The 57396-nt window shown below is 57.8% G+C and carries 51 protein-coding genes (1 of these 51 only partly in view); 20 read left to right on the top strand and 31 right to left on the bottom strand.

Features of this window, described 5'->3' with window-relative positions:
• Positions 1-1014 carry the beginning of a DNA helicase II gene (gene uvrD, locus GHO03_RS09600; protein ID WP_153399701.1) on the bottom strand. Its footprint begins 1170 nt before the window's first position, so the window shows 1014 of its 2184 coding nt (coding positions 1-1014); the start codon lies at positions 1012-1014; its stop codon lies off the left edge, out of view.
• Positions 1015-1207: 193 nt separating this feature from the next.
• On the opposite strand from uvrD, the gene GHO03_RS09595 reads away from it, so the two are divergent.
• The 3 genes from GHO03_RS09595 to GHO03_RS09585 all read left to right on the top strand — a co-directional run bounded on the left by GHO03_RS09595 (position 1208) and on the right by GHO03_RS09585 (position 4189).
• Positions 1208-2743, top strand: a complete 1536-nt coding sequence (locus GHO03_RS09595; protein WP_153399698.1) for a bifunctional diguanylate cyclase/phosphodiesterase — start codon at positions 1208-1210, stop codon at positions 2741-2743.
• 157 nt (positions 2744-2900) lie between these two features.
• Positions 2901-3767, top strand: coding sequence for a transcriptional regulator HexR (hexR, locus tag GHO03_RS09590; RefSeq protein WP_094999545.1), 867 nt, complete (start codon positions 2901-2903; stop codon positions 3765-3767).
• Positions 3768-3976: 209 nt separating this feature from the next.
• Positions 3977-4189 (top strand): PA3496 family putative envelope integrity protein, encoded by a 213-nt coding sequence (locus GHO03_RS09585; RefSeq protein WP_094999544.1) that lies wholly within the window; start codon positions 3977-3979, stop codon positions 4187-4189.
• Here GHO03_RS09585 and GHO03_RS09580 read toward each other — a convergent pair.
• Positions 4131-5093: a LysR family transcriptional regulator gene (locus GHO03_RS09580; RefSeq protein ID WP_094999543.1), complete on the bottom strand. Its 963-nt coding sequence runs from the start codon at positions 5091-5093 to the stop codon at positions 4131-4133. The genes GHO03_RS09585 and GHO03_RS09580 overlap by 59 nt on opposite strands.
• Before the next feature lie 190 nt (positions 5094-5283).
• Between GHO03_RS09580 and GHO03_RS09575 the strand changes: the two genes are divergently transcribed.
• Both GHO03_RS09575 and oadA read left to right on the top strand, forming a co-directional pair.
• A complete protein-coding gene (locus GHO03_RS09575; protein ID WP_016782925.1) occupies positions 5284-6699 on the top strand; it encodes an acetyl-CoA carboxylase biotin carboxylase subunit in 1416 nt (471 codons plus the stop codon).
• 11 nt (positions 6700-6710) lie between these two features.
• Entirely contained in the window at positions 6711-8519 is a 1809-nt protein-coding gene (gene oadA / locus GHO03_RS09570) for a sodium-extruding oxaloacetate decarboxylase subunit alpha (RefSeq protein ID WP_094999542.1), read from the top strand.
• 341 nt (positions 8520-8860) lie between these two features.
• On the opposite strand, the gene GHO03_RS09565 is transcribed toward oadA, so the two are convergent.
• Genes GHO03_RS09565 through GHO03_RS09555 form a run of 3 tightly spaced genes read right to left on the bottom strand, consistent with a single transcriptional unit; the run spans position 8861 to position 10641 of the window.
• Complete coding sequence (locus GHO03_RS09565; RefSeq protein ID WP_153399696.1) at positions 8861-9541, bottom strand: GNAT family N-acetyltransferase; 681 nt, start codon at positions 9539-9541, stop codon at positions 8861-8863.
• Positions 9542-9555: 14 nt separating this feature from the next.
• Entirely contained in the window at positions 9556-10005 is a 450-nt protein-coding gene (locus GHO03_RS09560) for a GNAT family N-acetyltransferase (RefSeq protein WP_095020583.1), read from the bottom strand.
• 6 nt (positions 10006-10011) lie between these two features.
• Positions 10012-10641, bottom strand: a complete 630-nt coding sequence (locus tag GHO03_RS09555; RefSeq protein WP_095017943.1) for an FMN-binding negative transcriptional regulator — start codon at positions 10639-10641, stop codon at positions 10012-10014.
• An 89-nt stretch (positions 10642-10730) separates the two neighbouring features.
• Here GHO03_RS09555 and GHO03_RS09550 point away from each other — a divergent pair, with 89 nt between their 5' ends.
• Complete coding sequence (locus tag GHO03_RS09550; protein ID WP_153399694.1) at positions 10731-12287, top strand: PLP-dependent aminotransferase family protein; 1557 nt, start codon at positions 10731-10733, stop codon at positions 12285-12287.
• A gap of 102 nt (positions 12288-12389) precedes the next feature.
• Here the strand turns inward: GHO03_RS09550 and GHO03_RS09545 are convergent, their stop codons facing one another.
• The 5 genes from GHO03_RS09545 to aspA all read right to left on the bottom strand — a co-directional run bounded on the left by GHO03_RS09545 (position 12390) and on the right by aspA (position 19138).
• A complete protein-coding gene (locus GHO03_RS09545) occupies positions 12390-13421 on the bottom strand; it encodes a histone deacetylase family protein (RefSeq protein ID WP_095020581.1) in 1032 nt (343 codons plus the stop codon).
• Between the two features lie 140 nt (positions 13422-13561).
• Complete coding sequence (locus GHO03_RS09540; protein WP_094999536.1) at positions 13562-14554, bottom strand: AraC family transcriptional regulator; 993 nt, start codon at positions 14552-14554, stop codon at positions 13562-13564.
• A gap of 180 nt (positions 14555-14734) precedes the next feature.
• Positions 14735-15739 carry an asparaginase gene (locus GHO03_RS09535; protein WP_095024790.1) on the bottom strand — a complete coding sequence of 335 codons (1005 nt, stop codon included), beginning with the start codon at positions 15737-15739 and terminating at the stop codon, positions 14735-14737.
• Positions 15740-15795: 56 nt separating this feature from the next.
• Positions 15796-17217, bottom strand: a complete 1422-nt coding sequence (locus tag GHO03_RS09530; RefSeq protein WP_094999534.1) for a sodium:alanine symporter family protein — start codon at positions 17215-17217, stop codon at positions 15796-15798.
• A 496-nt stretch (positions 17218-17713) separates the two neighbouring features.
• A complete protein-coding gene (gene aspA, locus GHO03_RS09525; RefSeq protein ID WP_094999533.1) occupies positions 17714-19138 on the bottom strand; it encodes an aspartate ammonia-lyase in 1425 nt (474 codons plus the stop codon).
• Positions 19139-19318: 180 nt separating this feature from the next.
• Here aspA and GHO03_RS09520 point away from each other — a divergent pair, with 180 nt between their 5' ends.
• Entirely contained in the window at positions 19319-20224 is a 906-nt protein-coding gene (locus GHO03_RS09520; protein WP_095017945.1) for a LysR substrate-binding domain-containing protein, read from the top strand.
• A 30-nt stretch (positions 20225-20254) separates the two neighbouring features.
• On the opposite strand, the gene GHO03_RS09515 is transcribed toward GHO03_RS09520, so the two are convergent.
• Together GHO03_RS09515 and GHO03_RS09510 are read right to left on the bottom strand one after the other, a co-directional pair.
• A complete protein-coding gene (locus GHO03_RS09515) occupies positions 20255-20743 on the bottom strand; it encodes a hypothetical protein (RefSeq protein ID WP_153399692.1) in 489 nt (162 codons plus the stop codon).
• Between the two features lie 159 nt (positions 20744-20902).
• Positions 20903-21457 (bottom strand): reprolysin-like metallopeptidase, encoded by a 555-nt coding sequence (locus GHO03_RS09510; protein WP_095017947.1) that lies wholly within the window; start codon positions 21455-21457, stop codon positions 20903-20905.
• 415 nt (positions 21458-21872) lie between these two features.
• Between GHO03_RS09510 and purE the strand changes: the two genes are divergently transcribed.
• From purE to GHO03_RS09490, 4 genes are all read left to right on the top strand, one after another.
• Positions 21873-22364 carry a 5-(carboxyamino)imidazole ribonucleotide mutase gene (gene purE / locus GHO03_RS09505; protein WP_016782937.1) on the top strand — a complete coding sequence of 164 codons (492 nt, stop codon included), beginning with the start codon at positions 21873-21875 and terminating at the stop codon, positions 22362-22364.
• An 11-nt stretch (positions 22365-22375) separates the two neighbouring features.
• A complete protein-coding gene (locus GHO03_RS09500; protein ID WP_094999530.1) occupies positions 22376-23461 on the top strand; it encodes a 5-(carboxyamino)imidazole ribonucleotide synthase in 1086 nt (361 codons plus the stop codon).
• A gap of 106 nt (positions 23462-23567) precedes the next feature.
• The gene (locus GHO03_RS09495; RefSeq protein ID WP_016782939.1) at positions 23568-23816 is read left to right on the top strand and encodes a GlsB/YeaQ/YmgE family stress response membrane protein; all 249 of its coding nucleotides are present in this window, start codon (positions 23568-23570) and stop codon (positions 23814-23816) included.
• 81 nt (positions 23817-23897) lie between these two features.
• Positions 23898-24434, top strand: coding sequence for a DUF3299 domain-containing protein (locus tag GHO03_RS09490; RefSeq protein WP_094999529.1), 537 nt, complete (start codon positions 23898-23900; stop codon positions 24432-24434).
• An 81-nt stretch (positions 24435-24515) separates the two neighbouring features.
• Here the strand turns inward: GHO03_RS09490 and GHO03_RS09485 are convergent, their stop codons facing one another.
• Positions 24516-25415: a D-hexose-6-phosphate mutarotase gene (locus GHO03_RS09485; protein WP_095017948.1), complete on the bottom strand. Its 900-nt coding sequence runs from the start codon at positions 25413-25415 to the stop codon at positions 24516-24518.
• 22 nt (positions 25416-25437) lie between these two features.
• Complete coding sequence (locus GHO03_RS09480) at positions 25438-25839, bottom strand: acyl-CoA thioesterase (RefSeq protein ID WP_003438129.1); 402 nt, start codon at positions 25837-25839, stop codon at positions 25438-25440.
• A gap of 373 nt (positions 25840-26212) precedes the next feature.
• Here GHO03_RS09480 and GHO03_RS09475 point away from each other — a divergent pair, with 373 nt between their 5' ends.
• The 7 genes from GHO03_RS09475 to GHO03_RS09445 all read left to right on the top strand — a co-directional run bounded on the left by GHO03_RS09475 (position 26213) and on the right by GHO03_RS09445 (position 35648).
• Positions 26213-27502 carry an MFS transporter gene (locus tag GHO03_RS09475; RefSeq protein WP_094999527.1) on the top strand — a complete coding sequence of 430 codons (1290 nt, stop codon included), beginning with the start codon at positions 26213-26215 and terminating at the stop codon, positions 27500-27502.
• A 166-nt stretch (positions 27503-27668) separates the two neighbouring features.
• Complete coding sequence (locus GHO03_RS09470; protein ID WP_094999526.1) at positions 27669-28655, top strand: phosphate ABC transporter substrate-binding protein PstS; 987 nt, start codon at positions 27669-27671, stop codon at positions 28653-28655.
• A gap of 217 nt (positions 28656-28872) precedes the next feature.
• On the top strand, positions 28873-31158 hold the full coding sequence (locus GHO03_RS09465; protein WP_094999525.1) for an ABC transporter permease subunit: 2286 nt from the start codon (positions 28873-28875) through the stop codon (positions 31156-31158).
• A 15-nt stretch (positions 31159-31173) separates the two neighbouring features.
• Entirely contained in the window at positions 31174-32844 is a 1671-nt protein-coding gene (pstA, locus tag GHO03_RS09460; RefSeq protein ID WP_095017950.1) for a phosphate ABC transporter permease PstA, read from the top strand.
• Positions 32845-32999: 155 nt separating this feature from the next.
• Positions 33000-33833, top strand: coding sequence for a phosphate ABC transporter ATP-binding protein PstB (gene pstB / locus GHO03_RS09455; protein WP_094999523.1), 834 nt, complete (start codon positions 33000-33002; stop codon positions 33831-33833).
• An 85-nt stretch (positions 33834-33918) separates the two neighbouring features.
• Complete coding sequence (gene phoU / locus GHO03_RS09450) at positions 33919-34680, top strand: phosphate signaling complex protein PhoU (RefSeq protein ID WP_094999522.1); 762 nt, start codon at positions 33919-33921, stop codon at positions 34678-34680.
• Between the two features lie 77 nt (positions 34681-34757).
• Positions 34758-35648 (top strand): response regulator, encoded by an 891-nt coding sequence (locus tag GHO03_RS09445; RefSeq protein WP_153399689.1) that lies wholly within the window; start codon positions 34758-34760, stop codon positions 35646-35648.
• 69 nt (positions 35649-35717) lie between these two features.
• Here the strand turns inward: GHO03_RS09445 and GHO03_RS09440 are convergent, their stop codons facing one another.
• From GHO03_RS09440 to GHO03_RS09365, 17 genes are all read right to left on the bottom strand, one after another.
• The gene (locus GHO03_RS09440; protein WP_095017952.1) at positions 35718-36434 is read right to left on the bottom strand and encodes a hypothetical protein; all 717 of its coding nucleotides are present in this window, start codon (positions 36432-36434) and stop codon (positions 35718-35720) included.
• Between the two features lie 43 nt (positions 36435-36477).
• Entirely contained in the window at positions 36478-37053 is a 576-nt protein-coding gene (locus GHO03_RS25115; protein ID WP_178110300.1) for a hypothetical protein, read from the bottom strand.
• Positions 37054-37400: 347 nt separating this feature from the next.
• Positions 37401-41045 carry a tubulin-like doman-containing protein gene (locus GHO03_RS09430; protein WP_094999518.1) on the bottom strand — a complete coding sequence of 1215 codons (3645 nt, stop codon included), beginning with the start codon at positions 41043-41045 and terminating at the stop codon, positions 37401-37403.
• Positions 41046-41149: 104 nt separating this feature from the next.
• Positions 41150-41566, bottom strand: a complete 417-nt coding sequence (locus GHO03_RS09425; protein WP_094999517.1) for a hypothetical protein — start codon at positions 41564-41566, stop codon at positions 41150-41152.
• Between the two features lie 30 nt (positions 41567-41596).
• Positions 41597-42766, bottom strand: a complete 1170-nt coding sequence (locus tag GHO03_RS09420; RefSeq protein ID WP_218574311.1) for a hypothetical protein — start codon at positions 42764-42766, stop codon at positions 41597-41599.
• An 81-nt stretch (positions 42767-42847) separates the two neighbouring features.
• The gene (locus GHO03_RS25360; RefSeq protein ID WP_218574310.1) at positions 42848-43072 is read right to left on the bottom strand and encodes a hypothetical protein; all 225 of its coding nucleotides are present in this window, start codon (positions 43070-43072) and stop codon (positions 42848-42850) included.
• Positions 43060-44526 (bottom strand): hypothetical protein, encoded by a 1467-nt coding sequence (locus tag GHO03_RS09415; RefSeq protein ID WP_130872239.1) that lies wholly within the window; start codon positions 44524-44526, stop codon positions 43060-43062. The genes GHO03_RS25360 and GHO03_RS09415 overlap by 13 nt, the downstream gene beginning before the upstream one ends.
• A gap of 197 nt (positions 44527-44723) precedes the next feature.
• The gene (locus GHO03_RS09410; protein WP_094999514.1) at positions 44724-46685 is read right to left on the bottom strand and encodes a DUF4105 domain-containing protein; all 1962 of its coding nucleotides are present in this window, start codon (positions 46683-46685) and stop codon (positions 44724-44726) included.
• Entirely contained in the window at positions 46682-47002 is a 321-nt protein-coding gene (locus GHO03_RS09405; RefSeq protein ID WP_016782951.1) for a DUF2388 domain-containing protein, read from the bottom strand. The genes GHO03_RS09410 and GHO03_RS09405 overlap by 4 nt, the downstream gene beginning before the upstream one ends.
• Before the next feature lie 26 nt (positions 47003-47028).
• Positions 47029-47322: a DUF2388 domain-containing protein gene (locus tag GHO03_RS09400; protein WP_094999513.1), complete on the bottom strand. Its 294-nt coding sequence runs from the start codon at positions 47320-47322 to the stop codon at positions 47029-47031.
• 204 nt (positions 47323-47526) lie between these two features.
• Entirely contained in the window at positions 47527-47844 is a 318-nt protein-coding gene (locus GHO03_RS09395) for a DUF2388 domain-containing protein (protein WP_094999512.1), read from the bottom strand.
• A gap of 300 nt (positions 47845-48144) precedes the next feature.
• The gene (locus tag GHO03_RS09390; RefSeq protein WP_094999511.1) at positions 48145-48360 is read right to left on the bottom strand and encodes a DUF1127 domain-containing protein; all 216 of its coding nucleotides are present in this window, start codon (positions 48358-48360) and stop codon (positions 48145-48147) included.
• A 318-nt stretch (positions 48361-48678) separates the two neighbouring features.
• Positions 48679-50169, bottom strand: a complete 1491-nt coding sequence (locus tag GHO03_RS09385) for an acetyl-CoA hydrolase/transferase family protein (RefSeq protein WP_094999510.1) — start codon at positions 50167-50169, stop codon at positions 48679-48681.
• Positions 50170-50350: 181 nt separating this feature from the next.
• Positions 50351-51787 carry an NAD(P)(+) transhydrogenase (Re/Si-specific) subunit beta gene (locus tag GHO03_RS09380; RefSeq protein ID WP_094999509.1) on the bottom strand — a complete coding sequence of 479 codons (1437 nt, stop codon included), beginning with the start codon at positions 51785-51787 and terminating at the stop codon, positions 50351-50353.
• The gene (locus GHO03_RS09375) at positions 51784-52107 is read right to left on the bottom strand and encodes an NAD(P) transhydrogenase subunit alpha (protein WP_003438157.1); all 324 of its coding nucleotides are present in this window, start codon (positions 52105-52107) and stop codon (positions 51784-51786) included. The genes GHO03_RS09380 and GHO03_RS09375 overlap by 4 nt, the downstream gene beginning before the upstream one ends.
• 11 nt (positions 52108-52118) lie before the next feature.
• Positions 52119-53240: a Re/Si-specific NAD(P)(+) transhydrogenase subunit alpha gene (locus GHO03_RS09370; RefSeq protein ID WP_094999508.1), complete on the bottom strand. Its 1122-nt coding sequence runs from the start codon at positions 53238-53240 to the stop codon at positions 52119-52121.
• A 437-nt stretch (positions 53241-53677) separates the two neighbouring features.
• Positions 53678-54574: a LysR family transcriptional regulator gene (locus GHO03_RS09365; protein WP_095017960.1), complete on the bottom strand. Its 897-nt coding sequence runs from the start codon at positions 54572-54574 to the stop codon at positions 53678-53680.
• Positions 54575-54732: 158 nt separating this feature from the next.
• Here GHO03_RS09365 and GHO03_RS09360 point away from each other — a divergent pair, with 158 nt between their 5' ends.
• Entirely contained in the window at positions 54733-55914 is a 1182-nt protein-coding gene (locus tag GHO03_RS09360; protein WP_095021414.1) for an acyl-CoA dehydrogenase, read from the top strand.
• A gap of 14 nt (positions 55915-55928) precedes the next feature.
• Positions 55929-57149 (top strand): CaiB/BaiF CoA-transferase family protein, encoded by a 1221-nt coding sequence (locus GHO03_RS09355; protein WP_095021413.1) that lies wholly within the window; start codon positions 55929-55931, stop codon positions 57147-57149.
• The last annotated feature ends 247 nt before the right edge of the window (positions 57150-57396 follow it).

Below are 57396 nucleotides of genomic sequence, written 5' to 3'. Positions count from 1 at the left end.
GGTTTCGACCACGTAGCGCGCTTCGTCATGTTCGTTGAACGCGGCGTACAGATTGATGGCTTCGCCTTCGCCGCCGTCAGTCCACAGCTCTTTGCCCATGCGCCCGGTGTTGTTGGCAATCAGGGCATTGGCCGCTTTGAGGATGCCCGCCGTGGAGCGGTAATTTTGCTCCAGACGAATGGTCTCGGCATCCGGGAAGTCGGTTGAGTACTGATAGATGTTTTCGATTTTTGCGCCGCGCCAGCCGTAGATCGACTGGTCGTCATCACCGACCACCATCAGGCTGTCGCCGCCCTGGGCCAGCAACCGTAGCCAGGCATATTGCACGGCGTTGGTATCCTGGAATTCGTCTACCAGGATGTGCCGGAAGCGTTTCTGGTAATGCGCCAGCAAGCCCGGGTTGTCGCGCCACAAATCAAGGGCACGCAGCAGCAGCTCGGAAAAATCGATCACACCGGCGCGTTGGCACGCGACCTCATAGGCCTCGTAAATATTGCGCATGGTGGCCAGGAACAAGTCGCCGCTGGCCTGGATATGTTTGGGGCGAAGGCCTTCGTCTTTTTGACCGTTGATAAACCACTGGGCCTGACGTACGGGCCAGCGCTGTTCATCCAGCCCCAGCTCACGGATCACACGCTTGACCAGGCGTTGCTGGTCGTCGCTGTCGAGGATCTGGAATGTCTGGCTAAGGCCGGCTTCTTGCCAGTGAGCCCGCAGCAGACGGTGAGCCAGGCCGTGGAAGGTGCCGACCCACATGCCTGCCGGGTTGATACCCATCAACTGCTCGATGCGGTGGCGCATCTCGGCAGCGGCCTTGTTGGTGAACGTCACCGACAGCACAGAGTGCGGGGACGCGTTTTCGACCTGGATCAGCCAGGCGATACGGTGCACCAGCACACGGGTTTTGCCGGAACCAGCGCCGGCCAGGACCAACTGACGCCCGACACTGGCCGTGACGGCCTCACGTTGGGCATCGTTGAGAGAATTTAACAAGAGAGAGAGATCATCGCGCATCGGGGCATTTTAGGGGCTGTTGGTGTTTCATTGCTAGCTGCGTGGCCGCCTTGGGCCGAGCGGTCTAAAAGCCGGACAATAAATGTGCCTGGCTGATTTCATTCATTTAATAGCGCCTGTGCGTTTGGTCACGGGCATTGCTTGTGTATGCTCGGGCGACTTTTTGGCTCATCTACTGATAAGAATTTCGCCGATGGTTCAGAGTTTAAATTCGCCGGGTGTTTTTTTCGGCATAGGCATCGGTTTTTTCCTGCTGGCGGGCGGTCTGGGATGGCAGGTCAAGCGGATCAGGCAACGGCGCATGGTGCGCCGCTTGCGGCATCAAGGTTTGCGTGAAGATTTGCAGCAAGCGAATGTCCGTAGTGAGCAACTCAATACCCAGCTTGCCTATGAGGTCGAGCAACGCCGTTTGAGCGAAGCGCGGGTGCGCCACCTGACCCGTTTTGATGAGATGACCGGGCTGGCCAACCGCCTTCTGTTCAAGGAACGCCTGGAGGAGGCTAGCCAGCGTGTACGCCAGGGCTCGTGCAACCTGACGTTGCTGCACATCAATCTCGATCGTTTCAAATTGCTCAATGACAATTTCGGGCATGAGCTGGCGGACCATGTGCTGCAAAAAATGGCCGAACGCATCACCAAGGCCTTGCCTGAGGCCGACACCATTGCGCGCCTGTCGGGTGATGAATTTGCAGTGCTGTTTGATGCCTATAACAGCCTGACCAGCCTGGCGCGGGTCGCGACCCGGCTGCTGGACAAGCTCGGTCGGCCGCTGGTGGTGGATGGCCATGAGTTGGTCATCAGTGTGTCAATGGGCATCAGCATGTTGCCCGACAGCGCGCGCGATATTGCCAGCCTGGTCCATCATGCCAACAAGGCCATGCAGCAGGCCAAGCACCTGGGCGGCGGCAGGTTTCAGTTCTACAGTGACAGCCTGCATGGCAGCTCCCTTGAACGGCTGCAGCTGGAAAACCAACTGCGCAAAGCCATTAGCGAACGCCAGCTCAACGTGTTCTATCAACCCAAGCTGTGCCTGGCCACAGGGCGTCTGCACGCCGCCGAAGCGTTGGTGCGCTGGGATCACCCGCAACTGGGTAATGTGCCGCCAGGCAACTTTATTGTCCTTGCCGAAGAGACCGGCCTGATCAGCGCCATCGGTGAATTTGTACTGCGCGAAGCCTGCCGACAAGCGTGTGAATGGCAACGAGCAGGGCTGGCGCCAATACGGGTATCGGTGAACTTGTCGGGGCATCAGTTGCGCCAGGGCAAGCTGGTCAGCCTGGTGCGCCAGGTACTTGAAGAAACCGGGCTGGCGCCGCACTGCCTGGAACTGGAACTGACAGAAAGCCAGTTGCTCGACAATGTTGAATACGTCATCGCTACCTTCCAGCAATTGCATGAACTGGGGGTGAAGCTGGCAATCGATGATTTTGGCACCGGCTATTCATCGCTCAGTTACCTCAAGCGATTTGCGGTGGATTACGTAAAAATCGATAAAACGTTTATTCACGGCGTGGGCCGTTGCAGCGAAGACGAGGCCATCACCCTCGCAATTATTGCCATGGCCCACAGTCTGGGCCTTAAAGTGGTGGCAGAAGGCGTTGAAAACGAGGCGCAGCTGGCATTTCTCAAGACTCGCCAGTGCGACGAAGTGCAGGGCTATTTGATCAGTCGTCCGATAAACGCAGTGCAATTCAGCGATTTACTGCGTAACGGTGTAGTGGTCTTGTAGTGCCAAAAAGGGCTACATGGCCCTCAAGCGGCTTGAATCAAGGGAGATAACTGGATAGTTGATGGCGTATTGGCTGGGCAGAAAACGAATTCTTGTAGTATAACTACAAGATTGCTACATCCCCGGCGCCCGCCGCTTACAGACCGAGTCCTGCCCTTTGAACCTGCTGCAACATATTGCCCAGTCACGCCACCTGTTACGTAAATCGGAACTCAAGGTCGCCGATCACGTGCTGCTTGATCCTGCGGCTGTAATGCACAGTTCCATGGCCGACCTTGCCCACAGTGTCGGAATCAGCGAGCCGACCATCGTGCGTTTTTGCCGGGCGATAGGCTGTTCCGGGTTTCAGGACCTGAAGCTCAAGCTGGCGCAAAGCCTGGCGGCCGGCGCCAGTTTTGGTCAGTTCGCGATCCATGAAGACGATTCGGTAGCGGACTACAGCCTGAAAATTTTCGACACCACGCTGCATACCTTGATGGACGTGCGCGAGAAGCTCGATCCGATAGCGCTGCAGCGTGCCGTGACAGCCATGTCGCAAGCGCAGCGTGTCGAGTTTTATGGGTTTGGTGCCTCGGGCGCGGTTGCGGCGGATGCCCAGCACAAGTTTTTCCGTCTGTTGCTGACCGCGGCGGCCTATTCCGACCCGCATATGCAAGCGATGTCGGCCGTGACCTTGAAGCCTACCGACGTGGCGATCTGCATTTCCCAGTCGGGCCGTTCCAAAGACTTGCTGATCACCGCCAACCTGGTGCGTGAAAGCGGCGCGACCCTGATTACCTTGTGCCCGAGCCAGACGCCGCTGGCGGAGCTGGCAACCGTCAATCTGGCGATCGATGTGCATGAAGACACCGAAATCTATACCCCGCTGACCTCGCGTATTGCCCACCTGGTAGTGATTGACGTGTTGGCAATGGGTGTTGCCATGGCCCGAGGCCCGAGCCTGGTCAACCACCTCAAGAGCGTCAAGCGCAGCCTGCGCAGCTTGCGTCTGTCGCCTAAATCACTGAAAAGCCACGAAGATTAAAAGCGCACAACATCTTCTGTGGGAGCGGGCTTGCTCGCGATAGGGAATGCCGCCGTGTGACAGACACACCGCAGCGCCTGAATCGCGAGCAAGCCCGCTCCCACGCAGAGCTCACATTCAGCGTTCATCCCCCTGTCATCCCACCTTCGCCAAGTCGTCATAAACAACGTGCATCGTAAAGCTCCCGTACACGCCTTGGGAGACTCGAAATGGCTCAGCCTTACGAAGAACGCAATAGCGCCGTCAAAACCCGCCGTCAGCAAGAAGACCAGCGCCGCATGGCCTTCCGTCGCGCGATTGAAGACCATACGAGCCAGCGCCAACTGCGTCTGGAAACCTCTGACTACCCTGACCTGGGGTCGATCAACTACTGGCAGTCTGCGTCGGCAAGTGACCGTCGAAGCGCTCAACCAACGCGCTGATTTGCAGGCGCTCACTGCGAATAAACCCCAGAAATGCATGCGCTACCGGTGACAGGCGCTTGGCCTTGGCCTGCACCACGCACCAGCTGCGATACAGCGGCAACTCCTCGACCGGCAGTTCGCACAGCAGGCCGGTCGCCAGCTCCAGGCTGACGGCGTGGCGGGTCAATAACGCCACGCCCAACCCGGCTACCGCGCACTCGCGCTGCGACTCGTTGGACGACACTTCCAGCGTCTGATTGAAGTGCACGCGCTTTTCCTTGAAATACTCCTCACACGCCATGCGCGTGCCCGAACCCTGCTCGCGCATCAGCAAGGTATAAGGCTCCAGATCCTGCAAATGCAGCGGACCCCGGTTGCACAACGGATGATCAGCGGGAGCCACGGCCACAATCGGGTTGTTCAGAAACGGCAAGAATTCCAGGCCCATGTCCTGCGGCACCATCGACATGATCACCAGATCATCGCGGTTATCTGACAGCCGACGAACGGCCTGCGCCCGGTTGACCACCGTCAGTTGCAAATTGACTTCCGGATGCTGGCGCTTGAAGGCCGCAAACAGATGCGGCACAAAATATTTCGCGCTCGACTCTACGGCCAGTTTCAACTGGCCTTGCAATGACCCGAGCATGTCGGAAAGTTGCATGTCGAGGTTTTCCAGCCGGCCGAAAATATCCCGACTGGCCAACTGAAGCGCTTCAGCGGCTTCGGTCATGTACAGCTTTTTGCCGACGTACTCGAACAATGGTTGGCCAACCAGCTCTTCAAGCTGACGAATTTGTAGACTTACGGCGGGTTGCGTCAGCGACATTTCTTCTGCTGCGCGGCTGTAAGAACGCAAATCACAGACTTCGTTAAACACCTGTAATTGGCGAAAAGTGATACGCATCAATGACTTACGCATTTTTATAAAATTATCCGAAGCGACAAGTGATCTGACTATAAGTTGTTACTTATGCACGACCCAAGAATTATTGATTTTTGTTTATCACTGCGTGGGTCTAGTGTGACGACACAACGGTTCAGACACATTTGGACACGTGCCGACCTGGTCTAGCAGGTCGTTTGTTCCATAGGCTTTAGGGAAAATCCAAGTGATAAAAAAGATCCTGATCGCCAACCGCGGAGAAATCGCCGTCCGCATCGTGCGTGCCTGCGCCGAGATGGGGATTCGCTCTGTAGCGGTCTATTCCGAAGCTGATCGGCATGCCTTGCACGTCAAGCGCGCCGACGAAGCACACAATATCGGCGAAGACCCGCTGGCCGGTTATTTGAATCCGCGCAAGCTGGTGAACCTGGCGGTTGAAACCGGTTGTGATGCTCTGCATCCCGGTTACGGTTTTTTGTCAGAAAACGCTGAGTTGGCTGATATCTGCGCCGAGCGCGGGATCAAGTTCATCGGTCCGGCCGCTGAAGTCATTCGCCGTATGGGCGACAAGACTGAAGCGCGTCGCAGCATGATCAAGGCCGGTGTGCCGGTCACGCCGGGCACTGAAGGCAACGTTGCCGACATCCACGAAGCCTTGATTGAAGGCGAACGCATTGGCTACCCGGTGATGCTCAAGGCCACCTCGGGTGGTGGCGGTCGCGGCATTCGTCGCTGCAACAGCCGTGAAGAACTCGAGCAAGCCTTCCCGCGGGTGATCTCGGAAGCGACCAAGGCCTTTGGTTCGGCCGAAGTGTTCCTCGAAAAATGCATCGTCAACCCCAAGCATATCGAGGCGCAAATTCTCGGCGACAGCTTTGGCAACGTGGTGCATCTGTTTGAGCGCGACTGCTCGATCCAGCGTCGCAACCAAAAGCTGATCGAAATCGCCCCGAGCCCGCAGCTGACCCCGGAACAGCGTGCCTATATCGGCGACCTGTCTGTGCGCGCAGCCAAGGCCGTGGGTTACGAGAACGCCGGTACCGTGGAGTTCCTGCTCGCCGAGGGCGAGGTGTACTTCATGGAGATGAACACTCGGGTGCAGGTGGAGCACACCATCACCGAAGAAATTACCGGCATCGACATTGTTCGTGAACAGATTCGTATCGCCTCTGGCCTGCCGCTCTCGATCAAGCAGGAAGACGTGCAGCATCGCGGCTTTGCCCTGCAGTTCCGGATCAACGCCGAAGACCCGAAAAACAACTTCCTGCCCAGTTTCGGCAAGATCACCCGTTACTACGCGCCCGGCGGCCCCGGTGTACGTACCGACACGGCGATCTACACCGGCTATACCATCCCGCCGTATTACGACTCCATGTGTCTGAAACTGGTGGTGTGGGCCCTGACCTGGGAAGAAGCGATGGACCGTGGTTTGCGCGCCCTCGACGACATGCGTCTGCAAGGGGTCAAAACCACCGCCGCGTATTACCAGGAAATCCTGCGTAACCCGGAATTCCGTAGTGGCCAGTTCAACACCAGCTTCGTAGAAAGCCACCCTGAGCTGACCAACTACTCGATCAAGCGCAAACCCGAAGAGTTGGCCCTGGCCATCGCTGCCGCCATCGCCGCCCACGCAGGCCTGTGAGGAAAAGAATAATGAGCAAGAAGATTTTCGTAACTGACACCATCCTGCGTGACGCCCACCAGTCGCTGCTGGCCACCCGCATGCGCACTGAAGACATGCTGCCGATCTGCGACAAGCTCGACAAAGTCGGCTACTGGTCCCTGGAAGTCTGGGGCGGCGCGACCTTTGATGCCTGCGTGCGTTTCCTCAAGGAAGATCCGTGGGAGCGTCTGCGCCAACTGCGTGCCGCCTTGCCCAACACGCGTCTGCAAATGTTGCTGCGCGGCCAGAACCTGCTGGGCTATCGCCATTACAGCGACGACGTGGTCAAAGCCTTCGTCGCCAAAGCAGCAGTCAACGGCATCGACGTGTTCCGCATCTTCGACGCCATGAACGACGTGCGTAACCTGCGTGTGGCCATCGAGGCGGTCAAAGCTGCCGGCAAGCATGCCCAAGGCACCATCGCCTATACCACCAGTCCGGTACATACCACCGAGGCGTTTGTGGCGCAGGCCAAGCAGATGGAAGCCATGGGCTGCGACTCGGTCGCCATCAAAGACATGGCTGGCCTGCTGACGCCGTACGCCACGGGTGAACTGGTCAAGGCGCTGAAAGCCGAAATCACTCTGCCGATCTTTATTCACTCCCATGACACCGCCGGTCTGGCTGCCATGTGCCAGCTCAAGGCTATCGAGAATGGCGCAGACCACATTGATACCGCGATCTCCAGCTTCGCGTGGGGCACCAGCCACCCGGGCACCGAGTCGATGGTTGCCGCGCTCAAAGGCAGTGAATACGACACCGGTCTCGATCTGTCGCTGTTGCAGGAAATCGGCATGTACTTCTACGCAGTGCGTAAGAAGTATCACCAGTTTGAAAGCGAATTCACCGCTGTAGATACCCGTGTTCAGGTTAACCAGGTGCCGGGCGGGATGATTTCCAACCTTGCCAACCAGCTCAAAGAGCAGGGTGCGCTGAACCGCATGAGCGAAGTGCTGGCCGAAATCCCGCGTGTGCGTGAAGACCTCGGTTACCCGCCGCTGGTGACACCAACGTCGCAAATTGTGGGTACTCAGGCATTCTTCAACGTATTGGCGGGTGAGCGTTACAAAACCATCACCAACGAAGTGAAGCTCTACCTGCAAGGCGGCTACGGCAAGGCGCCGGGCGTGGTCAACGAGCAACTGCGTCGTCAGGCCATTGGCAACGAAGAGCTGATCGACGTACGCCCTGCGGACCTGCTAAAGCCCGAAATGGTCAAGCTGCGTGCTGAAATTGGTGCCCTGGCCCAGTCGGAAGAAGACGTACTGACCTTCGCCATGTTCCCGGATATCGGTCGCAAGTTCCTTGAGGAGCGCGCTGCAGGCACTCTGACCCCAGAAGTGCTGCTGCCTATCCCTGAGGCTGGCGGTGTCACCAAGGCGAGCGGTGAGGGCGTGCCGACCGAGTTCGTGATCGACGTGCACGGTGAGAGCTATCGCGTTGACATCACCGGTGTGGGCGTCAAGGCTGAAGGCAAGCGTCACTTCTACCTGTCCATCGATGGCATGCCGGAAGAGGTGGTGTTCGAACCCCTCAACGAATTTGTTGGTGGCACCTCAAGCAAGCGCAAGCAGGCCAGCGAGCCAGGCCATGTGAGCACGGCAATGCCAGGCAACATCGTTGATGTACTGGTCGCTGTAGGCGATGTGGTCAAGGCGGGTCAGTCGGTACTGATCACCGAAGCGATGAAAATGGAAACTGAAGTCCAGGCCGGCATCGCAGGCAAAATCGTCACCATCCATGTAATCAAGGGCGATCGCGTTAATCCGGGCGAAATTCTGATCGAAATCGAAGCCTGATACTGTCTTTGATGTAAACGCTTTAAACCTCGGGGGGGCATGTGCTCCCCTTTTTTTTGCTCTTGAATTGAGGCTTTTTCGCAGGTTCGATTCAAGGAGTCTGGCGACGACAAGGCTGGAAAAGCGCCTGTAGCGCCTAGCAAGTAGGGCGAGGTGTGGTGTGCCCGTACGAGGCGTTAGACATAGGTCGCTGAGCCATGGTGTTTCAGGTGCATCGCGCTGCTACGAGTGTTTGCGCTTCTCCCTGTGCAACAGGGGTATCAAGCGGTCGCGTAGCGCAAATGTGTTTATTCCAAGCACAAAAACGCCCAGCAGTCCTTGCTGGGCGTATTGATCAAATTTTATACAACTGTGGCTCTGCATTCTTCCAGGGTCTTTATTTGGCCGCTTTCTGGTTGGTTATCCAATGCCAGCCATTTTTCGAAACCTGCCGCTAGTGGGGGCCATTCCGTACTAATAATTCTGTACCACGTGGTATCACGGTTTTTACCTTTAACCACCATATGCTGGCGGAAAACTCCTTCGTATGTGTACCCCAATCGTACTGCAGTACGCTTTGATCTTGCGTTATCGTTGTTGCACTTCCATTCCAGACGCCGGTTGCCCAGGGCGAAGGCTTCCTTGGCGAGCAGGTAGACCGCCTCCGTGCTTTTCGGTGAGCGTTGCATGGGTGCGCCAAAGGCGACGTGGCCGATCTCGATACGCCCGTGCTCCGGGACGATGCACATCAGGCTAAGCAAGCCTTGTGCCTCACCGCTGGGCTTGTCGATAACGGCATAGAAATGTGGATCACGGCTATCGGCATGCTTTTGCAGCCAAGCGTCAAAGGTCGGACGCTCGTTAAATGGACCGTAGGGCAGGTAGTCCCACAGCTTGGGATCGGCCTGCGGCCCTTGTAAGGCTAGCCATAGTTCATCGCCATGACGTTCGGGGTCGAGCTTTTCCAGACGAATGAATCGCCCTTCGAGGGTGCGGGTATCCGGGGTTTTAGCCGCCAGCCAACGTTCTAGAGAGTCGGGCATTGCGCGTTCCTTATTTATGACAAGGTTTTGCGAAACTGAATAAAGCCGGGGCGCTCGCCAATGCGCTCATACAACTGAATAGCCGTGGCGTTGGTTTCCTGGGTGAGCCAATGCACTTTGCAGCAGTCCTTGGCGCGGGCGGCTGCGTATACATGCTCGATTAACTGACGACCCACCCCCTTGCCGCGCACATCGGGACTGACAAACAGGTCTTGAAGATAGCAGGCGTCTTTGATGCTCCAGTTGGTGCGGTGATAAACGCACTGCACCATGCCCACCGCTTTGTCGTCTTGCCAGGCCAGGGCCAGGGTGGTCGGTTCTGCCGGGTCGAGAAAACGCGCCCAGGTTGATTGGCTGATTTCGTCGGACAGCTCGGTTTTGTAGAAGCGCAAGTAAGCCTGCCAAAGTGGTAGCCACTGTTCGCGATCGGTGGCGGTGGCAGGTTTGATTTGGATTTGAGCCATTTTCAGTTATTCCTTAACCATTAAATGAGCGAGTGCGTGGTCTTGCGGGTTGGGGTTGGCCAGCAGGCCCTGGCGCACACCAGCCTGGTCGCGGGCGTCGCGGTTCTGGCTGAGTTTGCGTTTGCCTTGCAGGCGGGTGATAGGCAGGCGAAAGCCCACAATGGCCTTGAGCATGCTGTCGACATAGTCGGCGGGGGCGTCGCTGACAGCCCAGGGCGCGGGGCGATTGGCTTCATGCCTGTCGCTCAGGCGGCTGACCAGTGCCAGCAAACGTTCGGCATCATCGAACACCTCGGCCATGCCATAAGCGTGTACGGCCAGGTAATTCCAGGTGGGTACGGCTTTTCCGTGGTCGGCCTTGCCTGGGTAAAAGGTCGGGCTGATATAGGCCTGTTCGCCGGCAAAGATCACCAGTGCTTCCGTGCCTTGGGCCAGGTCCTGCCAGTGTGGATTGGCCCGAGCCAGGTGCCCGTACAATGTGCCGCACGGGCCTTCGTCGGGGTTCAACAGCATAGGCACATGACTGGCGAGCAGGCCCTGGCTGGCATGTGTGACCAGCACGGGCAGGGGGGAGGCCTGCATCTGCTGGTGCAGGATTTTAATGTCGTCTACGGCGAAGGCGCGGGGTACGTACATGGAAATTATCCTTGGCGATTGGCTTTATCCTAGGCAGGCTATTGGTTGGTTGTAAGAGCCATTAATGGTCAATTTCACAGGTCCAATCCATGAAGGATTCAGTTCTTTCCATCGCCTTCAACCCCGCCGGGATCGAGCTTGATCCCAAAAAGGGTCTGAGCCGCCAGCTGTATCTGGCATTGCGCCAACGTGTGCTGGATGGTCGTTTGAATGGCGGCTCGCGCTTGCCAGCCAGCCGTGACATGGCCGGTGCCTTGGGGATTTCCCGCAATAGTGTGATGCGGGCCTATGACCAGTTGTATGCCGAAGGATTTATTGAGGGGAGAGTTGGGGACGGTACTTATGTGGCCAAATTGCCAGAAAAAGCCCTGCCGCTAAAAAAGTTGTCCACCAACTTACCCACAGGCTTTTCAACAGGCTTATCCCCAGGGTTATCCACAAAACAGCCTGAAATACCTGTAATTACATCCAGTAAATTTATCCACAGCACGGCTCTGAGCAGGGTTGCAACCCATGCATTGGACCTGCCACCCAGTGGTGTTCCCCGCGCATTTCGGGTGGGTGTTCCGGCGTTCGACTTATTCCCTTTCGAGGTATGGAGCAAGCTGCAGGCGGCTTTTTGGCGTAAGCCGGAGTTGCAACATCTGTGCTACGGCGATCCTGCAGGTGATGAGCGTCTGCGTGCATTGATTGCGGCTTATTTGCGTACTTCACGAGGTTTATCGTGTACGGCTGAGCAAATTTTGATCACCAGTGGTGCGCAGCAAGGAATTAGCCTTTGTGCACAGCTGCTGGTGGAGCCGGGCGAAGGGGTGGCTGTGGAAAACCCCGGCTATCGCGCAGCTGCCTATGCCTTTGCGATTGCCGGGGCGAATGTGCAGGGCGTGGCGGTGGATCAGGACGGTATGGACTGTTCGGCGCTGGCGCATTTGAGCAACTGCCGGCTGGCCTATGTCACGCCCTCCCATCAATACCCCAGCGGGGTCACCATGAGCCTGGCCCGGCGCCTGGAACTGCTGGCCTGGGCCGAGCGTACAGAGGGCTGGATTGTCGAAGACGACTACGATGGCGAGTACCGCTATAGCGGTGCGCCGCTGGCCCCGCTGGCAGCACTGGACCGCAGCGGGCGGGTGATTTATGTCGGTACCTTCGGCAAGGTGGCGTTTCCGGCGTTGCGCCTGGGGTATCTGGTGCTGCCAAAGGGGCTGATCGAGCCGTTTGCCCGCCGGCGCTCGCTGGATATGCGCCATTCGGAGGTCGGCACTCAGGCGGTGATGGCCGAGTTTATGGCGGCGGGGCATTTTCAGCGGCATATACGGAGGATGCGTCGCGCGGCTTTGAGTCGCCGTGATGTATTGCTGGCCAACTGGCCACAGGGGTTGGCGGAGGTTGGGGCCATGCCGGGTATCGCGGCGGGCTTGCATGTGGCGGTGCCGGTGGCGAGTTTGGCTCGTGAGCAGCAACTGCTGGCGCAGGCCCGGGCAGTGGACGTGGAGATCAACGGGCTGAACAGTTATTGGTTGCAGGATTCGAGTGAGCCTGTGGATAACCGCGCGGGATTGGTGTTGGGGTTTGCAGCGGTACCCGAAGTGGAGATCAAGGCGGCGCTGGAGCGGCTGGGTAAGGTGTGGAATGGCAGCCGTTGAACCTGTGGGAGCGGGCTTGCTCGCGAGGGGGGCACCGCATTAATTCAGACAGACCGCACCGGCTGAATTGCGAGCAAGCCCGCTCCCACAGGAAGGGCTTGATCATTGCGCGCTTTCAAACCCCTCCAGCACATTCACCGCATTCACGCCGATTTCCTCTACGGCGTAACCACCTTCCATCACAAATAGTGTCGGTTTGCCCAGCCGCGCAATACGCTCACCCATGCGCAGGTAGTCCGGGCTGTCGAGTTTGAATTGGGAAATCGGGTCGTTCTTGAATGTATCCACACCCAGCGAAACCACGATTACGCCAGCGTCATAGCGCTCGATTTCAGCGCAGGCCAATTCCAGCGCCGCGCTCCAGCGATCCCAGGCCGAACCCGCAGCCAGCGGGTAGTTGAAGTTGAAGCCTTCCCCGGGCCCTTCCCCCAGTTCGTCTTCGTAGCCCAGAAAGAACGGAAACTCGGCCTCAGGATGGCCGTGAATCGAGGTAAACAGCACGTCGTTACGTTCATAGAAAATCGACTGCGTACCATTACCGTGATGGTAATCAACGTCGAGGATAGCCACCTTGCTGTGGCCTTGATCGAGAAAGGCCTGGGCTGCTATGGCGGCGTTATTCAGGTAGCAGTAACCGCCCATCAAGTCGCTGGCGGCGTGATGCCCCGGTGGCCGGCAAAGTGCGAAAGCACTGTGGGCGCCGTTTTGAATTTCGGCTTGGGCAGTCAGGGCTACTTGCGCTGCACTGTAAGCCGCTTGCCATGTGCCCGCAGTAATCGGCGCTCCGCCGTCGAAGCTGTAATACCCAAGCTGGCCATGCAGGCTGGTGGGCAGAACGGCACGTAAAGTACGGGCAGGCCAGGTATAAGGCAGCAAGTCACCGTCGCGGCCATGTTGGGCCCAGCGGTCCCAGGCACCCTGGAAAAAGTCCAGGTAGGCCGCACTGTGAATCCGCTCGATAGGCCCGCGGCCGAAGTCTTGCGGGGCGCTCACTGGGCCGAGTTCACGGGTTTGTACACGTTGCAAAATATGGTCGGCCCGTGATGGCATTTCAAAGCAGGGCAACAGTTGCCCGTCCATCAACTCACAACGGCCATGATGCAGGTGGTGATCGTCCGAATAGATCGTCAGCATTGTCTTGTTCTCCCAGGGCATGAGCGGTTGGCTACAGTCTTGCGGCGCCGGGGGTTTGAGAGAACGGCAGGAGCGGCCAAAAGGAGATGTATGTGGCCAAAATGGTTGACCGTAATTGGCCCCTGCCTATCCCCTCTGAATCAGGCCCGGAACTGGCTGGGTGCAACCCCGCTCCAGCGCACGAAGGCATGGCGGAAGCTCGCGGTTTCACTGAAACCCAGGGTCTCGGCAATCTTGTAAATGGGCCATTCGGTTTCGTTGAGCAGCAGCTTGGCGCGCTCAAAACGCAGGTCATCGAGCAGCGTCTGGTAGCTGCAACCCATATCGTGCAAGTGGCGGCGCAGGGTGCGCGGCGAGCAGTTCATGTGCTCGGCCAGCCCTTCGAGGCCGGGGGCTGCATGCAGTTGTGCGGCCAGCAACTGGCGGATGCGTTCCAGCCAGGTTTGTCTCCCGGTGAACTCCAGATTCTGTTTGCGGCAACGCTCGGCCATCGCTTGATGGGTCACCGCATCGGCCAGTGGCAAAGGCTGGTCGAGCCATCGCTTGGCGAAGGCGAAAGCATTGCTGTCGGCATCGAACTGACGCGGGCAATCGAAGCTTTGCCCGTAGCTGGCGTGGTAGTCGGGTGCGCTGTGGATAAAGCGTGCACCCAATAGCGGCAGCGATTGGCCTAGCAAGTCTTCGCATATAACCTTGAGCGAAACCAGGCATAGCTCGGTATTGAACACCGCCATTTGCGGGCTCTCGGCATAGCCATTGGCACAGAACCGGACCTGTTCGCCCTCGACCTCCAGGCTCAGCTCAAAAAGTGTTCCCAGCAGCGCCGGGTAGCGTAAAGCTAGACGCAATGCGTCACCTAAGGTGGCACTGGTGAGTAGGGCGTAACCGAGTATGCCGTAGGACGACACATGCATGCGTCGCCCTAGTTCAAGGCCGATTTCGCGGCGCAGAGCCACGGCATTGGCGCACACGCGCATTTCCTGATTGGTGGTGATGCGAGTGTCTGCACGGCTCAGGTCCGCCGCCCGAATGCCGCTGCCGGCCAGCAGCATCTCGCTGGGCAAGCCTTCTGCGTTGAAGGTGCTGAGCACCAGGGATACGGCGTTGAGCGTTGTGAGATGGGAGTGGAGCATGCTCGTTTCCTGCCTGGGAGGTGCAGGAAGCGAGCAAGTTGTGTGCCGGGGGATGTACACCGAACCTGTAGCCGCTGCCGCAGGCTGCGATAAGGGCCGCAGGACCTTCAATCAAGGCGGGTCTGGTGCACAGTCCATCACAGCCTGCTAGAGCGGCTACATAGGCCGGGTTATGGGCTTTTAGGCCAGCTCCCCGCACACATCCAGTTCGATCAGGCGGCGCACCTCGGCCAGCGGCAGGTCAGCGCCAAGCAAGGCATGCAGTTTGCCGAACACGGCCTCGCGGGTCATTCCGCCACCTGACAGCACACCCGCCTCACGCAAGCGGCTGCCAGCTTCGTACACGTCCAGTTCTACACCGCCTTCATGGCATTGGGTAATGGCCACGATCACAATGCCATTTTCCTGTGCCCGTTGCAGACTGGCGAGAAAGTCCGGGTTGTCGCCAGGGCCGGTGCCACTGCCGAAGCACTCCAGTACCAGGGCTTCGATCCCGCTGTTGAGCAAGGCATCGAGCTGGGCGGCGCCAATCCCTGGCACCAGTGGCAGCACGCCTACGCTGGCCTGGTGTTTGGGGTAGCTGTAGGCCAGTTCTGCCGGGAGGGTGCTGGCCCTAGTCCCGCCGCCGTTGCGTGTCAGCGTCACAAACGGGTTACGGCCAAAGCTGCGCACTTTGGCGCAGCTTGTTGGAGCCATCAGCTTGCCGTGGAAGTACAGCTGTACGCCGTTAGGCTGGCCCTGGCCCAGCGCCTGCAAGGCACCGCTGATGTTTTCCCAGGCATCGCTGTCAGGTACGCCCGCTGGCAGCATGGAGCCGGTGAAGAGTACCGGTGCAGGCAAGCCCAGCAGTTGAAAGCACATCGCCGCAGCGCTGTAGGCCAGCGTGTCAGTGCCATGTAGGACCAGTACAGCATCGCAGCCATCCTGCTCGACCGCTTCGATGATCGCGCTGCGCAGGCGTAGCCAGTAGGCAGGCGTCATGTTGGCGCTGTCGATCAGCGGGCTCATTTCGCGAAAGGCCCATTGCGGTACTTGCAGCTGCGGTTGGCTGGCCAGGTGCTCGCGCATGCGTGCCTCAAAACCCGAGGCTGGTGCCAGACCGCTGGCGCTGGCCTGCATGCCGATGGTGCCGCCGGTGTAGAGCACCATGACGTGTTGGCAGGTGTGATGAGTGGCTGCGGTCATTATTGAGTCTCCATAAGCAAAAACGCGGCGGTTCTGGAGAACCGCCGCGTCAAGTATCAGCGTTTTGTTTCGTCGACCTGGGCGGCCGGCTTTGGCGGCCAGGCCTTTAGATCGAGATCCAGATCCGGGAATTTACTGGAATCGAAGACAGGTGTCTTGATCCCCGCGCGGCGCTGGTCATCGTAGTCCTTGAGCACGCGCATGCAGATCTTGAACAGCATCGCCAGCGCAACCAGGTTAACGAAGGCGAGCATGGTCATGGCAATGTCGGCGAAAGCGAAAACCGTTTGCAGGTTTTCGATCGACCCCCAAAAGATCAGCACCAGTACCAGTGCGCGATAACCCATCAGTGCTTTGCGGCTCTCTCCAACCAAAAAGCGCAGGTTGTTCTCGCCCAGGTAGTAGTTGTAGAGCATCGAGGTGAATACGAACAGCGCCAGGGCCACGCTGATAAAGACACGACCCCATTCGCCGACCACGGCTGCCAGGGAGTTCTGGGTCAGGGCAATGCCGTCGCCTTCAAAACCTGGGGTGTAGAAGCCCGACAACAGAATCAGCAAAGCCGTACAGGTGCAGATCACAAAGGTGTCGAGGAATACGCTGAATGCCTGCACCACGCCTTGGGCGATCGGGTGCTCAACATCGGCCACGGCAGCCACGTTCGGGGCGCTGCCCAGACCGGCTTCGTTGGCGAAGACGCCACGTTTGACGCCCATCACGATTGCACTGCCGATCAGGCCACCGAACACAGGGTCCAGGCCGAAGGCGCTCTTGACGATATGGCCCAGCATGGCGGGTACGTGGTCGAACTGCAGTACGATCACATACAGGGTGACCGCAATATAGGCCAGGGTCTTGACCGGTACCAGCAGGTCGGCTACCGAAGCGATACGCTTGATCCCGCCGATAAACACCAGGCCCAGCAGGATGGCGATGGCCAGCCCCGAGTAGTTGACCTTGAAGCCGAAGGCGTCTTGCAGCGAGTGGGTCACGGCATGGGCTTGCAGGCCCATGAAGGCAAAACCGAAGGTGATCAGCAACAGCACGGCCATCAGTTTGCCCATCCACACTTTGCCCAGGCCGTACTTCATATAGAAGGACGGGCCGCCGCGCAGTTGGCCTTCCGAATCACGACGCTTGTACAGCTGGCCCAGGGAGCATTCGATCAGGCTGCTGGACATGCCGACCAGGGCGGTCACCCACATCCAGAACACGGCACCGGGGCCACCCAGGGTAACGGCAATACCGACGCCGGCAATGTTGCCCGCGCCGACACGGCCGGCCAGGCTCAGCATCAATGCCTGAAATGAGCTCAGCTCACCGGCGCTGCTGCGCAGGCTGTCCTTGAAAACCGAAAACATGTGCAGAAAGTAACGAAACTGAACGAAACGCGAGCGGATCGTGAAGTAGCCACCGAGCCCGACCATGAGCACGATTAGCACTTTCCCTGAGAGGAAGTCATTGATGACTTCAAGCATGGATTATTCCTCGCTGTTTTTATCTGATGGCAACACGGCCGGATCGAAATATCGCGTTACACCTGCTTGAGCAAGGCATAAACGTAGGCGATCAATGTGACCCTGGCCATGTTGCTGCTTGGTTTACGATGCTGTTTCCGTGCTGACGATGGCCGCTGGTGCTGGGGCCGGGCACAGGAAGAGGGGCGGCACTATACCTAGGAGCGCAGGAAGCGTCTGCATAAGTGACTGAATTTTCATGTGTGAGTTGTCCGATATGGCTTAGTTTATTGTCAAATTGCCCTCACCCCAGCCCTCTCCCTGAGGGTGAAAGGGCTCGATTTGTGGCGTTAATCTGATCTGCTTTTGCCTTTAGTCTTCTCTCCCTCTGGGAGAGGGGGGAGGGGTTTCAAAATCCCAGGGCCAAAAAAAAGGGCCTGCAGACGTATCTGCAAGCCCTCAAAAGGTGAGAGGTGTCTAGTCCCTCGACCTGGTGAGCGTTGAGCGTGTTACAGCATCAGGCCTTGAGTGGCACCAGACGCGGAGCAATCATGTTTTCCGGGCGCAGGATGTCGTCGAGCATGGCGTCGTCGAGCAAGCCTTCTTCGCGCACCAGTTCCAGTACGCCGCGGCCGCTTTCAAGAGCGATACGGGCGATACGGGTGGCGTTTTCATAACCGATGTACGGGTTAAGTGCAGTCACCAGACCAATCGAGTGCTCGACCAGTTCACGGCAGCGCGCTTCGTTGGCCGTGATGCCGGTGATGCAGTGTTCGCGCAGCATGTCCATGGCGCGTTGCAGCAGACGAATCGAGTCGAAGATCTTGAACGCGATCAGCGGCTCCATAACGTTCAGTTGCAGCTGGCCACCTTCGGCAGCGATGGTCAGGGCCAGGTCGTTACCGATGATCTGGAATGCCACCTGGTTCACGGCTTCCGGGATAACCGGGTTGACCTTGCCTGGCATGATCGAACTGCCTGGCTGACGTGCTGGCAGGTTGATTTCGTTGATGCCGGTACGTGGGCCGCTGGACAGCAGGCGCAAGTCGTTGCAGATCTTCGACAGCTTGACCGCGGTACGCTTGAGCATGCCGGAGAACAGTACGAAGGCGCCCATGTCGGAGGTGGCTTCGATCAGGTCGGCCGCCGGTACCAGCGGGTGACCGCTGATGGTGGCCAGGCGGTTCACGGCCAGCATCTGGTAACGCGGGTCGGCGTTGATGCCGGTACCGATGGCGGTGCCACCCAGGTTCACTTCAGTCAGCAGCTCTGGCGCCAGGGTTTTCAGGCGAGCCAGGTCTTCACTCAATGTAGTGGCGAAAGCGCGGAACTCTTGACCCAGGGTCATTGGCACGGCGTCTTGCAGTTGGGTACGGCCCATTTTCAGGACGTGACTGAACTCGGCGCCTTTGGCTGCAAACGACTGGATCAGGCTGTCGAGGCTGGCCAGTAGCGCGTCGTGACCCAACAACAGGCCCAGACGAATGGCCGTCGGGTAGGCGTCGTTGGTCGACTGCGCCATGTTGACGTCGTTGTTCGGGTGCAGGTATTGGTATTCGCCTTTCTGATGGCCCATGGCCTCCAGCGCGATGTTGGCGATCACTTCGTTGGCATTCATGTTGGTTGAAGTGCCAGCGCCGCCTTGAATCATGTCCACCACGAACTCTTCGTGGAAATCGCCGCGGATCAGACGTGCACACGCTTCGCTGATGGCAGCGTGCTTGGCGTCGCTCAGATGACCCAACTCGCGGTTGGCGTCAGCAGCGGCTTGTTTAACCATGGCCAGGCCCACAACCAGCTTCGGGTAATGCGAGATCGGAACGCCGGAGAGACGGAAGTTGTTCACCGCTCGCAGGGTCTGGATGCCGTAATACGCTTGAGCGGGTACTTCGAGTACGCCAAGCAGGTCTTTTTCGGTACGGAAAGATGCAGCGGAGGACATGATAGAAATCATCTCGATATGAACCCGGTCTGGGCCGGAACGCTGCGAATCCTAGGCCTGCAGACTATTTTGGGCCAATGCCTTTAAACACTAACCTATGCATAAACGGCATAATAGCGACGTGACGCGGCAGGCGCGTCGAGCGTGTGACCCATTTTGGTGCGCGTCCGGGAGGACTCGATGAATCTCGAAAGTAAATGGTTAGAGGACTTCAGTGCCCTGGCTGCTACCCGCAGTTTTTCCCAGGCAGCAGAGCGCCGTTTCGTCACTCAGCCGGCCTTTAGTCGGCGAATTCGCAGCCTTGAAGCGGCGCTTGGGCTGACCTTAGTGAATCGTTCCCGAACCCCGGTGGAGTTGACTGCGGCCGGTCAGCTGTTTTTGGTTACGGCGCGCACGGTCGTCGAACAGTTGGGTGAGGTGCTGCGTCACCTTCATCACCTCGAAGGCGGGCAGGGTGAGGTCATGCAAGTGGCTGCCGCCCACTCCCTGGCGCTGGGTTTTTTCCCGCGCTGGATCGCCCAGTTGCGCAATGAAGGGCTGAACATCGCGACACGACTGGTTGCGACTAACGTCGGAGACGCGGTGCATGCTTTGCGCGAAGGTGGTTGCGATTTGATGCTGGCTTTTTACGATCCGGATGCGGCCTTGCAGATGGATCCGGAAATTTTCCCGTCCTTGCACCTGGGTAATACCGAAATGCTCCCGGTATGTGCTGCCGATGCAGACGGCAAGCCGTTGTTCGATCTGGAGGGCGATGTCAGCGTGCCGCTACTGGCCTATAGCGCTGGCGCATTTCTGGGCCGCTCGGTGAATTTGCTGCTGCGCCAGCGCAGCCTGCGCTTTACCACTATTTATGAGACCGCGATGGCCGACAGCCTTAAAAGCATGGCGCTCGAAGGGTTGGGCATTGCCTGGGTGCCGCATTTGAGCGTGCGCGCCGAGCTGGCGCGGGGCGAGCTGGTGGTGTGTGGAGGCCCTCAATGGCATGTGCCGCTGGAGATTCGCCTATACCGCTGTGCCCTGGTGCGCAAGGCCAACGTACGGTTGTTGTGGCGAAAACTGGAAAGTGGAACTCAACCCGAGTGAATGCGTTTTTTGTTATTTTTGTTATGGGTTTTAAGGGGCTTTTTTTAGGTGCTGCTTTATGTTGGCGTAATTTTCACTGCTAAAGCTGAAGATAGAGCAAGCACCCTCCACGCGGCCCGTTGCCATAAAGGTTGCACAGTGAGAAGGATCATTACGTTCGGGCTCACGATACAAGGCAACATCTTCATGGGTAGCGCCGAGGCAGTGCCCTATTTCATGGGCCACCACCGTTCGTCCAAGTGTCGTGGCGATAGCGATGTTGGCCTCTGGAATAGCCATGCCCTCCACCCCCATTGAGGGCATGAGGAGTCCATCAATCAGGATCAGGTATAAATCGGCAGGTTTTCCGGCCCGCCGATGTTCAGCCATGTATGCAGCAAAGACGGCTTTAATGGCCGTGCTCAGTGCTTCAATAACCGGCTCAATATCCAGACGGTTATCTGAGAAGGACAGGTAGTCAAAATTTGTGATGTCGGGAATATCCCGCAGAAATACAACGTTAACCGAACGGCCAGTCATCGTTGATAGCTGGGGCGTAAAAATATCGAAAAATAAATATTTTAGGTGGCGATCGTTTTTCTGAAGAACAGTGTCATGAACAAATGTATATATATTGATCGGTCGTATTTTTAGCCTTCATTCAGGTGATGACTGATAAGTCTGTTAGAAATTCCGGTCTTAGGGGGCATCACTTAAGAATGCGCTTATGTTGTTTCTGTTTTCCGGCGTGAAACGGTAACAATTACTTCGAAAAGTTGAAGCGTTGGGAAACATGAACGTTTCACATACGCTGCCCCATGGATTGTGGCCGAGTGCTGCATTGTTGTGGGATGCATTGAAACTGTGGCCTACTTCATGGGCGATCACTTGATAGTGTTTAAGGCTGGCAATGACGGCGGGTTGTCCGGGGTAAGCGCAGCCCAGGGTGGTTTCGTTGAGCGGGGAGTGCGTAACCAGAATGTAGCGTTCGGTTTTACCCCACTTTAGCCCGTGTTGGTTTTTGTATCGGATGGCCGCCAATTCCCATCGATGAAGAACATCGTCTATGGACTGACTTTTATAGTTGAAGTCAGTCATGCCCTGCACGTTACGTATGTCCTTGAATATAAAAGATCGTTTTGTAATTGCCGTGATTTCGTCGGTAAACTCTTTGAAGTATGCACGCCCCAATGTGTTGATGGCGCGGTGCGGGACATCGTTGTGGATAAAAATATAAAGTGTGATCGGTTGCATGGGAAATATCCTTTTAATAAGGAGCCTGCAATCCTTGCAGGACTGTTTACGTTTTTGCTGTTACCGGTTTGAATTTAAGTGAAGACGTTAATTCCAGGTTTCGCCGTGGCTGGAATTCGTCGAGTTATGTCGTTTCTATCTCTGTGCAATGTAGGCGTGGCACCTGATGATCAGAGGCCGTAGCCGAGGAGGCGTGTTTTGACCTGAAGGTCAATAAAACCGGGGTATTCGGGATTGTCCGATGTGCAAGACAGATGGTCGTCAAAGGTGCTTTCAAGGCACATGTTTGGGGTATACTGCGCGGCCTTCGGCTGGCTTGACCGGCCTTAATTCCTATAACAAGCCACGTCGGATCCTCCACGTGGCTTGTTGTTTTTTGACGCGCCTGCGGGCGCCCAAGAGAAGAGGCGCGACGATGAGTGCACTGGTAGGCGTGATCATGGGCTCCAAGTCCGATTGGTCCACCCTCAGCCACACCGCCGATATGCTGGAAAAACTCGGCATTCCTTACGAAGTGAAAGTGGTCTCTGCCCACCGCACTCCGGATCTGCTGTTCCAGTATGCCGAAGAGGCCGAAGGCCGCGGGATCGAGGTCATCATCGCGGGTGCCGGTGGCGCAGCCCACCTGCCAGGCATGTGTGCAGCCAAAACCCATTTGCCAGTACTCGGTGTACCGGTCCAGTCGGCCATGCTGTCGGGCGTAGACTCGCTGCTGTCGATCGTGCAAATGCCGGCGGGCATCCCGGTTGCAACCCTGGCCATCGGCAAAGCGGGCGCGATCAACGCTGCCCTGTTGTCGGCGAGCATCCTGGGCGCCAAGCATCCGCAGTTCCATACCGTTTTGAAAGCATTCCGTGCTGAACAGACAGACAGCGTGCTGGACAATCCAGACCCGCGCGTAGCCTGAGGTTTCTGACGATGAAAATCGGTGTAATCGGTGGCGGTCAATTGGGCCGCATGCTGGCTCTGGCGGGCACTCCGCTGGGGATGAACTTCGCTTTCCTGGATCCGGCTCCTGATGCCTGTGCCGCCTCGCTGGGTGAACACCTGCGTGCGGACTACAGCGACCCGGACCATTTGCGCCAGTTGGCTGACGAAGTCGACCTGGTGACGTTCGAGTTCGAAAGCGTTCCCGCTGAAACCGTGGCTTTCCTGTCGCAATTCGTCCCGGTATACCCGAGCGCCGAAGCGTTGCGCATTGCCCGCGATCGCTGGTTCGAAAAGAGCATGTTCAAGGATCTGGGCATTCCGACGCCGGCATTTGCCGACATCCAGTCCCAGGCTGATCTGGACGCAGCAGTGGCCACCATTGGCCTGCCTGCCGTGCTCAAGACCCGCACCCTGGGTTATGACGGCAAGGGCCAGAAAGTGCTGCGCACCCCTGCCGATGTCGTGGATACGTTTGCTGAACTGGGCAGTGTGGCGTGCCTGCTGGAAGGGTTTGTGCCGTTCACCGGCGAAGTGTCGCTGATTGCCGTACGCGGCCGTGATGGCGAAACGAAGTTCTACCCATTGGTACACAACACTCACGACAGCGGCATTCTCAAGCTGTCGGTTGCCAGTACCGATCACCCGTTGCAAGCCCTGGCTGAAGACTACTCCAGCCGTGTGCTCAAGCAGCTGGATTACGTTGGGGTGATGGCATTCGAATTCTTTGAAGTCGACGGTGGCCTCAAGGCCAACGAAATCGCCCCGCGTGTCCATAACTCCGGGCATTGGACCACCGAAGGTGCCGAGTGCAGCCAGTTCGAAAACCACTTGCGCGCCATCGCCGGCCTGCCGTTGGGTTCGACAGCCAAAGTGGGCGAAAGCGCCATGCTCAACTTCATCGGCAGCGTGCCGCCGGTTGAGAAGGTGATTGCGATTGCTGATTGCCATCTGCATCACTATGGCAAGGCGTTCAAGGTCGGCCGCAAAGTCGGTCACGCCAACCTGCGCTGCGCTGATATGGCGACGTTGCAAGCGCAAATCCTCAAGGTTGAAGCCCTGATCGACGAAGCGTAAATCGCTTTGTACGGAACCATTGGGTTGTCGCTGCTCTCTGATGGCGTGATGCCAAAGTGCTGACTAGGCTTTGGTTGTAACGCCATTTAATTTTGAGGGAGCGTCCATGGGCATCATCGGAACCATTTTTATCGGCTTGATCGTTGGCCTGCTGGCTCGTTTCCTGAAACCGGGTGACGACAGCATGGGCTGGATCATGACGATCCTGCTGGGTATCGGCGGCTCGCTGGCGGCTACCTATGGTGGTCAGGCGATTGGTATCTACAAGGCAGGCGAGGGTGCCGGCTTTATAGGTGCCGTGGTGGGTGCCGTGATCTTGCTGGTGATCTACGGCCTGGTGTCGAAAAAGTCCTGATTAAACGCTTTGGCTCTCTCTGCGCCAGCCGCAGAGAGGGTTAAACTGCGCGCGTTCAATCCTTCTTTTATCGAGCCTTGCATGCGCCGTCTTCTACTGACTTTTCTTTTGCTGGGTTCAGGCCTGGCACATGCGGCAGAGTTGCCCGAAACCGACTGGCTTGAACTGATGCCCAAGTCGGATCAAATAGCCCTTGAGCAAATGCCCGAAATTGACCATGACTCGCCCGAGGCCAATGGTACGTTTACCGACAAGGGTGGTTTGAAGCAGAGCAAGGGCCTGCCCGCGGTGATGTACTCCAGCAAGACAGTGGCCAGCATGAACGGCAAAAATATCCGTTTGGGTGGCTACCCCGTGCCTCTGGAAACAGACGCCAAGGGTCGCAGCACGCTGTTTTTCCTGGTGCCGTACCCGGGCGCCTGCATTCATGTGCCGCCTCCGCCGCCCAATCAGTTGGTGTTGGTGCGCTATCCAAAAGGCTTGAAGCTGGATGACATCTACACGCCGTTGTGGGTGATGGGCTCGCTGAAGGTCGAGAAGGTCAGCAATGACCTGGCCGATGCGGCCTATGCGCTGGATGCGAGCAAGGTGCGGGTAGTGGTTGAGGAAGACTTGTAGGGATCAGACCAATTGTGGGAGCGAGCCTGCTCGCGAAAACACACTTCGCGAGCAGGCTCGCTCCCACAGGTTTTGGTTGTATCAGGTTTTCAGGCGCTCGCTGCCAATACTCACACTCAGCGTATGGCTGGCGCCCGGCTCCAGGGTGATGATGTCATCCATCACATTGGCGGTTTCGATGCACAGCATGCGCTGCCAGCCATCTGCGGCCATGTCGCCGAGCGTGGCGGTCTTGTCGATCCAGGGATTCCAGATTACCGCCGAGCGCGAGCCGCGGCTGGTCAGCTCGAGCGTGCGCGACCAGTCCGGGTCGACGATGCTCAACTGCTGCGGGGTATCGAGGTAGATACGATCGGTTTCGCCGCTGAAGGTCAAATCGCCCGCTTGCGCAACACGTTTCCAGTCGTCGAGTGTGTCGATGTAGGTCAGGCCGTCGACTCCTTTGACCTCAACCTTGCGCACGTCGCTGACCGCAAAGTAGCTGTGCAGGGCCTGGCTGATGCTCACCGGGATGCTGCTGCGGTTATGGCTGGTGAGGCTGATATGCAGTTGGCTGTCGAGGCGGATGTTCAGGGTCAGCGCCACGTCGTGGGGCCAGCCGGGCAGGCCGCCTTCGATGTGGGGCAAGCCCAGCGCTATATGCAGCGCCTCACCGGCGTCATCGATCTCCAGCACTTCCCATTCGCGCGTACGTACCAGGCCGTGGGCCGTGGCGGGTTCATCGCTGTGGCGCATGGCCTGCACGCTTTGCGGGTTGAGTGCCAGGTTGCCAAACCAGGGCCAGCACACCGGCACGCCCGTGCGGATGCCATGGCCTTGCTTGAATTGGGCTTTTTCGTTGAGCCAGATGATCGGCGGCTCATCACCTACCTGATAACTGAGAACCTGCGCGCCCTGTTTGGCGACCAGCAGTTGGGCCTGGCCATGCTGGAAGTGCCAGCACTCCAGTTCATCCAGGGTGACTGACTCAATGTGGTGCATGGCAGGTTCTCTATTTATAGGTTTAACGACGTGGCGGAACGGAGCGGGTGCGGCCGCTGCCATCGATGGCGACAAAGACAAAGACCGCTTCGGTCACTTTACGCCATTCGCTGGACAACGGGTCGTCACTCCACACTTCAACCATCATCTGGATCGAGCTGCGGCCGATCTCAAGTGCCTGGGTGTAGAACGACAATTGTGCGCCCACGGCCACGGGTACCAGAAATGCCATACGATCAATAGCGACAGTGGCTACACGGCCACCGGCAACCTTGCTGGCCATTGCGGTACCGGCCAGGTCCATTTGAGAGACCAGCCAGCCGCCAAAAATATCGCCGAAACCATTGGTCTCGCGCGGCAGGGCGGTGATTTGCAAGGCCAGATCGCCTTGCGGAATTGGATCTTCTTGTTCGAGCTCTAGCATGCCTAAGGGCCTCTGACCCGTGATTCATCATAAGTACTGCGGGTGAAAAAGCGTCTTTAGAAAAACGATTCAGCCCGAACATACTACGTTCGTCACGTTCTTCATAAGCCGCACCAAGGGGAAACTCTGCGAAATCGGCTGAAGTGGCCAGCGGACGTTTTCGCACAGCAACCTCAGAAGTTACCAAGTGTTTCTTACAGCATGAGTATATCGGGGGACAGCCTGGCCGACGACCTCCTGATTCTGCTTTTTGGGTGCGCTGCACGTCTAGCTCTGTGCTTTTGTAAACAATTTGTTATCTTTCAAAACCTGCCCAGCCCCTGCCGGCGAAGTTGCAGCTTTTTGCCGTGCCTAATAAGAGAAGCAATACCCCATGATCACAGAGCCTTCCAGTGCTGCACCGCCTTCGCGGCCGTTAACCCGTAATGACTATAAAACCTTGTCGCTGTCTGCCTTGGGTGGTGCGCTGGAGTTTTACGATTTCATTATTTTTGTATTTTTTGCCACCGTGGTCGGGAAACTGTTCTTTCCGGCGGACATGCCCGAGTGGCTACGTCTGATGCAAACCTTCGGTATTTTCGCTGCGGGTTATCTGGCGCGTCCTTTGGGCGGCATTGTCATGGCGCACTTTGGTGATTTGCTGGGGCGCAAAAAGATGTTCACGTTGAGCATCTTCATGATGGCTGTACCGACTTTGATCATGGGCTTGCTGCCGACCTATGCGCAGATTGGCATGTGGGCACCGATTCTGTTGCTGCTGATGCGCGTGATCCAGGGCGCGGCCATTGGTGGTGAAGTGCCCGGGGCCTGGGTGTTCGTGGCCGAGCATGTGCCGCCACGGCATGTGGGCTACGCCTGCGGCACCCTGACCTGCGGGTTGACCGCGGGCATCTTGCTGGGTTCCCTGATGGCCACGGCGATCAATACGATCTATACGCCGGCTGAAGTGTCTGACTTTGCCTGGCGGATTCCATTCCTGATGGGCGGCGTGTTCGGCCTGTTCTCGGTGTACCTGCGTCGCTGGTTGCACGAGACACCGGTATTTGCCGAGTTGCAGCTGCGCAAGGCGCTGGCTGCGGAAGTCCCGCTCAAGACCGTGCTGCGCGACCATCGCGGGGCGATTGTGGTCTCGATGCTGCTGACCTGGTTACTGTCTGCCGGGATCATCGTGGTCATTCTGATGACGCCCACGGTGCTGCAAACCATTTATGGTTTTTCAGCGACCACCTCGTTGCAAGCCAATAGCCTGGCGATCGTCTTTTTGAGTTTGGGTTGCATCGCTTCGGGCGCCCTGGCTGACCGCTTTGGTGCGGGCAAGGTGTTTGTGGTGGGTTGCGCCGGGTTGCTGATCACGTCGTGGACCTTCTATCACAGCCTGCTGCAGCATCCGGACTGGCTGTTCCCGCTGTATTCCCTGAGCGGTCTGTTTGTCGGCACCATCGGTGCCGTCCCTTATGTGATGGTTAAAGCTTTTCCGCCAGTGGTGCGTTTCAGTGGCCTGTCGTTTTCCTACAACCTGGCCTACGCCATCTTTGGCGGTCTGACCCCAATGGCCGTGACCCTGTTGCTCAAGGAAAGCCCGATGGGGCCGGCGTATTACGTGGCCATTATCTGCACGATGGGCCTGGTGGTCGGTGCTTATTTGTGGAAAAAGGGCCGCTGAGACATCGCTCAGTGGCCATGACACTTCGCTAGCCTCTCCCCGAAGGCCATCATTTGTAACGAATGATGGCCTTTCATCTAATTGTCACAATCGGTTCATAGAGTAGTCACATGGCCTGCAGATACTGGCCCCCGATTCATCTAACCCCGTTTGCTAGGAGTAAGGCATGAAACTGAAGCGTGTGATGGCGGCCCTGACTTTTGTCGCCGCAGGCGTTGCAACTGCCAATGCGGTTGCCGCTGGTGTTGACCCGGCTATTCAGCCCTACGTGAAGACCACTGGTGTGTCGGGCAACCTGTCCAGCGTTGGTTCCGACACCCTGGCGAACTTGATGACCTTGTGGGCTGAGGCGTACAAAAAAGAATACCCGAACGTAAACATCCAGATTCAAGCTGCCGGTTCTTCGACCGCGCCGCCTGCGATTACTGAAGGCACCGCTAACCTGGGCCCGATGAGCCGCAAAATGAAAGACAACGAACTGGCTGCCTTCGAGCAGAAGTACGGCTACAAGCCTACCGCCATCCCGGTGGCAGTGGATGCCCTGGCCGTGTTCGTGCACAAGGACAACCCGATCAAGCACCTGACCATGGAACAGGTTGATGCAATCTTCTCTTCGACCCGCCTGTGCGGCGCCAAAGCCGACGTTAAAACCTGGGGCGACCTGGGTGTGACCGGCGACCTGGCCAACAAGCCGGTTCAACTGTTCGGTCGTAACTCGGTATCCGGCACTTACGGCTACTTCAAGGAAGAAGCCCTGTGCAAAGGCGACTACAAGCCTAACGTGAACGAACAGCCGGGCTCGGCTTCGGTTGTGCAGTCGATCAGCAGCTCGCTGAACGGCGTCGGTTACTCGGGCATCGGTTACAAAACCGCCAGCGTGAAGACCGTGCCTTTGGCTAAAAAAGGCAGCACCGAGTTTGTCGAAGATACCGAAGAAAACGCACTGAACGGCAAATACCCGCTGTCGCGTTTCCTCTACGTGTACGTGAACAAGGCGCCGAACAAGCCGCTGAACCCGCTGGAAGCCGAGTTCATCAAGCTGGTCCTGTCCAAGCAAGGTCAGGAAGTGGTCGTGAAGGATGGCTATATCCCTCTGCCAGCCAAAGTCGCTGCCAAAGCATTGGCTGACCTGGGCCTGAAAGAAGGCGCATAAGCAGACGCCATGTGGGAGCGGGCTTGCTCGCGATGCAGGCAACTTGGTACATCAGACCTATTGAGTTGACGCCATCGCGAGCGAGCCCGCTCCTGCAGGTCTGCCTCGCAACCGCTTCACCAAATTTTCCATTCCGCTGCCAGCACCGTTGGGCGGCGGATTTTTTGCGTCACTGCTTTGTCATCTTTCTGTCATACAGGACCGCTAGGGTGTGCGCATGAATGATCTGGCCAATTCCCCAATGACTACGACATCCGCTCCCAAGCGCATTGATTTCAATACGCCTGAACTGCAACGCAAGCGCCGTATCCGCGCGTTTAAAGATCACCTGACCCGCTGGTATGTATTTATCGGCGGTCTTGCCGTGCTTGGCGCAATCACTCTGATCTTCTTCTTCCTGGGCTATGTGGTTTATCCACTGTTCCAGGGTGCCGACCTGAACGCCAAACAGGCGATTACGCCGGTGTGGATGCAGGACGCCGGCAAGCCGCTGATGATCTCCATCGAAGAGCAGAATCAGGTCGGTATGCGGGTGTCCGACAAGGGCATGGTGTTGTTCTTCAATGCGAAGAACGGCGAAGAGCTGTCGCGGGTCAACCTGCCGTTGCCGGCCGGCACTCAAGTGACTTCTCTGGGTGAAGACCAGCCGGGTAATCCGGTGGCGGTGCTGGGCCTGTCCAACGGTCAGGCGCTGGTGTTCCGTCACAGCTATAAAGTCAGCTACCCGGATGGCAAGAAGACCATCACCCCGGCAATCGAATACCCGTATGGCGAAACGCCAATCGTCCTCGACCCGCAGGGTGGTGCACTGGATCACGTCAACCTCAGCGTCAACGATTCAACGCTGGTGCTGGCCGGTTCCTCGGGCGCGCAACTGAACGTGCTGTCACTGGCCCGCGAAGAAAACATGATGACCGACGAGGTCACCAACACCGAGACCCGTATCGACCTGCCGCAGATGACCGCGAAGGTCAAAGCGCTGTATATCGACCCGCGTCAGCAGTGGTTGTATGTGATCAATGATCGCGCCCAGGCCGATGTCTTCAGCCTGCGCGACAAAAGCCTCAACGGTCGCTACAAGCTGGTGGATGACGCAACCACCGAGATCACCGCCAGCACACAACTGGTGGGCGGTATTTCGCTGATTTTTGGTGATTCCAAGGGCGGCCTGAGCCAGTGGTTCATGGCTCGCGACCCGGATGGCGAGCAGCGCTTCAAACATATCCGCAGCTTCCAGATGGGCACGTCGCCGATTGTTGAAATCACTGCCGAGCAACGCCGCAAGGGCTTCCTGGCTCTGGACGCGGCCGGCGAGATCGGTGTGTTCCACAGCACCGCGCATCGCACCCTGCTGGTCGAGAAAGTGGCAGAAGGTCCGGGCGTCATGGCGTTGTCGCCGCGTGCCAACCGCATCATCGTGGAAGAGGGCGGCAAGCTGCTGCCACTGACCCTGAAGAACCCGCACCCGGAAGTGTCCTGGAGCGCGCTGTGGAGCAAGGTCTGGTACGAGAACTACGACGAGCCTAAATACGTCTGGCAATCGACAGCCGCCAACACTGACTTCGAACCGAAGATGAGCCTGGCGCCATTGACCTTCGGTACCTTGAAAGCAGCGTTCTACGCGATGTTGCTGGCGGCACCTCTGGCCGTTGCCGCAGCCATCTACACCGCTTACTTCATGGCTCCAAGCCTGCGCCGCAAGGTCAAGCCGGTGATCGAGCTGATGGAAGCGATGCCGACGGTGATTCTGGGTTTCTTCGCCGGTCTGTTCCTGGCGCCGTATGTGGAAGGCCACTTGCCGGGGATTTTCAGCCTGCTGGTGCTGATGCCGATCGGCATTCTGGTGGCGGGCTTCACCTGGAGCCGCCTGCCCGAGTCGATCCGCCTGCGTGTGCCTGACGGTTGGGAAAGCCTGATCCTGATCCCGGTGATTCTGTTTGTATGCGGCCTGTCGCTGTATATGAGCCCGTTCATGGAAGCCTGGTTCTTCGGTGGCGATATGCGCCTGTGGATCTCCCACGACCTGGGCATTACTTACGACCAGCGCAATGCTCTGGTTGTGGGTCTGGCAATGGGCTTCGCGGTGATCCCCAACATCTACTCGATTGCTGAAGATGCCGTGTTCAGTGTGCCTCGCGGTCTGACCCTGGGTTCGCTGGCGCTGGGTGCCACACCGTGGCAAACCATGACCCGCGTGGTCATCCTGACGGCCAGCCCGGGGATCTTCTCGGCACTGATGATCGGTATGGGCCGTGCGGTCGGCGAGACGATGATTGTGTTGATGGCCACCGGTAACACCCCGGTCATGGAAATGAACCTGTTCGAAGGCCTGCGTACCCTGGCGGCGAACGTGGCGGTGGAAATGCCGGAGTCGGAAGTGGGCGGTAGCCATTACCGCGTGCTGTTCCTCTCGGCGCTGGTGCTGCTGTTGTTCACCTTCATCATGAACACTCTTGCCGAACTGATTCGTCAGCGTCTGCGCAAGAAATATTCGTCGCTTTAAGGAAGGTAGAAGTCTGTGAAACAGAACTCCCTCAAAGGCTGGTTCAAGAGCGGCGCTCCAGGCGTCTGGATCAGCGGTGGCGCAGTGTCCATCGCCGTCATCATGACCATCGGCCTGCTCTCGGTGATTGCCGTTCGTGGCCTGGGCCACTTCTGGCCGGCCGACCTGATCCACGCTGAATACAACGTGCCGGGTGATGCCAATCACCTGGTGATCGGCGAAGTGGTGCAAAAGGAAGAAGTGCCCCGCGAGCGCCTGAAAAGTGCGGGCCTGCCGGTGCCGGAACAAGGCCCGGAGTTCATGACCCGGGAGCTGATCAAGGTCGGCAACCGTGACCTGAATGGCAATGATTTTACCTGGGTGGTCGGCGAGTGGTTGACGAACCAGAGCACGCCGCCCGAGTTGATGGCCATCGAGCGTCGCGAGTGGGGCAACTTCTACGGCTACCTGGTTAACGTCAAGGAAAACGGCAAGGTGGTGGCAGAAGGTGCCGCGGCCTGGCCGGAGCTGCAAGCGCGGGTCAAGCGTGTCAATGACCTGGCCGCGCAACTGAGCCAGCTTGAGAAGAAAGATATCGGCGCGATCAACTACGGTCTGGAGCGCATCCGCCTGCACGGTCGCAAGCTGGAGCTGGAAGGCAAGCTGACACCGCAGGCGCAGGCTGACATGGAAACCGAGCGCGCCGAGCTGAATGCACGCTACAAGGCCATCGAGGACCGCTTGGGCGAGTTGCATGCACAGTTCAACCGCGACAGCCTCACGGCCCGGGATGCCAACGGCAAAGAGCTGGAAATCGGTATCGGCAAGGTGGTCAAGGTGTACCAGCCGAACGCGATGAACAGCTGGCAGAAACTGGCCATGTACTTCAGCAATATCTGGGAATTCCTGAGCCAGGATCCACGTGAAGCCAACACCGAGGGCGGGATCTTCCCGGCCATTTTCGGCACGGTAATGATGACCCTGATCATGGCGGTGATTGTGACGCCGTTTGGCGTACTGGCGGCGGTTTACCTGCGTGAATATGCCAAGCAAAACACCCTGACCCGGATCATCCGTATCGCGGTGAACAACCTGGCTGGCGTACCGGCCATCGTTTACGGCGTATTCGGCCTGGGCTTCTTTGTGTACGTGCTGGGCGGCTCGGTTGACCGCCTGTTCTTCGCAGAAGCATTGCCTGCGCCGACCTTTGGTACACCTGGCCTGATGTGGGCTTCGCTGACCCTGGCGCTGCTGGCCGTGCCGGTAGTGATCGTGGCCACCGAAGAAGGGCTGGCGCGGATTCCGCGTACAGTGCGCGAAGGCTCGCTGGCGCTGGGTGCAACCAAATCGGAAACCCTGTGGAAAATCGTGCTGCCGATGGCCAGCCCGGCCATGATGACCGGCATGATCCTCGCCGTGGCCCGTGCCGCCGGTGAAGTGGCACCGCTGATGCTGGTGGGCGTGGTCAAACTGGCGCCGTCGCTGCCGCTGGACGGCAACTACCCGTACCTGCACCTTGACCAGAAGATCATGCACTTGGGCTTCCATATTTATGACGTCGGCTTCCAGAGCCCGAACGTCGAAGCCGCCCGACCGCTGGTATACGCCACGGCGCTGCTGCTGGTGCTGGTGATCGCGACCCTGAACCTGTCGGCCGTGTGGATTCGTAACCACCTGCGCGAGAAGTACAAGGCGCTGGATAGCTGATAGACACATGACCTGTGGGAGCGGGCTTGCCCGCGATGGTATCGGTAAGGTTTCAGCGTGAAACCGAGGTGCCTGAATCGCGAGCAAGCCCGCTCTCCCAGAAGAAACCCGGTTACTGAAAAACCGAAACGAATTTTTAGCGTATGGAGCAACCCATGCAGCATGAATCCTCAACCCACGGCATCAACATGTCCGCCTTGGGTCGCACCAAACAAAGCTTGAACCTGGCAAACGAAGAAGTCGCTATTGAAGTCCCGGGCCTGAATCTTTACTACGGTGAAAAACAGGCCCTGTACGACGTCAGCCTGAATATCCCGAAACAACGGGTCACGGCGTTTATCGGCCCGTCCGGCTGTGGCAAGTCGACGCTGCTGCGTACCTTCAATCGCATGAACGACCTGGTGGACGGTTGCCGCGTAGAAGGCGAGATCAACCTGTACGGCAACAACATCTACCGCAAGGGCGAGGATGTAGCCGAACTGCGTCGCCGCGTCGGCATGGTATTCCAGAAGCCCAATCCGTTCCCCAAAACCATTTACGAGAACGTGGTTTACGGCCTGCGCATCCAGGGCATCAATAAAAAGCGTGTGCTCGATGAAGCCGTCGAATGGGCGCTCAAGGGCGCGGCGTTGTGGGACGAAGTCAAAGACCGCCTGCACGACTCGGCACTGGGTTTGTCCGGTGGCCAGCAACAGCGTCTGGTGATTGCCCGTACCATCGCGGTAGAGCCCGAAGTGTTGCTGCTCGATGAGCCATGCTCGGCACTCGACCCGATCTCGACGTTGAAAGTCGAAGAACTGATCTACGAGCTCAAGTCCAAGTTCACCATCGTGATCGTAACCCACAACATGCAACAGGCAGCCCGTGTCTCGGATTACACGGCGTTCATGTACATGGGCAAGATGGTTGAATATGGTGACACTGACACGCTGTTCACCAACCCGGCCAAAAAGCAGACCGAAGACTACATTACCGGGCGCTATGGCTAGTTTGAGCGGCATTGCCCGTTCTATGTCACGATAATTCGGCTGGCCGCTAACCGCGTGCAGCTCACAGCTTTTGCGGAGCAGAACCATGATTTCAAAGGATGGCCTCACCCATCACATTTCCGCGCAGTTCAACGCGGAACTCGAAGACGTGCGCAGCCACCTGCTGGCGATGGGCGGCCTGGTCGAGAAGCAGGTCAACGATGCGGTGACCGCACTGATCGAGGCCGACTCGGGCCTGGCGCAACAGGTGCGTGAGATCGATGAACAGATCAACCAGATGGAGCGCAATATCGACGAGGAGTGCCTGCGCATTCTGGCCCGTCGTCAGCCTGCGGCGTCTGACTTGCGATTGATCATCAGCATTTCCAAGTCGGTGATCGACCTGGAACGCATTGGTGACGAAGCGACCAAGATCGCCCGTCGAGCCATTCAGTTGTGCGAAGAAGGTGAGGCGCCGCGCGGATACGTTGAAGTGCGCCATATCGGTGACCAGGTGCGCAATATGGTGCGTGATGCACTGGATGCGTTTGCCCGCTTTGACGCCGATCTTGCCCTGTCTGTGGCGCAGTACGACAAAATCATCGACCGTGAGTACAAGACCGCGCTGCGTGAGCTGGCCACTTACATGATGGAAGATCCGCGTTCGATCACGCGTGTGTTGAGCATCATCTGGGTGCTGCGCTCACTGGAACGTATCGGCGACCACGCCCGCAATATCTCGGAGCTGGTGATTTATCTGGTACGCGGTACAGACGTGCGGCACATGGGTCTCAAGCGCATGCGCGAAGAAGTTCAGGGCACGGGTGCCGATAACGCTAATGTTGCGTCGTCGCCTGACGATAAATAAGGCAGCCCGATCTAAAAAACGCCCGGCTCAATGCCGGGCGTTTTGGTTTTCGGGCGTTCATATCCAAGGAGCAGTCGATGAGCAAGGTTAGTGTGCTGGTGGTAGATGACGCGTCGTTTATTCGTGATCTGGTTAAAAATTGCCTGCGTAACTACTTCCCGGGCATCAGGATCGAAGACGCGGTCAACGGCCGCAAAGCCCAGGCCTTGCTGTCCCGTGAAGCCTTCGATCTGGTGCTGTGCGACTGGGAAATGCCGGAGATGTCCGGCCTTGAGCTGTTGACCTGGTGCCGCGAGCAAGACCGTCTGAAAACGCTGCCCTTTATCATGGTCACCAGCCGTGGTGACAAAGAGAACGTGATCCAGGCCATTCAGGCTGGAGTTTCGGATTTCGTCAGCAAACCCTTCACCAATGAGCAGTTACTGTCGAAGGTGAAGAAGGCGTTCACCAAGGCGGGATTGCTGAGCGCCGTGATGGCCAGCACCCCGACGCGGGTTAATTCGGCCTTTGGCAATGACTCGCTGAATGCATTGACCGGTGGCAAGGCGCAGGTCGTGACCACGACGTCGGTGACATCTGCCCCGGTTGCCCCGGCACCACGGCCGGCACCTGTCGCGGCACCGGCGCTGACCAGCCGTGGTCAGGGGCAACTGCGTTTGCCCAGCGGTACCCAAACCTGCGTAATCAAGGCGTTGAGCCTCAAGGAGGCGCTGCTGGTGGTGCGTCGTGGCGAAGTGCTGCCTCAGGTACTGGACAGTGCCGTACTCGACCTTGAGCAGGGCGAGAACGCCGAGGTGGCGCGTTTGAACGGTTATCTGCATGCCATCGTGGCATTCGAGCCAAAACCGGACAGTGCGTGGTTGCAACTGACCTTTCGCTTTGTCGATCAGGACGCCGACAAAATGAACTATCTCTCGCGGCTGATCGCCCACGGCACGGCGCAGAAGCATTTTGTGCCGGGTGCGTGATGACAGGAGCCTGTGTAGCCGCTGCCTGGTTTCTTCAGCAGCGGCTACAGGGCGAATGCAACCCGCCAGCTATCGATCCAGAAATGCCAGCTGATAGGTCTCGCGATCAATCATCACCAGCTGCACATTGTTGATTCGGGTGTTGGCCGGCTTGCCGTTGACGGCCACTGATGTTTCGATCCGGTAGATACCCTGCGGCGCACGCTCATCGAGGGTGATGGTGAAGGTGTTCTCGTAACCGCCACTGCCGCCTTTGGTGTTCGCGATCTTGCTGCCTTCTTTCAACGGCTTGGCCTCGTTGGGCGCAAACAGGCGGATCTCTTCCTTGATTTCGCTGATCGGCTGGGTCGCGCCGTTGATCGCAACAATATTGGAAACCACGGTAATCGGTTGACCCCGTTTGATGGTCATACCGGGCTGGATACTGGTGTCGTAGCTAACCAGTTCTGGCTGGGCCGGTTGTTTCTTGCCCGAGGTTTTATATTGTTGTTCAACTTCTTGAGCGGTTTTGGTCTGTACCGACTTGGCATTGATCGCGAAACAGGCGGCCATGCCGGCAACCCCGCCAATCAATACGCCTGCGCCTTTATCGTTGGCACCGCTCACAGCAGCACCCGCTGCCGCACCTGCTGCAATTGCCAGCCCGCACTTCATCCAGTCGCTGCCACTCCAGTTGGTCGGGTTGATGCTGGCAGAGTCGATATTGGCGCAGCCTTGCAGACCCAGTAGCGAAGCCAGGCCCAAGGCCAGCAAGCGTTTATCCAAAGAGTTGGAGGGCAATTTCATCAGTAACTTCCAAGTAAGAGAGGGGAAAACTCATACACCCTGATTATTCGATCCGGGTTCGATTCAGTGCTTCTTTGAGTTGTTGTTCAGCCTGGCGGATGATGTTGCGCGCCCGACTATTGTTTGGGTCCATACCCAGCACGACCCTGGCCACGGCAATTGCAGACTGGTACTCCCCGGCATTGAGCGCGTTTTGCGCTTGTTGCAGGGAGGCATTAACAGCTTTGGCAGCCTGTTGCTGCTGTTGGTCACGCACCTGGCGATCGGCCGCTTCCTGGCGCTGGCGCTCAAGAGCTTGCTGTTCGCGCAAGGCATCGGCTTGTCGCGTCGCCTCGGCGGCCTGGGCTTTGAGCAACTGCTGTTTTTGCGCCGCATCCTGCAATTGTTGCTGGCGCGCCTGGGCGGCCTGCGCACGCTGCAGCAGACTCAAGGCCCGAGGGTCATTGCTGTCCTGTTGCAAGGCAAGCCCGGCATTGTCCAGCGCGCAAGCAAAGTCCCTGGTGTCAAAACAGCTCTGACCGGTTTGCAAAAAGCCATCGAGCTTTTGCTGGCTTTGCCCGGCCATCATCTTGATTGCAACGTAGCCGCCCACCACCACTGCCAGAGTTACAACTGCCATTATCAGGGCCGGTTTTCTGTTGGTGGGCGCTGGTGTTGCGGCAGGCGGCGCAGGTGGGGGAGCCGCCGGACCTGGTACAGGTGTTGGCGCTGCAGCAGGTATGTCCCGGGCTGGTGGAGCACTGGCAGGTGTGACAGTTGCTTTGGGTGCAGGGGTGGCTGGCCGAGCCTTGGGTTCAGCTGCCGGTACCGGGGTAACCGCTGCGGGCGCCTGCTGTAGCGAGACGCCGCAGAACGGGCAGTATTTAACTGGGCCGCAGAGCCCCTGACCGCAGGCGCTGTTGGCGCATGAGGTCGGGAATGCAGAGGCTTTGGCTGACGATGCGGACATGGTCTTCTCGTGTGCGCTCAAGGTGCTGGCGGTGGAGCCGGGGCTGTCAGAGGAGGGCCGCCCACGGCTGGCGCAAACAGGTGCGCAAGCTCCATGATTTGCCCGGCCGTCTGCCAGGCAGGCATGCCTTCACGCCACAGCAGGCTGTCGCGGGTGATTTGCCCGGACTGCACATATTGCTGCAATTGCTGGGTGTTGTAAGGGCCGTAATTGGTCCCGCTGACACTCAGGTGGTAGCTGTGCTGTGGTGCGGCGAACGGTGGTGGTGCGCCGTTACCTGCTGCTGGCGGTGGTGGAGCCATACCTGCTGGCGGGGCTGCACTGGCCTGGTTGAACAGATTTTCCAGCCAGCCTTCGTTAAAGAACTCTTTAACCACGGTGAGTTTTTCGCCGTGGAGGGCATCCACTTCTTCTTTGTACACATCAGCCAGGGAGCCTTCGATATGACGGCCCCATTGCCCTTTGTATTGCTCGGCAAGCGTACGCAGCTTTTTCGCGTCAGCTGGAGCCTGACGGTTCAGTCGAGCCAGATATTCGTTCTTCAACAACTCGGCGATCTTGAACGGAAATGCTTCAAAATTGCTGGATACACCTTTCTCGTTCGTGCGTTTCTGCGCTTTGTAGGCGCTGGTACTTAAATCTTCGAACACTTCTACCAGCGCCGCCACTTGAGCGTTATCCAGGCGCAAGGACTTCTCCTTGACCTGCGCAGTAATGTCGGTGCGATGAATACTGTGGAAGCCGCTTTGACGAATGGAGAACTCATCACCAATGGTGAAGTTGTCCTTGGCGATGAGGAACTCGTACAAGCCGTTGTTCAGACGCTCCAGGATGCCCAGTGCAATAGCGTGCAGAAAGAGTTTGAAGTCTTCGGCAAACTGGCGGTATTGCTCCTGGTTGAACTGGATGGGCTGCACGAACTGGCTGATGCGTTTGTGCACATGCAACGGGATGATTGCACTTTCTTTGCGATAGCTGGCCAGGTAAGTCGACAGCTGGGTCAACGCCGGGATCGGGAAACCGCTTAACTCGGTGTAGCAAATCAGTTTGCCGGGCATACCGGACTCCACAAACTGAATTTGCCCGGCGGTCATCCCCGTGCCTTGCGGCAGACACTGGGCCAGTTGGGCGCCATAAGTGCGGCTGAACTCACTGGCGTTTTGTACGCCAATCAGACAGGTGTAAAGGTCTTTGTGAATATCAAAGTCGCCATTGAGGTTCAGTGGCACCCAGGGCATGGCCCGCTGCAGAAGCAGGCGGAATTTCTCGCGCTGTTCATCCGGGGTCAGTGCAGCCAGGGCCGTCATCAGCGGGTCGACGCCCGGCAGATTCTTCGGCAACTGCTGTACGGCCTTGTTGCGTAGCTTGAGCAGCAACTCTTCCTGGCCTTCTTGAGTCTGCAGTTTGCCAAACAAGGTTTTCGAGCCGCCGAAGTCCTTGAATGCATCCTTGGCCCACTCACGTACTTGCTGGCTGTCGACGGGTTGTTCGTCGTCGTTTTTCACCAGTTGCAGCGGGATCAGCGTGGCGTGTTGGGTGTGGATGCTCGCCTTGATTTTGGCGATATTGGCATCGATACCTTTGAGCAAGTTATCGACTGCGTTGCGGCCATCCTGCAGGCGGCCGACAAAGCCACTCCAGAGTGGGCGGCCGTTGTTGTCGACCGATTCCTTGCGCCCCAACCATTCGGAAATGTCGCGCAGCAATTGTGCAGCCTCGCGGGCAGCGACCGAGCGCACATAGAACAGCAGGCTGTCGCGCAGTGTGTCTTTGACTTGGCTGATCACGGTGTCGGCTTGTTTTTCTTTACCGCTCAGGCGGGCCAGCAGGCCTTTGCCCGTGGTTTCTTTCAGACGCTCGAATTCCCGGGCAAGCTCTGACGACTCGAGCTTTTCAGACAGTTCCTTGAAACGCCCGGCGTTTTTTTCCAGTGCGGGAATGATGCCGTTATCGTTTTCAAGACGGTCCTTGATCATTTCGACCAGCGCCAGGGTGTAATCCAGCCCACCGCGCTCGTCGTCGTCGAGACGACGGAACAGCTGCTCGGGCAAGCTGTCTTCACGTGTCCATTGAGCGAAACGCTTGAGCCGGTTTTCCTTGATGCGCACTTCATGGTTGCGCTCGGCGCTGTCGATGGAACTGCCTTTGGTATCACGTTCCAGTTGCTGCTGAATTTCGCGTACCAGTGTCAGCCATTGATCCTTATCGGCGCCGCCGTTCTGCAGGCGCTCGAACAAGACCTCGACCTTTTGTTCGATCTGGGCAATGACGCTGTTGTCACCCTCGACCTGCAGCAGGTCATCGGCAATCTGGTAGTGAGTGAACTCACCCGTAGCCTGGGTCAGCTCTACGCGAGACAGAAACTCGGGTAGATCTGTGAACGTGCGCGCAGTGATTGTCAGCTGTTCCTTGAGGAACTCGTCGCGCTCTTTATCGGTCGGGCGATTGCCCGTGACTTCCGCGTTGGCCACACCAAAGAATGCCTTGAGCATGTGTTGCACTTGCTGGTTAAGGCGTACGTTCTGGCGGGCATCGATCTGGGTGTCGAGCACCGCCTGCCCTACGGAGGAGTAAGCGCGCGGGAAGCGCAGCTTGGTGTCGCTGCCGTAATCTTGCGGCAGGCTGACGTCAAAGCTACGGATCTTGAACTGGTTCTGGTTGACGGCCACCGAACGCTTTTTGTTCGCGAAGTCTTGCGAGGTGAAGTCGGTGAACAACACATCGGAGACCATCTCGTAGATGTCTTCCTGGTTTTCGGTTCGGGCTTGCGCCACGTTGCCGTTGTCGAGGATGAACACATCATCATATGGGCGTGATTCGATAAACAGGTTGTCGGTGGCGTCCCAGTGCTTGAGCAACGGGTTGCCGCGCATGCAGGTTTCCAGTTCCATCAAGGCGGCGTAGCCGTTTGCCTGTACCCGCTCGGTATTGAAGGCATTGAAGCCCCCTGGCAGTACAAAAAACAGGTCGACCTTGCCGGAGATGTTGTTTTCTTTAAGGATTGCCTTGGCCAGGTAGCCCATGTCCAGAAATGACCCTGAACCTGTGCCGCCCGCTGCAGAGCCGGTGATGACGATGCGGATTTTGCCGGGGTCAATTTCCAGGCCGAGTTTTTTCAGCTTGTCAGCCTGAGTGCCGATGTTGTTGAGCAAGCGCCCGACCTTGTCGCGCAATTTGTCGCGAATGGTGGGGTATTTGTCGAAAAAATACAGGCGGGACAACGCGCGAATCTGTCCGGCCCCTTTGGAAGGGTCAATCCCCAGGGATTTGATCTTGTCCGGCGTCAACGGGAACCACTCGGCCACCTCACGGTGACGATTGAGCTCATCAATGGAGTGGGTGTACTTGCTCAGGTGCAGAGGTTCAATGACTTTTTCTTCGGAGGTGAAGGCCACCTGCTCGGCAAGTACGTCAGTTTTGACCGATTTGCCATCCTGGGTCACTTCGCCGGAGTCGAGGTCGAAGTTGATGAACTGCACCAGCGGAAAATCCGAAATGTGCTGTACCTGATTGTTTCCTCCCCAAATGGCATTGAGGATGCGCCGGCGCAGGCGGATGTTGACCTTCATGCCGGTGCCGCCCAGGGCGATAAACAAGGTGGGGTGAATCTTTTCACTGACCGGAGGGGTTGCCGGGCCGGAAGGTTGTGCACTCTTGTCCATCTAAAACTCCATGAGCCCTTGGGGCTAACCGATGATCTCGGCGTGTTGATCCACAAATCAGGTAAAGCGGGCCAGGGGCGGGTGGTTCCCCCCGGCGTTAGGGTTTAGCGTTTGGCCGAAAACGTCATCAGCCATGCCACCAGCGAGATGGCAGCTACGCCACCCAACGGTGCGATGTAGAGCGGCGCAAGGAACTGCCCCGAGTTGAGTACAGCGAGCACGGCCATGATGGCGATCATCAACAGGCCCAGAAACAGGAACCAGCCCGAGGCGTTTGCCCGGCTCGGTGCGACACGCTCACGCACGCGCCAGTTGGCATAGGCGTTTTTGATCACGAAAAACAGGATGGCCAGTACCACCAGCACGGCGACGCCAATCAGGGCATCGCGGCTGTCGACTTTCTTCGCCCCGAGGTCAAGGCCCAGCGGTTGCGGCGCGGCCAGAGTGGTGGTCGTGGGCGACGGCGCAGGTGCAGGGCTTTCGCTTTCGATAGGTGCTGGCAGTGTGCTGGTCTGTGCCATGTATAAAACTTCCTTGCTATGCGTGTGGGGTTACTTGAGTCGTACGGCGGTATCGGGCTGGATATTTTCCAGGCGGGCACCAAACAGGCCGCGCTTGAGGGTCGCGACCCTGTTCTGGTTTGAATCGTATACGCCGGCACTGCTGAAGGGCTTGAGCGGATAAGACTGGGGCACACCTTCGACGATCACGGTCAGGGTCTTTTTGCCTGCAATCAGCAAGGCAGCCAGCAGGGCGCCAATCAAGAGCAGAACAAACAGCCCCAGCAGCATGAGCACCGGACCGAGCGGGTAGCTGATTTTCAGCACAACCGGCAGACGGGTCTCGGAAGTAGTGGCTTCACCGGAGGGGATAAATACGTCAGGCAGGGCGTCACCGGGGAACAGTTCATTCATGCGCGCAATGAACCCCTGGGAGATACGCAGTTGTTGCTCGCTGAGATTGATGCTGATGCTGCCGGCGCGTTGGTAACCGCTGGAAAAGATCACATCGCTGGACCATTGCGATGGCAGGGGCGGCAGTTGCAGGCTGATCTTCAGCTCGTCGGAGCGGGCGCCGGGCTCGAGGTCTGTCAGGCGGTCCAGCGATATATTCGAGTTCAGGGCTTCGCCCGGCATATCCAGGGTCATGCCTATTTTCGCGTCATGAATCTGGTAAGGATTGAACTGGTTTTCGAATTTGCCCAGCAGCACTGCCGTTTTCGGCGAGCTGTCGACGTTGATATTGAGGATGACCGTTTGCTGGTCGGGGGCCAGTTCGGCACTCACGTCCTGAGTGTCTTCAACACCGGTAGGAATAAAGCGCACGGCAGCCTGGGTCAACGGCTTTAGCCGTACCCGGTCATCTTTAAGCAAGCTGGCGAGGGCAGGCTGATTGAGCACCTGCTCCAGTGCGACACCGGCTTTTTGACCATAGGCCAGAGCGTAGATCATCAACCCGTTGGCTTCGTAGTTGGGGCCTTTGACCGGCATTTTCTGCGGGAAGGCGGCAATCCGGGTGATAGCTGCTTCGCTATGCAACAGGTCGTAGAATTCGCGGTTTTTGGCCTGGGTTTCGCTGCTGTTGTTCGGGCTGTTTTTATTGTTGGTGATGATCCAGACAATACCCTCGCGACCTTCCAGCCCGGTGGTGATTGAGGCCAGCAAAGCCTCTTTGAAGTCCGTGTCGGCATAGGCACCGCTGGCTTTGCGCTCCAGCTTCAAGCCATTGACGTAGTTGGGCAGTGCAGCGTGGTTGGCCGGGCCGCGATAGATCCACTCGGGCGAAGGGTGCTGACTGTCAGCCTAGTTGAACCCGCCAATGACGACTTCTGCGCTGCCGGCAGCAGTGCCCACCAGTTGGGTGACCATCGACTTGAACGGCGATGACGGGTCGCTGTAGAACGGCTCCATCCAACCTGAATTTTGTACCAGGAATACCTGGCGCAGAGGCTCTGCGCTGGCCACGCTGCTGGCAAGTACGAGGGAGAGCAACAGGCAGCGGCGCAGCCAGAAGGTCAAGCATTCCATCGGTAAAGCGCTCCGCATGAGTCGATATACAGCCACATTGCGTTATCAAAAAAGAACCACTGGGCATTCCAGGGTTCGCTGGCGCGGGCACTGATCGAAAAGCGCTGATCACCAATCTGCTCGAAGCAATAATCAACGTCCATTGGCTGGCGGCTGTCGAAAAAGGTTTCCAGCGTACTGGACTGCTGGGCCCGCATTGAGAGAAGTCGCTTTTGCGTGGCGAATTCGATGAAGGGCTGCACCACTTCACGGGTGGTGGGCTCGATGTTTTCGTCGTGTTCGCCCCAGGGCAACTCAAGCCGGATGTTGTATTTAAAGCTCAAATGACCGGTGCTCAGGCGATACCCCTTGATGGGCATCGGCAGGTCGGTAGCACCCGGATCCAGTTGCAGGTAATGCTGACCGTCGGCATCGAAGATCAGCTGCCACAGGCCCCTGCCGTCCAGAAACGGTGGCCCTTGCTCGGGATGGGCGGTGGCGTTGTTGGGCCACGGATGCCATTGGGCCTTGAGTTCGCTGCCTTGGGTCAGGCTGAGGTAGCCGTGTTCACCGATCCACAACAGGCGGCGGGAGGCTGCGTCGAGAATCGGCGCCGAGAGCCGGGTCATGCGCTCATGGTCAGCGCCTTCAACCAGGCAACGGTCCCACCCGTAGAGGCTGGCAGGGTTGACGATGCAAACGTGGCCGCTCTTGAGCTGAGGCAAATAAGACTGGCCTTCCAGTGTGCCAGGGCCGGCCAGCGGGCTGCCGTCGTCGCGCAAGGTTTGGTAACGCAGTGTGAGTGGGTCGACACTGACTAACGTCGCTCCGCTATCGCTGGAGAGCAACAGGTGCTGCTGGTTTTCGTCCACGTGAAGGGCGACTGACCAGGCCCAGCTTTCCAGGCGAGAGCGACCGATGGGTTCGCTCTTTGGCAGTAACTCAAGCCACTTGCCCGAGCCTCTTTGCCACAGGAACAAGCTGCCTTCGCGGCTTAGTGCGTACAGGGCTTCGCGATGCCCGCCGAGGTTGGCGGCGAGGAAGTTGAGGCCGTTCTTGCGAGGCAACTCAATAATCAGCTTGCGACTGTTCAGGTCACCCTGGCGGGTATCGAGCAACTGGCTGTACAAGCGCGAGCTGATCTCCTCGGCCGAGGACAGTTTGCAGCGCTCATTGATCACGCGAGAGCCACTGCCATCGCCATAAGGCGGTAGCCAGCGGGTAGTTGTCTGGTAGGCGACCTTCGGCAGTTCTTTGCCTGTGCTGGGGCAAAACGCGAATGCAGCAGGCAGGTAGTTGCCGGGAGAGGTATCAGGCGCGGGTGTTGCCCCGACCAGATAATCCAGATCAACCAGCTCGGCCGGGGGCTTGGTACCAGCGACCTGGTGCAGAGAGAATGTACCGTCATCTGCTTGCAGCCACTCCTGGTCGCCTAGCGTCCAGACAGAGGTGCGGTCGTTTCTGGCTATCTCCATATAATCCTGCCGATACCTGTAAACGGTGCATGCCAGTCCCTGCCGGGGTTATGGCAAGCACTTCACAAATGAGAGGGTGTGACTCAAACGATGGTGTGGCCAACGGCATTGATCAGTGCCGAATAATGGCGCGGTGCCACTTTCCATCGCGGAATAGTGGCAGAATGATAGGGCTTGTCAACCGAACTTTAGTTCGGTCAGGGCAGCTGCAAACCGCCGGATGCCTTGTGGATTGTCCGTAGATGTTCGCCGATCAGTTTGACGTTGGCTTCGGTGGCTGCAATTTCGGCTGCACGGGCAGGCTCCAGCAGGCTGCGCACCTCCTTGTCCAGATCAGTGGTCAGACGAAGTAGCTGTTGCTGGCGCTGACTGCTTTCTGATTCGAGCTTTTCCCACTCTCTGGTTTGCGGCAAGCCGTAGCCGTCGCTGCCGAGCAACTCTGCCGGGCGGCTGAGAAAACCGCTGCTGGCAAGAATTTCCTGCAGGGTCTTGTTGGCTTTGTCCATACCGCCATCCTTGAGCTGGCGTGCGCCCAGGTACTTTTGCTTGACCTCATCCTGTGCCAGCAGCAGTTGCCGACGAAAGCTGGCTTGTTCCAGCAGCAACAATGCCGCACTGGCGCGCAGATCGGCTTGCTCAAGCCATGGGCGGCGTTCTGCTGCATCAAGGGCCAGCCAGTCTTCGACTGTGGTTTGCTTGATCGGCAAGCGGGTTTTGAGAACATCAAACATCGCCTGGTAGCGATCACGGTAGGAGTCGAAGCGATAACCCAGGCGCAACGCCTCTTTGGGATCCTCCAGCACGCTGGTATCGGCCAGACCGCGAGCCTTGAGCACTTCGAGCAAACCATTGGGCACAATGCTGTCCAGGCCTTTGAGCCGGGCATTGTCGCTGCCGCTGCGCAGCAGTTTGAGGGTTTCAACCGCACAGTTATTGGAGATGAAGTAGTAGTCGCCGTCATAGCTCCAGTGCATCTCGGCGGCGTGTTCAACCACTTCTTCGATTTCAGGGCGGCTCAGTTTGAGCGGCACGGAAGCCAGGCTGCGCAGTTCGGTTTTAGTGTATTCGTCAATTACCTGGGCCAGCGGCAATACGAAAAGGCGCGATGGGTAAGCGCCTGTCAGGCCGTCCCAGCTTGAGAGCTGTACGTCATTGACGAATGCCCGGTAGGACAACACTAAGTGTTCTTGCAGGTCGAGTCGGCAGTCCGGCCCGCGTGGGCGGCCCGGGGCACAGATCACCAGGCGCAACATGCTATGGCCCCAGCGGCTGGCCCATTCCTGATTGGCCTCAGCCAGCAGGTAGTCGACGGCGTAGACCCGCTCGGGATCGACGGTACCCAGTGGCTGTTTGGCGAAATCGTTGCCGGCATTGAGGAAGGCAAAACCCTTCGGGCATTCGTCTCTGGCGGCAGGCGCCCAGCCGAAATGCTGCTGGTAGTAGCGATACAGTGCCGGGCGGCGGCAGGCGTAAGCCGGGTCGAGGAGGAAATACTCCATGTTGACTGCGACAAATTCCTTGGGGCTGCTGACTTCGTACAGGTCCGGGCTGCGCACCACCTGATGATTGTCTTGCTCGCGCTCGCCCCGGCGCCCCACGTATTGCTGCCAGCCGGCCAGATCAAGCAGACGCGGGTCATCGCTGAGGGTGAAGCGGCGTCCGGCTTGCCCGCGGCATTGGTCGGGCAGGCCAATCAGCCCCGTGTTGCTGTTTTGGCGGGTGCAGCGGCGTATCAGCGTGCGCTCGTCCGCGGGCCAGAGGCGGGCACGGTCATATAGGTGTGTCAGTTCGTGCAAGACGGTAGCGAGCATCTCCCGGCGCACAGTGCCGTGGGGGCGGTTGGTCTGCAGGCGGGCAGCGGAACCATCGGTCAGCCCGGCCAGCAGCTTGCGATTAAGGTCCAGCTCGGAGGTCAGCGAAGCCTGGCCGTAAGCGTTGGCGGGCATGTCATCGGTCCACCCCACCAGGACTTGCCGATCCAGTTGTTCGATAAAACGCGGTGGCAGTCTCTGCATGGCTTCATCAAGCAGGGCTTGGCTGGCCTGTTGCTCGGCCGGGCTCAGGCCCTCGGTCTTGAGTTGCAGATGCAGCGCGGCCTGGGCGCTGCTGGCAATCAGCAGCAGGCCACAGGCGGCGAGCCAGCGCGTTAACGGCCTCACAGTGCGAGTATGGCTTCGGCGAGGTCGTGATCGCTGGCGTTACGGGCTTCAGGCACGCGGTCGCGCAAGGTGCTGAAGGCTGCTTCCAGTTGTACGCCGCGAATATCGCCTTGGCTGGCAACGAAAGTGGCGGCGTCGTCGTGGGCTTCGCGCACTACTTTAGAGTCACGGATGGAGGTAGTTGTATCGGACGTAAAATCGATGGTGCGGCCAAAAGCACGCACGATGATGTTACTGGTCTGCACGACGGTCTGTGCCTGTGCCACATCGGCAAGCAGCAAAAGGCCAAGAGTGGCGACAATCAAAGGGCTACGCATGAATTTTCTCCAGAAAAAGCGGGTATTTATTGGACGAGAATTGTCTGTGCCAGTTCAAGGTCGCTGGCACTCAATTTTGGCTGGTTCTGGCGCAGATAACGCAGGGCAGACTCCAGCTGTGCGCCTCGCGTCTGGCCATCACTGGCAATAAAGACGGCGGCATCATCCTGGGCGGCACGTATCAGTTTGTGATCAAAAGGCGCGGACGTCACTTTACTGGTGACATAACCACTGAGCACCACATTTTGCGTGGTCAGGTCGAAGGCGTTGGCTGATTGAGTCCAGCAGAGTGCAAGCAGAGCTAATAAGGAAAAACGCATGGGTCTCGAGGCTGTTTGAATGAGCGCCAAGGCTAGCGTAATGGCCGGGGCAGGGCCAGCGTGGGGGCGTTGTTGAAATTTTTTTCATGCCTGCACGGTATATGTGGGAGCGGGCTTGCTCGCGATTGTATCGGCGCGGTTTACCTGAGAAATCAGGGCGCCTGAATCGCGAGCAAGCCCGCTCTCACAGAGTGCTGACCCCGATCAGATCGTCAGGATCGCCTGGGCCAGCTGTGCATCGGTGGCCTGCAGCTGTGGTGCTTGCTGGCGGATGGCATCGAAGGCGCTTTCCAGTTTCACGCCACGGATGGCGCCTTCGCTGGCCACAAAGCTGGCAGCGTCGTCACGGGCTGCGCGCACGATCTTGTTGTCACGAAACGAGCCGGTAGCATCCGATGTCAGGTCGGTGGTGGCTTTGAGCGTACCCACGATGCCATCGGTGGTGGCGATGAAGCTCGTGGCGTTGGCGCTTGCAGCAACAGCCAGCAGAACTGCGGCACTAAGTAGGCGAAGAGTGGGCATGGTAATACTCCTGAACATGAACTAATGAAAATAGACGGTTATGGGCCGAATAGTAGGCTCAGGGTTGCTTCAGGCAAAGGTTGTTTTGTCCGAAGCGCGTATCAGGGTGCTCTGAATCAGGTATCAGGCAAACTGTACCTGTGATATTTCAATTAATTTAAAACTGTACTTGTCACTTTGCAAGTGGGCAAAACTCGGCCCTAAAACGACAAAACCCGTCAGCGGTAATCCGCGACGGGCTTTGTTTTTTCAATTCAGGTTGCTGGCGGTGGACCGGTGGTCAGGGCCAGCGAGCGCTAATCAGCGCCAGAACGGCTTGCTCAGCTCTTCGTAACGCTGTGCTTCGCTAATCCCGGCATCAGCCAGAAGACGCGAGTCCAGGCGAGCCAGTTGATGGCGGCTGGAGATGCGGCGCTGCCACAACATCAGGTTGGCAAGTACGCGCAAAGGCATGGAAGCCTGGGAGTTTACAGTGCTGCTTTCGCTGAACAGTTCGGAACTGAGTGTACGTTCCATGGTGACATCCTTCCGCTTGTGGCGGCATTGGCTAGTGGTTTAACTGATGCCAATGATCCTCCTCTTTGTCCAGGGTCTCTAGATACAGTTCGGCTGTATTGCGATGGGCCAGTTAACTGTTTATGCACGCTGTACGGGCACAAATAGACTCAACTGTACCTGTCCGCACCTAAGTGGTGCGAAATTGGCCCGAAAGTGAGTCAAAGGGAGTGTTGCGGGTGGGAAATGACCAGTACAGCAGTACAGTTTTTGAAATATAAGGCATAAAAAAGCCGCTGACGTAACAGTATTTACGTCAGCGGCTGTCTAGCTCGCGGGTTACGGCAGCATTTTCCCGGTTTCTTCCAGATTGATATGCCAGCTCAGGGCTTCGCGCAGGATGTGCGGGGTGTGTCCGCCAATCGCACAGGCCTTGGCGAAGTAGTCATTGAGAGCTTCACGGAAGTCCGGGTGCACACAGTTGTCGATAATGACCCGTGCGCGCTCACGCGGCGCCAGGCCACGCAGGTCGGCCAGACCCTGTTCGGTAACCAGGATGTCGACGTCATGTTCGGTGTGGTCAACGTGGCTGACCATTGGCACCACGCTGGAGATCGCACCCGCCTTGGCAATGGATTTGGTCACGAAGATCGCCAGGTGCGCGTTGCGGGCAAAGTCACCCGAACCGCCAATGCCGTTCATCATCCGCGTGCCGCACACGTGAGTGGAGTTGACGTTGCCGTAGATGTCGAACTCCAGGGCGGTGTTGATGCCTATGATACCCAGGCGACGAACCACTTCAGGGTGGTTGGAAATCTCCTGCGGGCGCAGGACCAGTTTGTCCTTGTAGCGCTCCAGATTGCCAAATACGTCCGAGTTGCGACGCTCCGACAGGGTGATGGAGCTGCCCGAAGCGAAGCTCATCTTGCCCGCGTCGATCAGGTCGAAGGTCGAATCCTGCAGTACTTCGGAGTACATGGTCAGGTCTTCGAACGGCGAGTCGATCAGGCCGCACATCACCGCGTTGGCGATGTTGCCGATACCGGCTTGCAGCGGGCCGAGCTTGTTGGTCATGCGCCCGGCTTCAACTTCGGCTTTAAGGAAGTTGATCAGATGAAAGGCGATACCGTCGGTTTCGCTGTCCGGCTCGGACACGGTGGATGGCGAGTCCGGCTTGTTGGTGATCACGATGGCGACGATTTTTTCCGCCGGGATCGGGATTGCGGTGCTGCCGATACGATCGTCGACCTTCACCAGCGGGATCGGTGTACGCGTCGGACGGTAGGTCGGAATATAGATGTCGTGCAGACCTTCCAGGTTCGGGTTATGCGCCAGGTTGATCTCGACGATCACTTGCTTGGCGAAAATCGCGAAGCTGGCGGAGTTGCCCACGGATGTCGTCGGAACAATATGACCTTGTTCGGTAATGGCCACTGCTTCAATAACTGCAATGTCCGGCAGCTTGAGCTGATTGTTGCGCAACTGCTCAACGGTTTCGGACAAATGCTGGTCGATAAACATCACTTCACCGGCGTTGATCGCCTTGCGCAGAGTGCTGTCTACCTGGAACGGCATGCGACGGGCCAATACGCCGGCTTCCGTCAGTTGCTTGTCGAGGTCGTTGCCCAGGCTGGCGCCGGTCATCAGGGTGATTTTCAGCGGCGACTTCTTGGCCCGCTCGGCCAGGGCCTGGGGGACGGCTTTGGCTTCGCCGGCACGGGTAAAACCGCTCATGCCGACAGTCATGCCGTCTTGGATAAGGGCGGCGGCTTCTTCGGCGCTCATGACCTTATCGTGCAGGGAGTTCAGGCGAATACGTTCACGGTACATGGATTGTTATCTCGGGCAACGGAAGCAAGAGGCGCAGTCTATTCATTTTCAGAGCCTTGCGTCCCGCTACCATGGTCGAATGCCAGCGGCCGATTTAGAGCCTTTGGTCGGGTTCCTTGGAAAAAGAAAAACCCCGGCCAATAGAGCGCCGGGGTTCTCGATGTTGCGTTGGTGCGCGATGTTACTCGACAGCTTTAACCATATCTTCAATAACTTTCTTGGCGTCACCGAAGACCATCATGGTTTTATCCAGGTAAAACAACTCGTTATCCAGACCGGCATAGCCGCTGGCCATTGAGCGCTTGTTCACGATGACAGTCTTGGCTTTATAGGCTTCGAGGATCGGCATGCCGGCAATCGGCGATTTTGGATCGTTCTTGGCCGCCGGGTTGACCACGTCGTTGGCGCCCAGTACGAGCACCACGTCGGCCTGGCCGAACTCGGAGTTGATATCTTCCATCTCGAACACCTGGTCGTAAGGCACTTCGGCCTCGGCCAGCAGTACGTTCATATGGCCTGGCATGCGGCCCGCAACCGGGTGAATCGCGTACTTCACGGTCACGCCGCGGTGAGTCAGCTTTTCCGTCAGCTCTTTAAGTGCGTGTTGTGCCCGTGCCACGGCCAGGCCGTAACCCGGGACGATGATCACGGTGTCGGCGTTGGTCAACAGGAAGGTGGCGTCGTCCGCCGAGCCGGATTTCACCGGGCGGGCTTCTTGCGCACCGGCCGGGCCACCGACGTCGGTTGCACCGCCAAAGCCGCCGAGGATCACGTTGAAGAACGAACGGTTCATCGCCTTGCACATGATGTACGACAGGATCGCGCCCGAAGAACCTACCAGCGAACCGGCAATGATCAGCATCGAGTTGTTCAGCGAGAAACCGATACCGGCAGCCGCCCACCCCGAGTAGCTATTAAGCATCGACACCACCACCGGCATGTCGGCGCCGCCAATCGGGATAATGATCAGCACACCCAGCACGAACGCCAGAGCCAGCATCAGCGCGAAAGCATTGAGGTTGCCGGTCAGCATAAACGTGATGCCCAGGCCCAGCGTGGCCAGGCCCAGTACCAGATTGAGCTTGTGCTGGCCGCCGAATTGTACCGGTGCACCCTGGAACAGGCGGAACTTGTACTTGCCCGAGAGTTTGCCGAAAGCGATCACCGAACCGGAGAAGGTGATTGCACCAATGGCCGCGCCCAGGAACAGCTCCAGACGGTTGCCCGCCGGGATGGCGTCGCCCAGGTGTTTGACGATGCCCAGCGATTGCGGTTCGACCACGGCTGCAATGGCAATAAATACCGCCGCGAGGCCGATCATGCTGTGCATGAAGGCAACCAGCTCAGGCATTTTGGTCATCTCGACACGCTTGGCCATGATCGAGCCTGCTGTACCGCCGACCAACAGGCCAACAATGACGTAGCCGATACCAGCGGTGGCAATCTCGGCGCCCAGCTTGTAGATCAGGCCAACCGTGGTAATGATCGCCAGACCCATGCCGAGCATGCCGAACAGGTTCCCGCGACGAGAGGTGGTGGGGTGCGACAGGCCTTTGAGGGCCTGAATGAAGCAGATCGACGCAACCAGATACAGAACAGTAACCAGGTTCATGCTCATGGCTTGCGCACCTCTTCTTTGGCTTTAGGTGCTTTCTTCTTGAACATTTCCAGCATGCGCCGGGTGACCAAAAATCCACCGAATACGTTTACGGCAGCCAGCGCGACTGCCAGGGTGCCCATGGTTTTACCCAGGGGGGTAACGGTCAGCGCGGCGGCGAGCATGGCGCCTACAATCACGATCGCCGAGATGGCGTTGGTAACGGCCATCAGCGGGGTGTGCAGCGCAGGTGTAACGTTCCAGACCACGTGATAGCCCACATAGATGGCCAGCACGAAGATGATCAGGTTGTAGATACCGGGGGAGATGAGCTCTTCCATTATTATTGTCCTCAGCCGTTTTTGCGCACGACTTGACCGTCGCGGCACATCAGGCACGCGGCGACGATGTCGTCTTCAAGGTTGATCTGGAACTGCCCTTCGGAGGTGAAGACCAGCTTGAGGAAGTCCAGCAGGTTGCGGGCGTAGAGTGCCGAGGCGTCCGCAGCAACCATGGCGGGCAGGTTGGTGTGGCCGACGATGGTTACGCCGTGTTCAACCACGACCTGATCGGCGACGGTCAGCGGGCAGTTACCGCCCTGGGCTGCAGCCAGATCGATGACCACTGAGCCCGGCTTCATCTGGGCTACGGTTTCTGCGCTTAGCAGCACCGGGGCTTTACGGCCCGGGATCAGGGCTGTGGTGATCACGATGTCAGCCTGCTTGGCGCGCTCATGCACGGCCAGTGCCTGGCGCTGCATCCAGCTGGCAGGCATCGGGCGGGCGTAGCCGCCTACGCCAACGGCGCACTCGCGTTCTTCGTCGGTCTCATAAGGCACGTCGACAAACTTGGCTCCAAGCGATTCGATCTGCTCTTTAACCGCAGGTCGCACATCGCTGGCTTCGATTACGGCACCCAGGCGCTTGGCGGTGGCAATGGCCTGCAAACCTGCAACACCGGCACCCAAAATAAGCACGCGAGCGGCTTTGACGGTACCGGCGGCGGTCATCAGCATCGGCATAAACCGCGGATAGTGGTGAGCGGCGATCAGGACGGCTTTATAGCCGGCGATATTGGCTTGGGATGACAGCACATCAAGACTTTGCGCACGAGAGGTTCGTGGAGCAGCTTCGAGAGAGAAGGCGGTGATCCCGCGCTCGGCCAGTTTGGCAATGGTTTCATTGCTGAACGGGTTAAGCATGCCAATCAGCACGGTGCCGGTTTTGATCAGGGCCAGTTCGCTGTCGCTGGGGGCGACAACCTTGAGAATCAGCTCTGCGCCGAAAGCATCTGTAGCGTTGCCAATAGTTGCGCCGGCGGCTTCATAAGCACTGTCGATAACGCTGGCATTAACGCCGGCGCCGCTTTGAACAGTCACTTTATGGCCTTGGCCGATCAGCTTCTTGATGGTTTCCGGGGTTGCAGCAACCCGCGTTTCACCCGTATGGGTTTCGAGAGGAACACCAATGTGCACGTCATATCTCCTGCGTGATCTTTTATAAGAAAGCCAGCGCACTACGGATGGTGCGACTGGGGCGGCCGATCAGCACGATCCCACCAAAAGTATGGGTGGGGCGGGGCATTCTGCTGGCAATTTTTTTGCCCTTCAAGGACTTATGGAGGATGACGAGATACAAACTACAAGTCATGCAGTGACCGAATGTCGCAATGGTCGGCTGCATGCCTTTAAATACGTGGCTTACAGAAGATTTGACGTTTTTTTGAGTTTTTTTCAGATTTCTTTTGGTTATCGCTGCATAACTTTGAGAAATACCCTGTAGGCCGCGTGGTTACTGGCCTGCAGGTTTGTCCAGTTAGACCAAAGTCCCGAGTGTCAAAACGCGACATTTACTTATATATGTAGTGACTTTTTATGCTGCGCTACATAGTTGGTGCGGACGATGCGATCCTTTAAATCAGGCTGTAGCCCTCGGCCTGCTTGATCAGCCAGTCCCGAAAGGCCTGCAATGAAGCCGACTCAATTTTGCGTTCGGGGATCATCAGGTAGTAAGCCCTGGTGCTGGGCAGGCTGCTGTCATTGGCAATCACCAGGCGTTTTTCGGCCAATTCGCGCTGAATCAAAAAGGGCGGAATCAGGGCGACCCCCATTTCATGCATGGCCGCCTGAGCCAGCATTGAAAAAAGCTCATAACGTGGGCCGCTCATGTCGCGTGGCACATTTATGTCCTGGGCGTTGAACCATTGGCGCCAGGCGTAGGGGCGGGTGGTTTGCTGCAGTAGGGGGAGTTCGGCGAGGGTGTGCGGGGAGAGGCTCTTGTGCGGGCCCAGCAGGTTAGGACTACACACGGGCACCGGGTTTTCTCCCATCAGGCGGTAGGACGAAGTGCCGGACCAGTCAGCATCACCGAAATAGATGGCAGCATCGAAGTCGGTATCTGCGAACAGAAAAGGGCGTGTGCGGTTGGTCAGGTTGACCGTGACATCCGGGTGCTGTTGCTGGAAGTCCTTGAGCCGGGGCAGCAGCCATTGCGTGCCGAAGGTGGGCACCACGGCCAGTTCGATCACGTTGGCGCCTTGTTGGCCCATGACGGACAGCGTGTCCCGTTCTACAGCATCCAGTTGGATTGCAATGCGCCTACTGTAGGAGATGCCGGCTTCTGTCAGTTTTACGCCACGCTTGGAGCGTCGGAACAGTTCTACACTCAGAAACTCTTCCAGGCTGGCGATCTGTCGGCAAATAGCCCCTTGAGTGATGGAAAGCTCTTGTGCGGCCTTGGTAAAGCTTTCATGGCGCGCAGCCGCTTCGAAGCTGATCAGGGCGGTTGTGCTGGGGATCTTGCGGCGCATGTACGGCTTCCTCACTAAATACAGTCAGAAATGGCTTTCATGTGGTTCACGGAGTGAGAAATTATCACAGCATCGTGTCGAATCCTCGTTTGTCCTTCTATATAGAGGGAGCCTAGGATCAGTGCACGATATTTGATCTATTACGCGAGGGTTCTCTCATGGCGGGTAAAGCAAGCTTCAACTGGATTGATCCACTGTTGCTGGATCAGCAGCTCACTGAAGAAGAGCGCATGGTGCGCGACAGTGCCGAGCAGTTTGCTCGGGACAAACTGGCGCCGCGTGTACTTGAGGCTTTCCGCAATGAGAAGACCGACCCTGCAATTTTCCGTGAGATGGGTGAGACCGGTTTGCTGGGCGCGATGATCCCTGAGCAGTACGGCGGCAGTGGCCTTAACTACGTCAGCTACGGCCTGATTGCCCGCGAAGTGGAGCGTGTCGACTCGGGCTACCGTTCAATGATGAGCGTGCAGTCCTCCCTGGTAATGGTGCCGATCAATGAGTTCGGTACCGAAGCGCAGAAGCAGAAGTACCTCCCCAAGCTGGCATCTGGCGAGTGGATTGGCTGCTTCGGTCTGACTGAGCCAAACCACGGCTCTGACCCTGGTGCGATGATTACCCGTGCGCGTTCGGTAGAGGGTGGCTACAGCCTGACGGGCAGCAAGATGTGGATCACCAACAGCCCTATCGCCGATGTGTTTGTAGTGTGGGCGAAGGACGATGAAGGCGACATTCGTGGCTTTGTTCTTGAAAAAGGCTGGAAGGGTCTGACTACACCTGCGATTCACGGCAAGGTCGGTTTGCGTGCGTCCATTACCGGCGAAATCGTCATGGACAACGTATTTGTGCCGCAAGAGAACATCTTTCCGGATGTGCGCGGCCTGAAAGGTCCTTTTACTTGTCTTAATTCGGCTCGTTACGGCATCTCCTGGGGGTCGCTGGGCGCAGCCGAGTTCTGCTGGCACACCGCGCGCCAGTACACCCTTGACCGTCATCAGTTTGGCCGGCCTTTGGCTGCGACCCAGCTGATCCAGAAAAAACTGGCTGACATGCAGACCGAGATTACGCTGGCCCTGCAGGGTTGCCTGCGTCTGGGGCGGATGAAGGATGAAGGTACCGCGGCGGTTGAGATCACTTCGATCATGAAGCGCAACTCGTGTGGCAAATCCCTGGATATCGCACGCATGGCTCGCGACATGCTGGGTGGCAACGGAATCTCCGATGAGTTCGGCGTGGCGCGCCATCTGGTCAACCTGGAAGTCGTGAACACCTATGAAGGTACGCATGATGTGCATGCCTTGATCCTTGGGCGTGCGCAGACCGGTCTTCAGGCGTTCTATTAACAGGAGCTCGGCTCATGGGTGCTTTATCGCATTTGCGGGTGTTGGATTTGTCTCGTGTGCTGGCGGGGCCGTGGGCGGGGCAGATACTGGCTGACCTGGGGGCTGAGGTAATCAAGGTTGAGCGCCCGGGCAATGGTGATGACACCCGGGCCTGGGGGCCCCCCTTCCTTAAAGATGCTTATGGTGAGAGTACGGGGGAGGCTGCCTATTACTTGTCAGCCAACCGCAACAAGCAATCGGTAACTATTGACTTCACCAAGCCGCAAGGCCAGCAACTGGTTCGCGAGCTGGCAGCCAAATCCGACATCCTGATCGAGAACTTCAAGGTGGGTGGTCTAGAGGCGTATGGATTGGACTACGCGTCGCTCAAGGTATTGAATCCGGACTTGATCTACTGCTCGATTACGGGGTTCGGCCAGACTGGCCCTTATGCCAAGCGGGCCGGCTATGACTTTATGGTTCAGGGGCTGGGTGGGTTGATGAGCCTGACCGGGCGGCCTGAGGGTGATGAGGGTGCGGGGCCGGTGAAGGTGGGTGTTGCGCTGACAGATATCTTGACCGGGCTCTACTCGACGGTTGCGATCCTGGCAGCCCTTGCCCATCGTCAGCATGATGGTGGCGGGCAGCATATAGATATGGCGTTGCTGGACGTGCAGGTCGCTTGTTTGGCTAATCAGGCGATGAACTATTTGACTACAGGTGTGGCTCCGCAACGCCTGGGTAATGCCCATCCAAACATCGTGCCTTATCAGGATTTTCCGACGGCAGATGGTGACTTCATTCTTACTGTGGGAAATGACAGTCAATTCCGCAAGTTTGCTGAAGTAGCTGGCCGACCGGAGTGGGTCGATGATCCGCGTTTTGCTACCAACAAGTTGCGTGTGGCGAACCGGTCGGAGCTGGTACCGCTCATCAGGCAGGCAACGGTGTTTAAAACCACCGCTCAGTGGGTTGCACAGTTGGAGGCTGTCGGCGTGCCTTGTGGGCCCATCAATGACCTGGCGCAGGTGTTTGCTGATCCTCAGGTTCAGGCCAGAGGGTTGGCGATGCAGTTGCCCCATGCGCTGGCGGGGCTGGTACCCCAAGTGGCGAGCCCTATCCGGTTGTCCAAAACCCCGGTGGAGTATCGTAATGCTCCTCCTTTGCTGGGTGAGCATACCCGGCAGGTGCTGGAGCAGGTACTGGGGTTGAAGGCAGCAACGGTGGAGGCTTTAAGGCGGTCGGGTGTTGTGTAGCTATATAGAGGGGGCGTTAGCCCCCTCTATATAGCTGTATTACGGGTGTTTCTGGATTAAGTGATAGAGTCGCTCAATTAGTCCTTGACTCAGTTTTGTAACTGTCTATAATTCGCCCCACTTCCGGCGCAGTCGAAACGGAAAACTCCTTGAGTTTCAATGAGTTGGACGGTTTTCGGCGGTGTCAGCTTCAAGTCATCGAAGCAGGGAATGAGGTGTTGACAGCAGCGTGTAACGCTGTAGAATT

Origin of the sequence: Pseudomonas sp. FSL R10-1339 (assembly GCF_009600545.1) — a bacterium.
Taxonomy (GTDB): Bacteria; Pseudomonadota; Gammaproteobacteria; order Pseudomonadales; family Pseudomonadaceae; genus Aquipseudomonas; species Aquipseudomonas bubulae.
The sequence above is the reverse complement of the archived record's forward strand: the minus strand, read 5'-3'. Positions and strand labels throughout refer to the sequence as shown.

Excerpts from the sequence above, each read along its gene's own strand:
- GHO03_RS09595 (WP_153399698.1), top strand. The coding sequence starts at position 1,208 with ATGGTTCAGAGTTTAAATTCGCCGGGTGTTTTTTTCGGCATAGGCATC.
- GHO03_RS09585 (WP_094999544.1), top strand. The coding sequence starts at position 3,977 with ATGGCTCAGCCTTACGAAGAACGCAATAGCGCCGTCAAAACCCGCCGT.
- GHO03_RS09580 (WP_094999543.1), bottom strand. The coding sequence starts at position 5,093 with ATGCGTAAGTCATTGATGCGTATCACTTTTCGCCAATTACAGGTGTTT.
- oadA (WP_094999542.1), top strand. The coding sequence starts at position 6,711 with ATGAGCAAGAAGATTTTCGTAACTGACACCATCCTGCGTGACGCCCAC.
- GHO03_RS09565 (WP_153399696.1), bottom strand. The coding sequence starts at position 9,541 with ATGCCCGACTCTCTAGAACGTTGGCTGGCGGCTAAAACCCCGGATACC.
- GHO03_RS09560 (WP_095020583.1), bottom strand. The coding sequence starts at position 10,005 with ATGGCTCAAATCCAAATCAAACCTGCCACCGCCACCGATCGCGAACAG.
- GHO03_RS09555 (WP_095017943.1), bottom strand. The coding sequence starts at position 10,641 with ATGTACGTACCCCGCGCCTTCGCCGTAGACGACATTAAAATCCTGCAC.
- GHO03_RS09550 (WP_153399694.1), top strand. The coding sequence starts at position 10,731 with ATGAAGGATTCAGTTCTTTCCATCGCCTTCAACCCCGCCGGGATCGAG.
- GHO03_RS09545 (WP_095020581.1), bottom strand. The coding sequence starts at position 13,421 with ATGCTGACGATCTATTCGGACGATCACCACCTGCATCATGGCCGTTGT.
- GHO03_RS09540 (WP_094999536.1), bottom strand. The coding sequence starts at position 14,554 with ATGCTCCACTCCCATCTCACAACGCTCAACGCCGTATCCCTGGTGCTC.
- GHO03_RS09535 (WP_095024790.1), bottom strand. The coding sequence starts at position 15,739 with ATGACCGCAGCCACTCATCACACCTGCCAACACGTCATGGTGCTCTAC.
- GHO03_RS09530 (WP_094999534.1), bottom strand. The coding sequence starts at position 17,217 with ATGCTTGAAGTCATCAATGACTTCCTCTCAGGGAAAGTGCTAATCGTG.
- aspA (WP_094999533.1), bottom strand. The coding sequence starts at position 19,138 with ATGTCCTCCGCTGCATCTTTCCGTACCGAAAAAGACCTGCTTGGCGTA.
- GHO03_RS09520 (WP_095017945.1), top strand. The coding sequence starts at position 19,319 with ATGAATCTCGAAAGTAAATGGTTAGAGGACTTCAGTGCCCTGGCTGCT.
- GHO03_RS09515 (WP_153399692.1), bottom strand. The coding sequence starts at position 20,743 with ATGACTGGCCGTTCGGTTAACGTTGTATTTCTGCGGGATATTCCCGAC.
- GHO03_RS09510 (WP_095017947.1), bottom strand. The coding sequence starts at position 21,457 with ATGCAACCGATCACACTTTATATTTTTATCCACAACGATGTCCCGCAC.
- purE (WP_016782937.1), top strand. The coding sequence starts at position 21,873 with ATGAGTGCACTGGTAGGCGTGATCATGGGCTCCAAGTCCGATTGGTCC.
- GHO03_RS09500 (WP_094999530.1), top strand. The coding sequence starts at position 22,376 with ATGAAAATCGGTGTAATCGGTGGCGGTCAATTGGGCCGCATGCTGGCT.
- GHO03_RS09495 (WP_016782939.1), top strand. The coding sequence starts at position 23,568 with ATGGGCATCATCGGAACCATTTTTATCGGCTTGATCGTTGGCCTGCTG.
- GHO03_RS09490 (WP_094999529.1), top strand. The coding sequence starts at position 23,898 with ATGCGCCGTCTTCTACTGACTTTTCTTTTGCTGGGTTCAGGCCTGGCA.
- GHO03_RS09485 (WP_095017948.1), bottom strand. The coding sequence starts at position 25,415 with ATGCACCACATTGAGTCAGTCACCCTGGATGAACTGGAGTGCTGGCAC.
- GHO03_RS09480 (WP_003438129.1), bottom strand. The coding sequence starts at position 25,839 with ATGCTAGAGCTCGAACAAGAAGATCCAATTCCGCAAGGCGATCTGGCC.
- GHO03_RS09475 (WP_094999527.1), top strand. The coding sequence starts at position 26,213 with ATGATCACAGAGCCTTCCAGTGCTGCACCGCCTTCGCGGCCGTTAACC.
- GHO03_RS09470 (WP_094999526.1), top strand. The coding sequence starts at position 27,669 with ATGAAACTGAAGCGTGTGATGGCGGCCCTGACTTTTGTCGCCGCAGGC.
- GHO03_RS09465 (WP_094999525.1), top strand. The coding sequence starts at position 28,873 with ATGAATGATCTGGCCAATTCCCCAATGACTACGACATCCGCTCCCAAG.
- pstB (WP_094999523.1), top strand. The coding sequence starts at position 33,000 with ATGCAGCATGAATCCTCAACCCACGGCATCAACATGTCCGCCTTGGGT.
- phoU (WP_094999522.1), top strand. The coding sequence starts at position 33,919 with ATGATTTCAAAGGATGGCCTCACCCATCACATTTCCGCGCAGTTCAAC.
- GHO03_RS09445 (WP_153399689.1), top strand. The coding sequence starts at position 34,758 with ATGAGCAAGGTTAGTGTGCTGGTGGTAGATGACGCGTCGTTTATTCGT.
- GHO03_RS09440 (WP_095017952.1), bottom strand. The coding sequence starts at position 36,434 with ATGAAATTGCCCTCCAACTCTTTGGATAAACGCTTGCTGGCCTTGGGC.
- GHO03_RS25115 (WP_178110300.1), bottom strand. The coding sequence starts at position 37,053 with ATGGCAGTTGTAACTCTGGCAGTGGTGGTGGGCGGCTACGTTGCAATC.
- GHO03_RS09430 (WP_094999518.1), bottom strand. The coding sequence starts at position 41,045 with ATGGACAAGAGTGCACAACCTTCCGGCCCGGCAACCCCTCCGGTCAGT.
- GHO03_RS09425 (WP_094999517.1), bottom strand. The coding sequence starts at position 41,566 with ATGGCACAGACCAGCACACTGCCAGCACCTATCGAAAGCGAAAGCCCT.
- GHO03_RS25360 (WP_218574310.1), bottom strand. The coding sequence starts at position 43,072 with ATGGAATGCTTGACCTTCTGGCTGCGCCGCTGCCTGTTGCTCTCCCTC.
- GHO03_RS09415 (WP_130872239.1), bottom strand. The coding sequence starts at position 44,526 with ATGGAGATAGCCAGAAACGACCGCACCTCTGTCTGGACGCTAGGCGAC.
- GHO03_RS09405 (WP_016782951.1), bottom strand. The coding sequence starts at position 47,002 with ATGCGTAGCCCTTTGATTGTCGCCACTCTTGGCCTTTTGCTGCTTGCC.
- GHO03_RS09400 (WP_094999513.1), bottom strand. The coding sequence starts at position 47,322 with ATGCGTTTTTCCTTATTAGCTCTGCTTGCACTCTGCTGGACTCAATCA.
- GHO03_RS09395 (WP_094999512.1), bottom strand. The coding sequence starts at position 47,844 with ATGCCCACTCTTCGCCTACTTAGTGCCGCAGTTCTGCTGGCTGTTGCT.
- GHO03_RS09390 (WP_094999511.1), bottom strand. The coding sequence starts at position 48,360 with ATGGAACGTACACTCAGTTCCGAACTGTTCAGCGAAAGCAGCACTGTA.
- GHO03_RS09385 (WP_094999510.1), bottom strand. The coding sequence starts at position 50,169 with ATGTACCGTGAACGTATTCGCCTGAACTCCCTGCACGATAAGGTCATG.
- GHO03_RS09380 (WP_094999509.1), bottom strand. The coding sequence starts at position 51,787 with ATGAGCATGAACCTGGTTACTGTTCTGTATCTGGTTGCGTCGATCTGC.
- GHO03_RS09375 (WP_003438157.1), bottom strand. The coding sequence starts at position 52,107 with ATGGAAGAGCTCATCTCCCCCGGTATCTACAACCTGATCATCTTCGTG.
- GHO03_RS09365 (WP_095017960.1), bottom strand. The coding sequence starts at position 54,574 with ATGCGCCGCAAGATCCCCAGCACAACCGCCCTGATCAGCTTCGAAGCG.
- GHO03_RS09360 (WP_095021414.1), top strand. The coding sequence starts at position 54,733 with ATGGCGGGTAAAGCAAGCTTCAACTGGATTGATCCACTGTTGCTGGAT.
- GHO03_RS09355 (WP_095021413.1), top strand. The coding sequence starts at position 55,929 with ATGGGTGCTTTATCGCATTTGCGGGTGTTGGATTTGTCTCGTGTGCTG.